Source organism: Sporichthyaceae bacterium (genome assembly GCA_036493475.1).
Lineage (GTDB): Bacteria > Actinomycetota > Actinomycetes > Sporichthyales > Sporichthyaceae > DASQPJ01.
Map to the genome: position 1 here is coordinate 1 of DASXPS010000046.1, position 57,671 is coordinate 57,671.

Annotated in this window: 53 protein-coding genes (1 of these 53 running past the window's edge); 32 read left to right on the forward strand and 21 right to left on the reverse strand. The window is 71.3% G+C overall.

All coding sequences use genetic code 11. From position 1 onward, the window contains the following. Positions 1–133: 133 nt before the first annotated feature. From VGJ14_04715 to VGJ14_04735, 5 genes are all read left to right on the forward strand, one after another. Positions 134–1,813 carry a nitrite/sulfite reductase gene (locus VGJ14_04715; GenBank protein ID HEY2831704.1) on the forward strand — a complete coding sequence of 560 codons (1,680 nt, stop codon included), beginning with the start codon at positions 134–136 and terminating at the stop codon, positions 1,811–1,813. Between the two features lie 136 nt (positions 1,814–1,949). Beyond that, positions 1,950–2,699, forward strand: coding sequence for a phosphoadenylyl-sulfate reductase (locus VGJ14_04720; GenBank protein HEY2831705.1), 750 nt, complete (start codon positions 1,950–1,952; stop codon positions 2,697–2,699). Beyond that, positions 2,699–3,238 carry an adenylyl-sulfate kinase gene (cysC, locus tag VGJ14_04725; protein ID HEY2831706.1) on the forward strand — a complete coding sequence of 180 codons (540 nt, stop codon included), beginning with the start codon at positions 2,699–2,701 and terminating at the stop codon, positions 3,236–3,238. Before VGJ14_04720 ends, cysC begins: the two co-directional genes overlap by 1 nt. Continuing rightward, positions 3,235–3,990, forward strand: coding sequence for a CbiX/SirB N-terminal domain-containing protein (locus VGJ14_04730; GenBank protein HEY2831707.1), 756 nt, complete (start codon positions 3,235–3,237; stop codon positions 3,988–3,990). Before cysC ends, VGJ14_04730 begins: the two co-directional genes overlap by 4 nt. Positions 3,991–4,032: 42 nt before the next feature. Further along, positions 4,033–4,923, forward strand: a complete 891-nt coding sequence (locus tag VGJ14_04735) for a hypothetical protein (GenBank protein ID HEY2831708.1) — start codon at positions 4,033–4,035, stop codon at positions 4,921–4,923. On the opposite strand, the gene VGJ14_04740 is transcribed toward VGJ14_04735, so the two are convergent. Continuing rightward, the gene (locus tag VGJ14_04740; protein HEY2831709.1) at positions 4,893–5,546 is read right to left on the reverse strand and encodes a hypothetical protein; all 654 of its coding nucleotides are present in this window, start codon (positions 5,544–5,546) and stop codon (positions 4,893–4,895) included. The genes VGJ14_04735 and VGJ14_04740 overlap by 31 nt on opposite strands. 63 nt (positions 5,547–5,609) lie before the next feature. On the opposite strand from VGJ14_04740, the gene glgX reads away from it, so the two are divergent. Together glgX and treY are read left to right on the forward strand one after the other, a co-directional pair. Then, positions 5,610–7,784, forward strand: coding sequence for a glycogen debranching protein GlgX (gene glgX / locus VGJ14_04745; GenBank protein HEY2831710.1), 2,175 nt, complete (start codon positions 5,610–5,612; stop codon positions 7,782–7,784). Continuing rightward, positions 7,778–10,180, forward strand: a complete 2,403-nt coding sequence (gene treY, locus VGJ14_04750; GenBank protein HEY2831711.1) for a malto-oligosyltrehalose synthase — start codon at positions 7,778–7,780, stop codon at positions 10,178–10,180. The genes glgX and treY overlap by 7 nt, the downstream gene beginning before the upstream one ends. Here the strand turns inward: treY and VGJ14_04755 are convergent. Further along, entirely contained in the window at positions 10,177–11,475 is a 1,299-nt protein-coding gene (locus VGJ14_04755; GenBank protein ID HEY2831712.1) for a S8 family serine peptidase, read from the reverse strand. The genes treY and VGJ14_04755 overlap by 4 nt on opposite strands. Positions 11,476–11,557: 82 nt before the next feature. On the opposite strand from VGJ14_04755, the gene treZ reads away from it, so the two are divergent. Next, a complete protein-coding gene (treZ, locus tag VGJ14_04760) occupies positions 11,558–13,297 on the forward strand; it encodes a malto-oligosyltrehalose trehalohydrolase (GenBank protein HEY2831713.1) in 1,740 nt (579 codons plus the stop codon). Continuing rightward, entirely contained in the window at positions 13,298–14,044 is a 747-nt protein-coding gene (locus VGJ14_04765) for a dihydrofolate reductase family protein (GenBank protein HEY2831714.1), read from the forward strand. Positions 14,045–14,082: 38 nt separating this feature from the next. Here the strand turns inward: VGJ14_04765 and VGJ14_04770 are convergent, their stop codons facing one another. Next, positions 14,083–15,153, reverse strand: coding sequence for an ATP-dependent DNA ligase (locus tag VGJ14_04770; GenBank protein ID HEY2831715.1), 1,071 nt, complete (start codon positions 15,151–15,153; stop codon positions 14,083–14,085). 163 nt (positions 15,154–15,316) lie between these two features. On the opposite strand from VGJ14_04770, the gene VGJ14_04775 reads away from it, so the two are divergent. Together VGJ14_04775 and VGJ14_04780 are read left to right on the forward strand one after the other, a co-directional pair. Next, positions 15,317–17,428, forward strand: a complete 2,112-nt coding sequence (locus VGJ14_04775) for a S8 family serine peptidase (protein HEY2831716.1) — start codon at positions 15,317–15,319, stop codon at positions 17,426–17,428. A 421-nt stretch (positions 17,429–17,849) separates the two neighbouring features. Then, positions 17,850–18,164: a hypothetical protein gene (locus VGJ14_04780; protein ID HEY2831717.1), complete on the forward strand. Its 315-nt coding sequence runs from the start codon at positions 17,850–17,852 to the stop codon at positions 18,162–18,164. Positions 18,165–18,179: 15 nt separating this feature from the next. On the opposite strand, the gene VGJ14_04785 is transcribed toward VGJ14_04780, so the two are convergent. Continuing rightward, complete coding sequence (locus VGJ14_04785) at positions 18,180–19,229, reverse strand: DNA polymerase domain-containing protein (GenBank protein ID HEY2831718.1); 1,050 nt, start codon at positions 19,227–19,229, stop codon at positions 18,180–18,182. A gap of 72 nt (positions 19,230–19,301) precedes the next feature. Between VGJ14_04785 and msrB the strand changes: the two genes are divergently transcribed. From msrB to VGJ14_04850, 13 genes are all read left to right on the forward strand, one after another. Further along, positions 19,302–19,709, forward strand: coding sequence for a peptide-methionine (R)-S-oxide reductase MsrB (gene msrB / locus VGJ14_04790; GenBank protein ID HEY2831719.1), 408 nt, complete (start codon positions 19,302–19,304; stop codon positions 19,707–19,709). 264 nt (positions 19,710–19,973) lie between these two features. Then, complete coding sequence (locus VGJ14_04795; GenBank protein ID HEY2831720.1) at positions 19,974–20,099, forward strand: hypothetical protein; 126 nt, start codon at positions 19,974–19,976, stop codon at positions 20,097–20,099. Then, complete coding sequence (locus VGJ14_04800; protein HEY2831721.1) at positions 20,096–21,442, forward strand: MSMEG_0569 family flavin-dependent oxidoreductase; 1,347 nt, start codon at positions 20,096–20,098, stop codon at positions 21,440–21,442. The genes VGJ14_04795 and VGJ14_04800 overlap by 4 nt, the downstream gene beginning before the upstream one ends. 1 nt (position 21,443) lies before the next feature. Beyond that, positions 21,444–22,289 (forward strand): amidohydrolase family protein, encoded by an 846-nt coding sequence (locus VGJ14_04805; GenBank protein ID HEY2831722.1) that lies wholly within the window; start codon positions 21,444–21,446, stop codon positions 22,287–22,289. 40 nt (positions 22,290–22,329) lie between these two features. After that, entirely contained in the window at positions 22,330–22,839 is a 510-nt protein-coding gene (locus VGJ14_04810; GenBank protein HEY2831723.1) for an MSMEG_0572/Sll0783 family nitrogen starvation response protein, read from the forward strand. A gap of 13 nt (positions 22,840–22,852) precedes the next feature. Beyond that, positions 22,853–23,935: an MSMEG_0568 family radical SAM protein gene (locus VGJ14_04815; GenBank protein HEY2831724.1), complete on the forward strand. Its 1,083-nt coding sequence runs from the start codon at positions 22,853–22,855 to the stop codon at positions 23,933–23,935. Positions 23,936–23,937: 2 nt separating this feature from the next. Further along, positions 23,938–25,359, forward strand: a complete 1,422-nt coding sequence (locus VGJ14_04820) for an MSMEG_0567/sll0787 family protein (protein HEY2831725.1) — start codon at positions 23,938–23,940, stop codon at positions 25,357–25,359. Beyond that, positions 25,356–26,222, forward strand: coding sequence for a carbon-nitrogen hydrolase family protein (locus tag VGJ14_04825; protein HEY2831726.1), 867 nt, complete (start codon positions 25,356–25,358; stop codon positions 26,220–26,222). Before VGJ14_04820 ends, VGJ14_04825 begins: the two co-directional genes overlap by 4 nt. Beyond that, the gene (locus VGJ14_04830) at positions 26,213–27,046 is read left to right on the forward strand and encodes a carbon-nitrogen hydrolase family protein (GenBank protein ID HEY2831727.1); all 834 of its coding nucleotides are present in this window, start codon (positions 26,213–26,215) and stop codon (positions 27,044–27,046) included. The genes VGJ14_04825 and VGJ14_04830 overlap by 10 nt, the downstream gene beginning before the upstream one ends. Further along, positions 27,043–28,179 (forward strand): MSMEG_0565 family glycosyltransferase, encoded by a 1,137-nt coding sequence (locus VGJ14_04835; protein ID HEY2831728.1) that lies wholly within the window; start codon positions 27,043–27,045, stop codon positions 28,177–28,179. The genes VGJ14_04830 and VGJ14_04835 overlap by 4 nt, the downstream gene beginning before the upstream one ends. Before the next feature lie 251 nt (positions 28,180–28,430). Further along, positions 28,431–28,844, forward strand: coding sequence for a hypothetical protein (locus tag VGJ14_04840; GenBank protein ID HEY2831729.1), 414 nt, complete (start codon positions 28,431–28,433; stop codon positions 28,842–28,844). Positions 28,845–28,911: 67 nt separating this feature from the next. Continuing rightward, positions 28,912–29,289 (forward strand): nitric oxide synthase oxygenase, encoded by a 378-nt coding sequence (locus VGJ14_04845; protein HEY2831730.1) that lies wholly within the window; start codon positions 28,912–28,914, stop codon positions 29,287–29,289. Continuing rightward, positions 29,171–30,010: a nitric oxide synthase oxygenase gene (locus VGJ14_04850; protein HEY2831731.1), complete on the forward strand. Its 840-nt coding sequence runs from the start codon at positions 29,171–29,173 to the stop codon at positions 30,008–30,010. Before VGJ14_04845 ends, VGJ14_04850 begins: the two co-directional genes overlap by 119 nt. A 5-nt stretch (positions 30,011–30,015) precedes the next feature. On the opposite strand, the gene ligD is transcribed toward VGJ14_04850, so the two are convergent. From ligD to VGJ14_04875, 5 genes are read right to left on the reverse strand one after another with little or no spacing between them, the layout of a single operon-like run. Continuing rightward, positions 30,016–30,945 (reverse strand): non-homologous end-joining DNA ligase, encoded by a 930-nt coding sequence (gene ligD, locus VGJ14_04855; GenBank protein ID HEY2831732.1) that lies wholly within the window; start codon positions 30,943–30,945, stop codon positions 30,016–30,018. 9 nt (positions 30,946–30,954) lie between these two features. After that, a complete protein-coding gene (locus VGJ14_04860) occupies positions 30,955–33,552 on the reverse strand; it encodes a bifunctional FO biosynthesis protein CofGH (protein HEY2831733.1) in 2,598 nt (865 codons plus the stop codon). Next, entirely contained in the window at positions 33,549–34,547 is a 999-nt protein-coding gene (gene cofD / locus VGJ14_04865; GenBank protein ID HEY2831734.1) for a 2-phospho-L-lactate transferase, read from the reverse strand. Before cofD ends, VGJ14_04860 begins: the two co-directional genes overlap by 4 nt. Beyond that, a complete protein-coding gene (locus VGJ14_04870) occupies positions 34,544–35,170 on the reverse strand; it encodes a nitroreductase family protein (GenBank protein HEY2831735.1) in 627 nt (208 codons plus the stop codon). Before VGJ14_04870 ends, cofD begins: the two co-directional genes overlap by 4 nt. Before the next feature lie 48 nt (positions 35,171–35,218). After that, the gene (locus tag VGJ14_04875) at positions 35,219–36,076 is read right to left on the reverse strand and encodes an SGNH/GDSL hydrolase family protein (GenBank protein HEY2831736.1); all 858 of its coding nucleotides are present in this window, start codon (positions 36,074–36,076) and stop codon (positions 35,219–35,221) included. 137 nt (positions 36,077–36,213) lie between these two features. Here VGJ14_04875 and VGJ14_04880 point away from each other — a divergent pair, with 137 nt between their 5' ends. From VGJ14_04880 to VGJ14_04890, 3 genes are all read left to right on the forward strand, one after another. After that, positions 36,214–37,593 carry a hypothetical protein gene (locus tag VGJ14_04880; protein HEY2831737.1) on the forward strand — a complete coding sequence of 460 codons (1,380 nt, stop codon included), beginning with the start codon at positions 36,214–36,216 and terminating at the stop codon, positions 37,591–37,593. Positions 37,594–38,021: 428 nt separating this feature from the next. Then, complete coding sequence (locus VGJ14_04885) at positions 38,022–39,137, forward strand: hypothetical protein (GenBank protein HEY2831738.1); 1,116 nt, start codon at positions 38,022–38,024, stop codon at positions 39,135–39,137. A 137-nt stretch (positions 39,138–39,274) separates the two neighbouring features. Then, positions 39,275–39,589, forward strand: coding sequence for a hypothetical protein (locus VGJ14_04890; protein ID HEY2831739.1), 315 nt, complete (start codon positions 39,275–39,277; stop codon positions 39,587–39,589). A gap of 7 nt (positions 39,590–39,596) precedes the next feature. On the opposite strand, the gene VGJ14_04895 is transcribed toward VGJ14_04890, so the two are convergent. Both VGJ14_04895 and VGJ14_04900 read right to left on the reverse strand, forming a co-directional pair. After that, entirely contained in the window at positions 39,597–40,157 is a 561-nt protein-coding gene (locus VGJ14_04895; protein HEY2831740.1) for a methyltransferase domain-containing protein, read from the reverse strand. Between the two features lie 11 nt (positions 40,158–40,168). Then, on the reverse strand, positions 40,169–40,462 hold the full coding sequence (locus VGJ14_04900) for a YciI-like protein (protein ID HEY2831741.1): 294 nt from the start codon (positions 40,460–40,462) through the stop codon (positions 40,169–40,171). Positions 40,463–40,509: 47 nt separating this feature from the next. On the opposite strand from VGJ14_04900, the gene VGJ14_04905 reads away from it, so the two are divergent. The 5 genes from VGJ14_04905 (at position 40,510) to VGJ14_04925 (ending at position 46,565) form a co-directional block, all read left to right on the forward strand. Further along, complete coding sequence (locus tag VGJ14_04905) at positions 40,510–41,910, forward strand: AMP-binding protein (protein ID HEY2831742.1); 1,401 nt, start codon at positions 40,510–40,512, stop codon at positions 41,908–41,910. Between the two features lie 66 nt (positions 41,911–41,976). Beyond that, a complete protein-coding gene (efeO, locus tag VGJ14_04910; protein ID HEY2831743.1) occupies positions 41,977–43,155 on the forward strand; it encodes an iron uptake system protein EfeO in 1,179 nt (392 codons plus the stop codon). Between the two features lie 11 nt (positions 43,156–43,166). After that, positions 43,167–44,453, forward strand: a complete 1,287-nt coding sequence (gene efeB, locus VGJ14_04915; protein ID HEY2831744.1) for an iron uptake transporter deferrochelatase/peroxidase subunit — start codon at positions 43,167–43,169, stop codon at positions 44,451–44,453. After that, on the forward strand, positions 44,450–45,433 hold the full coding sequence (locus VGJ14_04920) for an ABC transporter ATP-binding protein (GenBank protein HEY2831745.1): 984 nt from the start codon (positions 44,450–44,452) through the stop codon (positions 45,431–45,433). The genes efeB and VGJ14_04920 overlap by 4 nt, the downstream gene beginning before the upstream one ends. A 76-nt stretch (positions 45,434–45,509) precedes the next feature. Further along, a complete protein-coding gene (locus tag VGJ14_04925; GenBank protein HEY2831746.1) occupies positions 45,510–46,565 on the forward strand; it encodes an ABC transporter permease in 1,056 nt (351 codons plus the stop codon). A 1-nt stretch (position 46,566) separates the two neighbouring features. Here VGJ14_04925 and VGJ14_04930 read toward each other — a convergent pair whose 3' ends face one another. The 10 genes from VGJ14_04930 to VGJ14_04975 form a co-directional block, all read right to left on the reverse strand. Further along, entirely contained in the window at positions 46,567–47,376 is an 810-nt protein-coding gene (locus tag VGJ14_04930; protein HEY2831747.1) for an RNA methyltransferase, read from the reverse strand. Then, the gene (cobA, locus tag VGJ14_04935; GenBank protein HEY2831748.1) at positions 47,373–48,578 is read right to left on the reverse strand and encodes a uroporphyrinogen-III C-methyltransferase; all 1,206 of its coding nucleotides are present in this window, start codon (positions 48,576–48,578) and stop codon (positions 47,373–47,375) included. The genes VGJ14_04930 and cobA overlap by 4 nt, the downstream gene beginning before the upstream one ends. A gap of 82 nt (positions 48,579–48,660) precedes the next feature. Beyond that, positions 48,661–50,448 carry a nicotinate-nucleotide--dimethylbenzimidazole phosphoribosyltransferase gene (gene cobT / locus VGJ14_04940; GenBank protein ID HEY2831749.1) on the reverse strand — a complete coding sequence of 596 codons (1,788 nt, stop codon included), beginning with the start codon at positions 50,446–50,448 and terminating at the stop codon, positions 48,661–48,663. 20 nt (positions 50,449–50,468) lie between these two features. Beyond that, positions 50,469–51,575 (reverse strand): Rv2231c family pyridoxal phosphate-dependent protein CobC, encoded by a 1,107-nt coding sequence (gene cobC, locus VGJ14_04945; GenBank protein HEY2831750.1) that lies wholly within the window; start codon positions 51,573–51,575, stop codon positions 50,469–50,471. Further along, positions 51,572–53,026: a cobyrinate a,c-diamide synthase gene (locus VGJ14_04950; protein HEY2831751.1), complete on the reverse strand. Its 1,455-nt coding sequence runs from the start codon at positions 53,024–53,026 to the stop codon at positions 51,572–51,574. The genes cobC and VGJ14_04950 overlap by 4 nt, the downstream gene beginning before the upstream one ends. 7 nt (positions 53,027–53,033) lie before the next feature. Then, a complete protein-coding gene (gene cobO, locus VGJ14_04955; protein HEY2831752.1) occupies positions 53,034–53,648 on the reverse strand; it encodes a cob(I)yrinic acid a,c-diamide adenosyltransferase in 615 nt (204 codons plus the stop codon). Continuing rightward, the gene (locus tag VGJ14_04960; GenBank protein ID HEY2831753.1) at positions 53,648–55,642 is read right to left on the reverse strand and encodes a putative cobaltochelatase; all 1,995 of its coding nucleotides are present in this window, start codon (positions 55,640–55,642) and stop codon (positions 53,648–53,650) included. Before VGJ14_04960 ends, cobO begins: the two co-directional genes overlap by 1 nt. A gap of 132 nt (positions 55,643–55,774) precedes the next feature. After that, the gene (locus VGJ14_04965; GenBank protein HEY2831754.1) at positions 55,775–56,230 is read right to left on the reverse strand and encodes an Rrf2 family transcriptional regulator; all 456 of its coding nucleotides are present in this window, start codon (positions 56,228–56,230) and stop codon (positions 55,775–55,777) included. 161 nt (positions 56,231–56,391) lie between these two features. Then, a complete protein-coding gene (locus VGJ14_04970) occupies positions 56,392–57,561 on the reverse strand; it encodes a hypothetical protein (GenBank protein ID HEY2831755.1) in 1,170 nt (389 codons plus the stop codon). Positions 57,562–57,669: 108 nt separating this feature from the next. Next, positions 57,670–57,671 carry a 2-nt sliver of a cobyric acid synthase gene (locus VGJ14_04975; GenBank protein HEY2831756.1) on the reverse strand. It continues 1,495 nt past the right edge of the window, so a 2-nt sliver of its 1,497-nt coding sequence is all that appears in the window; its start codon lies off the right edge, out of view; the stop codon is cut by the window's right edge — 2 of its three bases fall inside, at positions 57,670–57,671.

A 57,671-nucleotide genomic window follows, 5' to 3' on the forward strand; every position in this document is an offset into this window, starting at 1 on the left:
CGGGTCTCGACGATGTCGTGTCGCGGCTGCTGACCGCTCCCGCCCCCAGTCGTTCGCGGGTGCCCGGTCGCGGCCGCTCGCGTTCTTGACGCCTGCTCGGTCGCGCGGCGCCCTCCCTTTTCTGTGAGGAACCATGGCGACCACCGCTGCCGCACCCGCTCGCGCCGCCAAGCACAAGGGGCAGGGCCAGTGGGCGTTGAACCACCGTGAGCCGCTCAACGCCAACGAGCAGGTGAAGAAGGACGACGACCCGCTGAACGTGCGGGCACGGATCATCGACCGGTACGCCCACACCGGGTTCTCCTCGATCGACGGTGCCGACCTGCGCGGCCGATTCCGCTGGATGGGCCTGTACACCCAGCGCAAGCCCGGCATCGACGGCGGCAAGACCGCGATCCTCGAGCCGAACGAGCTCGACGACGAGTACTTCATGATGCGCATCCGGCTCGACGGCGGGCAGCTGTCCGGCGAGCAACTGCGCGCCATCGCCGAGGTCTCCGCCGCGTACGCCCGGGACACCTGCGATGTGACGGACCGCCAGAACTTCCAACTGCACTGGGTGCGCATCGAGGACGTGCCGGCCATCTGGGCGCGCCTGGAAGCGGTCGGGCTGACCACCATGGAGGCCTGCGGTGACTGCCCCCGGGTGATCCTGGGCAGCCCGGTGGCCGGCATCGCCGCGGACGAGATCATCGACGGCACCCCGGCGCTGGAGGAGATCACCCGCCGCTGGATCGGCTCACCGGAGTTCTCCAATTTGCCGCGCAAGTTCAAGTCGGCGATCTCCGGCTCACCGAAGATGGACGTCGCACACGAGATCAACGACGTGTCCTTCGTCGGGGTGGTGCACCCCGAGCACGGCCCGGGCTTCGACCTGTGGGTCGGCGGCGGGCTGTCCACCAACCCGATGCTGGCCCAACGGGTCGGCGCGTGGGTGCCGCTGGACGAGGTGCCCGAGGTGTGGGCCGGGGTGATCTCGGTGTTCCGCGACTACGGCTACCGCCGGCTGCGCAACCGGGCCCGGCTGAAGTTCCTGGTCGCCGACTGGGGAATCGAGAAGTTCCGCGAGGTGCTCCAGACCGAGTACCTGCACCGGGCGCTGATCGACGGCCCCGCCCCGGTCGAGCCGCCCGCGGGGTTCCGGGACCACATCGGCGTACACCCGCAGCGGGACGGCAACTTCTACGTGGGCTTCGCCCCGCTGGTCGGCCGCATCTCCGGCACGCTGCTGAACAAGGTCGCCGACCTGGCCGAGGAGCACGGCAGCGGCCGGATGCGTACCACCGCCGAGCAGAAGCTGCTCATCCTCGACGTGCCCGCCGCGCAGACCGAATCGCTGGTGGCCGCGCTGGAGTCGCTGGACCTGCAGGTGCGCCCGACCCCGTTCCGTCGCCAGACCATGGCCTGCACCGGCATCGAGTTCTGCAAGCTGGCCATCGTGGACACCAAGAACCGGTCCATCCGGCTGATTGCGGAGATGGAACGGCGGCTGCCGGGCTTCGACGTGCCGCTCACCGTGAACATGAACGGCTGTCCGAACGCGTGCGCCCGTTTCCAGGTCGCCGACATCGGCCTGAAGGGCATGCTGGTGAACGACGCGACCGGCAACAGCGTCGAGGGTTACCAGGTGCACCTGGGCGGCAGCCTCGGCATCGCGGCGGGCTTCGGTCGCAAGGTGCGCGGGCTGAAGGTGACCTCCGCCGACCTCGAGGACTACATCGAGCGGGTGCTGCGCCGGTTCCTGGCGCAGCGTCAGGGCGAGGAGACCTTCGCCGCCTGGACCGGGCGCGCCGACGAGGCCGATCTGTCATGACCGAAAGGGCTGCACCTTTTCACTGCCCCTACTGCGCGGAAGAGGATTTGCGGCCACTGGAGCAGCACGGACAGTGGCTGTGCGGAAGTTGTCGGCGTGCGTTCGCGTTGCGGTTTCTCGGAATGGAGGTGTCGGTATGACGGCGATCGTCGAACTCGGTCGGGCATCCGGCGCGCCGAGGCGCAAGCGGGACACCCACCTGGCCGAGGGCACCGAGGCACTGGCGGTGCGCGCGGGCCGTGAATTGGAGGACGCCTCGGCGCTGGAGATTCTCTCCTGGGCCGCGGATACCTTCGGTGATCGGCTGGCGGTGACCTCGTCGATGGCCGACGCGGTGGTCGCGCACCTGGCATCGAGGGTGAAGCCCGGAATTGACGTGCTGTTCCTGGACACCGGCTACCACTTCGCGGAGACCATCGGCACCCGCGACGCGGTGTCCGCGGTCTACGACGTCAACGTCATCAACGTGACCCCGACGCTCTCGGTCGCCGGTCAGGACGTGGCGTTCGGCAAGGACCTGTTCGGCCGCGATCCGGACCGCTGCTGCGCGTTGCGCAAGGTGGCCCCGTTGAACGCGGCGATGCGCGACTACGACGCGTGGATCACCGGGCTGCGCCGCGACGAGACCCCGTCGCGGGCGGACACCCCGGTGGTGTCCTGGGATGCCGGCCGCGGCAAGGTGAAGGTCTGCCCGATTGCCAGGTGGACCCAGACCGACGTGGATGCCTACGTGGCCGAACACAACATCCTGCTCAACCCGCTGCTGTTGGACGGCTACGACTCGATCGGCTGCCGGCCCTGCACCCGGCGCACCGTCACCGGGGAGGACGCCCGGTCCGGCCGTTGGGCGGGCAGCGGCAAGACCGAATGCGGGCTGCACAGCTGATGGGCCGTCAGGGGGTGACGATCTGGCTGACCGGCCTGCCCAGCGCCGGTAAGTCGACGATCGCGGGGGCGCTGGCCGAGCGGTTGCGCGCGACCGGCCGACAGGTGCACATCCTGGACGGTGACGAACTGCGCACCGAGCTGACCGCGGACCTCGGGTTCTCCAAGGAGGACCGGATCACCAACGTGCGCCGCATCGGCTTCGTCGCCGCAACGCTGTCCCGCAACGGCGTCACCACGTTGGTGCCGGTGATCGCGCCCTACGCCGAGGCCCGCGATCACGTGCGCGCTCGGCACGAGGCGACCGGCACCCCGTACGTCGAGGTGCACATCGCCACGCCGGTCGAGGAGTGCGCGGCCCGCGACGTGAAGGGCCTGTACGCCAAGCAGCGCGCCGGGGAACTCGTCGGGCTGACCGGTGTGGACGACCCGTACGAGGTCCCCGTCGCCCCCGACCTACGGCTGGACACCGCCGGGCGCAGCCTGGACGAGACCGTGGCGGCTGTGCTCGCCGCGCTGGCCGAACGAGGGTTGGCGTGAGTCCGCCCGCGCTGCTGCTGATCGCGCACGGCAGCGGCGACCCGCGGCACGCGGCGACCATGACCACACTCACGCGCCGGCTGCGCCGGGTGCTGCCCGAGGTGCCCGTGGGCATCGGGTACCTGGACCATCACGGTCCCGACGTGGCCGACGCCGCCCGGGCGCTAAAAGAGGCCTCACTCGCTGACGCTCGCGGGGGGGGCCGCCGGGTGCGGGCCGTCCCGATGCTGCTGAGCGATGCCTTCCACCACAAGGTCGACATCCCAGCCGCGGTGGCCAAGGCCCGCGCCGAGGGCATGCTGATCGACACGACGGAGGCCCTCGGGCCCGATCCGCGCCTGCTGGCCGCGGTCGCCGAACGGCTGCGTGCGGTCGGTGCCCGACCGGGGCCGGGCACCGGGCTGGTGTTGGCCTACGCGGGCACCACCGATGCCGCGGCGGCGGGGGCCGTCCGGCGGCTGGCTGCGTGGTGGCAGCGCCGTAGCGGGACCGAGGTGCGGGTCGCGCACGCGGCGACCACCGGGCCCGGTATGACCGAGGTGGTCGCGGAGTTGCGCGCGGCGGGCGCCGGTCGGGTCGACGTCGCGCCGTGGTTCCTGGCGCCGGGTCGGCTGCTGGACCGGGTGCAGATTACGGCCCGTGCGGCCGGTGCGGACAGCGTCGCCGCGCCGCTGGGCGACGCCCGAGCCGTGGTCGAGGCCGTGCTGCGCCGCTACGCCACCCTCGTCGTCGAGGCCCGGCCCGCCGCCTGAAACTCCCGGGAATGCCCCCCACCGGTCGGGTAGGGGGTTCGTATGATCCAAAACTCCGCCCTGACCCGGCGTCGTCTGCTCGCCCTGTTCAGCGCGACGGCGGGCTCCGCGCTGCTGTCCGCCTGCGGTGGCGGCAGCAGCAACGGCGCCACCGACAAGAGTCCGATGGTGGTCACCCACACCTCGTCGCTGCCGGTCTCGCAAAACGTGCCGGCCGGTCCCGCCCCGACCGCCACTCCCAGCGGGGGCCCACAGCCGCCCGGCATGAACCCACTGGAGCAAGCCGACCAATCGGCCAGCCCGGTACCCGCGGGGACCATGCCGGAAGAACCAGCGGGCCCGTACCCGGCGGACGGCAGCAACGGCCCCAACGCGCTGACGCTGAGCGGCATCGACCGCAAGGACATCACCACCAGTCTGGCGCCCGGCAGCAAGCAGGCCGATGGCGTACCAATGACGGTGCGGCTCACGCTCACCAACCAGGAACACGGTGGGGCGCCCTACGAGGGCGCCGCGGTCTACCTGTGGCAGTGCGACCGCGACGGCAACTACTCGATGTACGGGCAGGCGCTGTCCGACGAGAACTACCTGCGCGGGGTGCAGGTTGCCTACCAAGACGGTGTCGTCGAGTTCACCTCGATCTTCCCGGGCGCCGAGGTGGGCCGCTGGCCGCACCTGAACCTGCGGATATTCCTGGACCTGCAGCACGCCGGCGACGGCGGCGAACCCCTGCGGACCACGCAGCTCGCGCTGCCGGAAGTGGCCTGCAAGGAGGTCTACGCCTCGCCGGGCTACGAGCAGAGCAACGATCGACTGGGACAGGTCAGCCTGGACACCGACCCGGTCTTCTCCGACGGGCACTCCCTGCAGCTGGCCGACGCCACCGGCTCGGTGAGCGACGGCTACACCGTGGAACTGTCCGTTCCGGTCTGAGGCGAGCCGGCGATTGCCGCGCCGGGGTGCAGGACGGGCTGATAGCCACCGGCCAACACCGCCACCGTCGCCCGCGGGGTGAGCACGGTCAACGACTCCCCCGCCAGGTAGTCGCGCGTCGCCCCGTACCCGCCGGGCGACCAGGCCCGCAGCCGATCGCCGTCCACCAGCCAAAACGTGCCGTCGATGGCCACCATCGCCCCGGTGGGCAGCGCCCCGGAATCGTCCAGATACGTCCGGCGCACCCCGCGGCCGGCCCACCGGTCTGCGTGCAGCCGGGCATCGATGCCGCGCACCCCCGGCTCGTCGTCCGGATACGCCGCGGCGAAGGCCGCCTTATACACGCGGTAGTCCCGGTTGCGGCACTCCCCGCACGGGCGGTGCCCCGCGGCCAGCCCGGTCGCCTCGTCCAGGAAGTACAACTCGGTCAACCGCCGCGGCTGCCACTGCTCCCGGCGCCGCCCCCGGAACGACAGCACGCAGATCAGCCACATCCGCCCGGCGGAGTAGCGCACCAGCTCCCGGGCATCGTTCAGCAGACAGCCACGGTTACCCCAGAAAAGGCCACGGTCCGGCACCGCGATGAGGTCACCGGCCGGGGTAACCCGGTTGGTCCTGGCCATCGACACCTCCCGAGCCCGGGCGCCGCCCGGGATGAGGGGGCGCAGGCTGGGTAGCGCTGCGCCATGCGACAGGATGACGCCTCGGCGGCCGAAGCACCGGCCGGCCGCACGGGGCAACGAGGGGCCACCGACCACCAGGAGGCCGCGATCACCGTCTGGCCGGGCACGCCGTACCCGCTGGGCGCCACCTACGACGGCGCGGGCACCAACTTCGCCCTGTTCTCCGAGGTAGCCGAGCGCGTGGAGCTGTGTCTGCTGGACGTCCGCGGCCGGGAAACCCGGGTGGTGCTGCCCGAGGTGGACGCCTTCGTGCACCACGCATACCTGCCGGGCGTCGAGCCGGGCCAGCGTTATGGCTACCGGGTGCACGGGCCCTACGACCCGGCGCACGGTCACCGCTGTAACCGCAACAAACTCCTGGTCGATCCGTACGCGAAAGCGGTCGATGGCCAGATCAGCTGGAATGAGGCGCTGTACAGCTATCGGTTCAACGCGCAGAACCGCCGCAATGACCAGAACAGCGCCCGCTACACGATGCACTCGGTGGTCGCGAACCCGTACTTCGACTGGGGCGATGACCGCCACCCGCACATCCCCTACCACCGCACGGTGATCTACGAGGCGCACGTACGCGGGCTGACCATCAACCACCCGGACATCCCGAAGAACATCCGCGGCACCTACGCCGGTCTCGCCCACCCGGTGATGATCGAGCATCTGCAGAGCTTGGGGGTGACCGCGGTCGAGCTGATGCCGGTACACCAGTTCGTGCACGACCATCCGCTGGCCGATCGGGGGCTGCGCAATTACTGGGGATACAACTCCATCGCCTACTTCGCCCCGCACAACGGCTACGCCTCGCAGGCCCACGGCGGCCGACAGGTGCAGGAGTTCCGCGCCATGGTCAAGGCGCTGCACCGGGCGGGCATCGAGGTGATCCTGGACGTGGTCTACAACCACACCGCGGAGGGCAACCACCTCGGCCCGACGTTGAGCTTCCGCGGCATCGACAACGCGGCGTACTACCGCCTCGGCGACGACCTGCGCTACTACTACGACACCACCGGCACCGGCAACACGCTGGCCATGCATCACCCGCACGTGCTGCAGCTGATCATGGACTCGCTGCGCTACTGGGTGCTGGAGATGCACGTCGACGGTTTCCGCTTCGACCTCGCGGCCACGTTGGCCCGGCAGTTCCACGAGGTGGACCGACTCTCCGCGTTCTTCGACCTGGTGCACCAGGACCCGGTGGTGTCCCAGGTGAAGTTGATCGCCGAGCCCTGGGACGTCGGCGAGGGCGGCTACCAGGTGGGCAACTTCCCGCCGTTGTGGACGGAGTGGAACGGCAAGTACCGGGACACCGTGCGCGACTTCTGGCGCAGCGAACCGGACTCGCTGCCCGAGTTCGCGTCCCGGTTGACCGGGTCCTCCGACCTCTATCAGGACGACGGCCGCCGCCCGCACGCCTCGATCAACTTCGTCACCGCGCACGACGGTTTCACGATCCGGGACCTGGTCTCCTACAACGACAAGCACAACGAGGCCAACGGCGAGGAGAACCGGGACGGGGAGAGCCACAACCGTTCCTGGAACTGCGGGGCGGAGGGCGAGACTTCCGACGCCGAGGTGCTCGCCCGTCGGGCCCGCCAGCAACGCAACTTCCTCGCCACCCTGTTCCTCTCCCAGGGCGTGCCGATGTTGCTGCACGGCGACGAACTCGGCCGCACGCAACGTGGCAATAACAACGCCTACTGCCAGGACAACGACATCTCCTGGGTGGACTGGTCGGCGGTGGACGCCGATCTGCTGGCGTTCACCCGCGCCTGCGGCAAGCTGCGGGCGGCGCATCCGCTGCTGCGCCGCCGTCGGTTCTTCTCCGGCGCCCCGGTGCACGGGTCGCTGCCGGACATCGCCTGGTTCACCCCGGCGGCCGCCCCGATGAGCGAGCAGGACTGGTCGGCGGGGTTCAACAAGTCGGTGGCGGTGTTCCTCAACGGCGCGGCGATCACCGAACCGAACATCCGCGGCGAGCGCATCGTCGACGACTCGTTCTACCTGCTGCTGAACGGACATGAGGGCCCGTTGGACTTCGTGCTGCCCGCCGAGGAGTACGGTCGGAATTGGGCGGTGGTATTGGACACCGCGAAACCGGAGGTGACCGGCCGGGCGACGTTGGCCGCAAGCGAGAAGGTGGGCATGCTCGACCGGTCGTTGCTGGTGCTGCGCCGGTGCTGACCATCCCAACCATCCCAACTGCCACCTACCGCCTGCAACTGACCGCAGAGTTCGGCTTCGCCGACGCCGGCGCGGTGCTCGATTACCTGGCCGCACTGGGCATCAGCCACCTGTACCTGTCCCCGGTGCTGGCGGCGGTACCCGGCTCCACGCATGGATACGACGTGGTCGACCACGACACGTTGTCCACCGAACTCGGCGGTGCCGAGGCGTTCCACGCGTTGGCCAAGGCGGCACGCGAGCGCGGCCTGGGCATCGTGGTGGACATCGTGCCCAATCACATGGCGGTGCCCACTCCGGAATCGCTTAACGCGCCACTGTGGTCGGTGCTGCGCGACGGCCCGGCCTCGCCGTATGCCAACTGGTTCGACGTGGACTGGACGGTGCCCGACCGGGCCATGCTGATGCCGTTCCTCGGTCGGCGCATCGGCGAGTGCCTGGACGCCGGGGACATCGTGCTGGACACCGCCGGGGACGAGCCGGTGGTGCGCTACTTCGACCACGTCGTGCCGGTGCGACCGGGCACCGAACACCTACCGTTGGAGCAGCTGCTCGACCGCCAGTGGTACCGCCTGGCCTACTGGCGGGTGGCCGACGAGGAACTGAACTATCGACGCTTCTTCGACATCGACACCCTGGCCGCGCTGCGGGTGGAGAACGCCGATGTGTTCGCCCAGTCGCACTACCTGATCGGCGCCCTGGTCCGCGAGGGCCACATCGCCGGGCTGCGGGTGGACCACCCGGACGGGCTGGCCGACCCGGTGGAATACCTGACGCGACTTCAGAACCTCACCGGGGGCTGCTGGGTGGTGGTGGAGAAGATCCTCACCGGAGCCGAACTGCTGCCCGACGATTGGCCGTGCGCGGGCACCACCGGCTACGACGCGTTGCGCCGGGTCGGTGGGCTGTTCGTGGACCCCGACGGCTTCGCGGAACTGGTCGAGTTGAACTCCCAATTCACCGGCGAGGACATCGAATTCACCGGCGTGGCCGCGGCGGCGAAGTGGCAGATCGTCACCACCAGCCTGTGGGCCGAGGTGGTCCGCCTGGGCGGGCTGGCCGCGGAGATCTGCCACGACAACCTGCGGTTGCGCGACCACACCCGCCGCGGTCTGGAGGAGGCGATCACCGAACTGTTGATCGGCTGCGAGGTGTACCGCACCTACGTGGTGCCCGGCCACCCCGCGCCGGACGGGGCGGTCGCCGTCCTCGACTCCGCCGCCGCGGTGGCGAAGTCCCGGCTGCCCGAGGAGCGTCACGACACCGTCGACCTGATCCGCGAGTTCGCGTTGTACGCCCCGCCGGGTGACCGGCGTCGGCACGAGTTCGTGGTGCGTTTCCAACAGACCTCCGGCCCGGTGATGGCCAAGGGCGTGGAGGACACCGCGTTCTACAGATGGTTCCCGCTCAGCTCGGCCAATGAGGTCGGCGGGGAACCCGACTCCCCCGTGGTGGACCCGGCGACGTTCCACTCCTACGCCGCTGCCATGTGCCGCTCCTGGCCGGCGGCGATGACCACGCTGTCCACCCACGACACCAAGCGCGGGGAGGACGTGCGGGCCCGACTGGCGGTGCTCGCCGAGCTACCCGAATCCTGGGCGCGCGCGGTCGAGGGTTGGCAGCGCGCCGCAGCGGGGTATCACAGCGCCGCCGGGCCGGACCCGGCCACCGAGTACCTGATTTGGCAGACTCTGGTCGGGGCCTGGCCGTTGGCCGCGGACCGGCTGGTGGAGTACCTGCACAAAGCGACCCGCGAGGCGAAGCTGCACACCTCGTGGACCGCGCCGGACATCGCATACGACGAGGCGGTAGAGCGGTTCGCCCGGGCCGTGCTGGACAATGCCCGACTGGTCGCCGACATCACGGAGTTCGTCGAGGAACTCGGGCCGGCCGCTCGCGTGGTGACGCTGAGTCAGAAGCTGGTGCAGCTCACCATGCCGGGGGTGCCGGACGTCTACCAGGGCACCGAGTTCGCCACGTTCACCCTGGTCGATCCGGACAACCGCCACCCGGTGGACTTCGCCGCCCGCCGGGCGCGGTTGGCCGCGCTGGACGAGGGCGAATCGCCGCGTGATCTCCACGACGAGAAACTGCTGGTCACCTCGCGGGCGCTGGCGGTGCGCAAGGACCACCCGGAGGCCTTCGCGGGCGACTACCGGGAACTGTCCGCAACGTCGCAGCACGCCTTCGGCTTCGTGCGCGGCACTGACGTGATCTCCGTGGTCACCCGACTGCCCCGCGGCCTGTTCGGGGCCGGCGGCTGGCGCGAGCACACCGTGGATCTGCCGTCCGGGGCGTGGCTGGACGTACTGACCAACCGTCAGTACGCCAGCGGCCCACACGCCGCTGCGAAACTCTTCGACCCGTATCCGGTGGCGCTGCTCGTGCGCGCCTAAAAGTCGACGACGTTCAGCAGTCGGATCGGCACGTCGTCCGGGTCGGTGGACATGTCGTAATCCCCCGTGGCGTCCTCGCGCAACGCCTCGCGCACCTGCGTCGGGGTGGCGCCGGGGTTCCCCGACCGGTACAGCGCTGCCGCCCCGGCCACGTAACCCGCGGCCTGCGAGGTGCCGGTGAGCGTCGCGTAGCCGCCGTTCAACCAGGTGGACCGGATGCACACGCCGGGCGCGAGGATGTCCACCACCGAGCCGTAGTTGGAGAAGGTGGCGAACTCGTCGTCCCCGCCCCCGTTGCATGCCGAGGGGGTGTCGGCCAGCCCGCCGGGTTTGCCGTCGTAGTCGGCGATGGCGCCCACGGTGATCACCTCTGGGTAGGAGGCGGGGCTGTAGCTCGAGGCGTCTGCGGCGTTGTTGCCCGCGGCCACGGTGTAGGTGACGCCGGCGGCGACGGAGGTGCAGATGGCCTGGTGCAACCCACCGTCCAGGCAATTGCCGTCGCCGGGGTCGATGCCGATCAGGCTCATGTTGGCCACGTCGATGGTCCCCGCGTGCGCGGTGACCCAGTCGATGCCGCAGGTCAGCGTGGCCAGGCTGCCGTCCCCGTTGGCGTCGAGCACCCGCACCGCCCAGACCCGGGCGCCGGGTGCCACCCCGACCACGCCGAAGTCGTTGTCCCGGGCGGCGGCGATGCCCGCGATGTGCGTGCCGTGCCCGCGTTCGTCGTCCCAGGACGTGGTGCCCGGCACGCAATCGGTGCCGCCGGCCACGTTCAGGTCGGGATGACCCGCCTCGATGCCGGTGTCCAGCACAGCGATGTCCGCGTCCACGCTGCCGTGCCCGTCGCCGGCCCTGGCCGAACTCTCCGGCGCATGCACCCGGGACACCCCGGTGGGGATCGATTGGCCGCTCGGCGCGGACACGCCCGGCGTGGGCCAGTCGCTGGTCTCCCGCACCACCCGGTCCTGCTCCACGCTGCGCACCCGCGGGTCGGCGGCCACCCGCCGGGCGAGGTCCGCGCTCATCCGGCCGGTGTACCCGCGCAGCGCCGCGTGCAGCACCTGCTGCACGTGCACCCCCCACCGGGCGTGCTGGGCGGCCACCCGATCGGGGTCACCGGAACGCAGCGTGACGATCCAGGAATTCGGAATGACCGCACCGGTGGCCATGCCGGCCAGGTGCATCTCGCCGTCCCGGGCCGCCACACCGTGCGCGGCCGGCGCCGCGCAGCACGCGGCGACGATCGCCGCCAGCGCGATGCCCGCCGCCCGGCGTCGCCCTCCCCCGAACTGCATCGAGCCAGTGTGGCCCGGGCCGGCGGTAGTGCCGTGCACGACACCGGGTTTGGACGGGGCCGAAATCTGTCACTGTCCCTGTGTGGAGCCATACGCGGTGTGGGCGCCGGACGCGTCGAACGTGGAATTGTTGCTGGGCGGGGCCCGAACGGGGGGGCGGCGGGATGCCGACGGCTGGTGGCGGACCGCACAGCAGCCGATGGCCGGGCAGGACTACGGCTGGCTGGTGGACGGTGAGGGGCCGTTCCCGGACCCGCGCTCGGCGTGGCAACCCAACGGGGTGCACGAATTGTCCCGGTGCTACGACCACGACGCGTTCGGGTGGACCGACGCGGCCTGGCGGGGTCGGGCCCTGCCCGGCGCGGTGACCTACGAGCTGCATATCGGCACCTTCACCCCGGCCGGCACCTTCGACGCCGCCATCGAGCGACTGGATCACCTCGTCGAACTCGGCGTGGACCTGGTCGAGGTGATGCCGGTGGCGGCCTTCCCCGGCGTGCACGGCTGGGGATACGACGGCGTCGCGCTGTTCGCCGTCCATCAGCCCTACGGCGGCCCGAACGGCTTCAAGCGCTTCGTGGACGCCTGCCACGCGCGTGGCCTGGGCGTGCTGCTGGACGTGGTGCACAACCACCTCGGGCCGTCCGGCAACTACCTGCCACGCTTCGGCCCCTACTTCACCGACAGCCATCACACGCCGTGGGGATCGGCGGTGAACCTGGACGACGCCGGGTCCGATGAGGTCCGCCGCTACCTGATCGACAACGCCTGCGGCTGGCTGCGCGACTTCCACCTGGACGGGCTGCGAATGGACGCCGTGCACGCGCTGCACGACACCCGGGCAGTGCACTATCTCGCGGAACTGTCCGAGGCGGTGGACGCGCTGGCCACCGCGGTGGGCCGGCCGCTGGCGCTGATCGCCGAGTCCGATCGCAACGACCCGTTGACGGTGACCCCGCGCGCGGCCGGCGGGCTTGGCCTGACCGCGTCCTGGGACGACGACGTGCATCACGCTCTGCACGCGTTGTTGAGCGGAGAGCGGCAGGGCTACTACGTCGACTTCGGCTCCCTGGACTGCCTGGGCCACGTGCTGACCTCGGTGTTCTGGCACGACGGTCGGTACTCGCCGTTCCGCGGTCGCGGTCACGGCGCGCCGGTGGACCGGGTGCACACGCCCGGGCATCGATACGTGGTCGCCCTGCAGAACCACGACCAGGTCGGCAACCGCGCGGTGGGCGACCGGCTGAGCGCCTCGGTGTCGCAGGGTCGGTTGCGGATCGGGGCCGCGCTGTTGCTGACCGGGCCGTTCAGCCCGCTGCTGTTCATGGGTGAGGAGTGGGCGGCGGACACGCCGTGGCAGTACTTCACCGATCACACCGAACCGGAGTTGGCCGCCGCGGTACGCGACGGGCGACGCCAGGAGTTCGCGGGGCACGGCTGGAGCGCCGAGCAGGTGCCCGACCCGCAGGATCCGGCCACCGTGGCCGCCTCCCGGCTGGACTGGGCGGAGCCGGCCAAGGAGCCGCACGCCGGGATGCTGGCCTGGTACCGCGCATTGCTGACGCTGCGTCGGAAACGCCCAGAGCTGACCGACCCACGACTGGATCGGGTCGCGGTGTCCTTCGATGCCGATGCGAAGTGGTTCGTGCTGCACCGCGGCGGGTTGCGGGTGGTGGTGAACCTCGCCGAGCACCCGCAGATCGTCCCCCCGGCCGGTACGGTGCGGGCGGTGCTGTTGACTTCCTCCGAGCCCCAACCCGAGGCGTCCGCCGCGGGCCTGCGCCTGGCCGCGGAATCCGTGGCCATCGTCGAGGTGGACTGAGTGCGTCGATTAGCACCGGACGGCGGGGAGTTGGATCGCGCCGCGTTGGCCCGGGCCTACGCCTATCCCGCGGATCCGCCGCGCGGGTGGTGGCTCCGGGTCAACATGGTGGCCACCGTGGACGGCGCCGGGGTGGCCGCCAACGGGTTGACCCGGGGCATCTCCTCCGACGCCGACCGGGATCTGTTCGCGCTGATGCGGGCACTGTGCGACGTGGTCATCGTCGGGACATCCACCGCGAACAACGAACGGTACGGGCCGGTGAAGGTGCGGCAGACCGACACCGGATTACGCACCGCGGCCGGCCAGGAGCCCATCCCCCCGATTGCCCTGGTGTCCAACCGACTGGATCTCGACCCGGACGCCCCGCTGTTCCGCGCGGCCACGGCCCGCACCATGGTGTTCACCACCGCATCTGCCCCGGCCGAGCGGCGGCAGGCGCTGGCCGAGGTGGCCGAGGTGATCGTGGCCGGGGACAGCATCGTGGACCCGAAGAACGTGGTCACGGCGCTGGCCGACCGGGGCTACCGCCGCATGCTCTGCGAGGGCGGGCCGCGCTGGCTGGCGGCGCTGCTCACCGCCGGGATGCTCGACGAGCTGTGCCTGACCGTGAGCGCGACATTGCTTGGCGGGGAGGGGTCCCGCATCGTGCGCGGCGGGGTGCTCGACGCTCCGCTGGAGCTGGCCGGGCTGCTGTCCGACGGCTCCGATCTCTACCTGCGCTATCGGCGAGCTTGCGAGCGATAATCTGCACCGCCTCGTCGCCGCGCCGTCCTGACGCCGCGTCAGGGCCGACCGCGGAACACGTCGGCCAGGTCGAAGGACACGGGCTCCTCGAGCTGTTCGTAGGTGCAGCTGCGCGGGTCGCGGTCGGTTCGCCACCGCACGAACTGCGCGGTGTGCCGGAACCGGACGCCTTCCATGTGGTCGTAGCGCACCTCGACCACCAGTTCCGGACGCAACGGGATGAACGACAGGTCCTTACCCGCGGCCCACCGGCTGCCCTCGGCCTCTCGCGGGGTGCGGGCGCCCGCCTCCTGCTCGGCCCACGCCCACGGATGGCCCTCGAACTCGGTGATGTAGGACTGCATCTGGGTGAACAGCTCCTTGCGCCGCGCCAGCGGGAACGCACCGATCACCCCGACGCTGACCAGCTTGTCCTCCGCGTACAGGCCGAGCAGCAACGAGCCGATGGCGTCCGGCCCCGACTTGTGCACGCGGTAGCCGGCCACCACGCAGTCCGCGGTGCGCTCGTGCTTGATCTTGAACATGGTGCGCTTGTCCGGCTCGTAGCTGCCCGCCAGCGGCTTGGCCATCACGCCGTCCAGCCCGGCGCCCTCGAACTGGTGGAACCAGCGTTCCGCTTCCTCGACGTCGTCGGTGGTCGGCGTCAGGTGAAGTGGGGCGGGCACCCCGGCCAATGTCTCCGCCAACATGGCGCGGCGCTCCCCATACGGACGGCGCGTCAGATCCTCATCGCCCAGGGCGAGCAGGTCGAAGGCGACGAACCGCGCCGGGGTGGTCTCGGCGAGCATCTTGACCCGACTGGCGGCGGGGTGGATGCGCTGCTGCAGCGCCTCGAAGTCCAACCGCACGCCGGCCGGGTCGGGCAGCACGATCTCCCCGTCGATCACGCAGCGCTCCGGCAGCAACTCGGTGAAGGCCGCGACGAGCTCCGGAAAGTACCGGTTCATCGGCTTGGTATTGCGGCTGCCGATCTCGATGTCGGCGCCGTCGGCGAAGATCACCGCGCGGAAGCCGTCGAACTTGGGTTCGTAGCCGTAATCCCCGACCGGGATGGTCGGCACCGACTTGGCGAGCATCGGCAACACCGGGGGCATCACGGGCAGCTTCATGCGCCCATCCTGCCGCGCCGGCGAAGACGACAAAGATTCGGGATTTGGCAAGAGGTTAGGCCTGGCAATGGAAAGGTCGGGCCACACCCGGCGATCTGCACCGAATCAATCGCCCGTAGCAGACATACTGGGCGTTGCTTCGGGGAGCGGGAGGGGCACGCGCGTGCACAGAACGACGTGGAAGTTGGGCGTGGCCGGATTGGCGGCAATCACCGCGGCCGCGATGCTGCCGGGCGGACACGCCCGGGCGGTCGCCCCGCACCACGGCCCGGTCACCGACTACGTCGTGCTCTACCGCGACACCGCGCACGCCAAGGCCGCCCGTTCGGCGATCAAGGCGGCCGGCGGGACGATCGTCGAGGAGAACAAGGCGATCGGCACCGCGTTGGTGCGCACCAAGAACGTCGACTTCACCACCGCGGTGCGCCGCAGCGGCGCCGTCTTCGGCGCGGCCCACAACCGTCCCGTCGGCCACGTCGACCCGCCGACCTCCGAGCGGCAGCTCGTCGAGCGGCTGTCCCCCGCCGACCGCGCCGCGGCGTTGCGCCGCGTCGAGAGCGGTCAGCTGAAGCTGAACACCCACCGGGCCGTCGCGGCCCGGCCGAGCGTGGGCGAGCCGAAGGCGGTCAGCCCGGACCCGCTGGCCACCCGGCAGTGGGACATGGCCATGATCGGCGCCACCGCCTCCCAGTCCTACGCCGACGATCCCGGTGACCCGCGGGTCAAGGTCGGCGTGATCGACACCGGCATCGACGGCTCGCACCCGGACATCGCGCCGAACTTCGACGCCGCCGACTCGCGCAACTTCACCACCGACATGCCCGACGCCGACGGCCCGTGCGAGGTGGCGAGCTGCAAGGACCCGGTGGACGTCGACGACAACGGCCACGGCACCCATGTCGCGTCCACCATCGCCTCGCCGCTGAACGGGTTGGGCATCGCCGGAGTGGCGCCGGGCGTCACGCTGGTGAACGTCCGGGCCGGGCAGGACTCCGGGTTCTTCTTCCTGCAGCCGGTCGTCGATGCGCTGACCTACGCGGGTGACGCCGGACTGAACGTGGTCAACATGAGCTTCTTCGTCGATCCGTGGGTCTACAACTGCCCGAACAACCCGAAGGACGACACGTCAGCGCAGAACGAGCAGCGCACAGTGATCGCCGCGGTGCAGAAGGCCGTGAACTACGCGCATGACAAGGGCGTCACCACGATCGCCTCGTTGGGCAACGACGGGGTGGACCTCGGTACGGTCAAGGCGGACAGCGCCAGCCCGGACTACCCGGCGGGCAAGGCCTACCCGCGCACGCTGACCACGGACTGCCTGACAGTGCCCGCCGAATCCGACGAGGTGCTGTCCATCAGCTCGCTGGGCCCGAGCGGCCGGTTGGCGTACTACTCCAACTACGGCAGCTCACAGGCCGACTTCGCGGCCCCCGGCGGCGACGCGTTCGACACCCCGGACCACAAGGTCGACCCGACCGCGCAGATCCTCGCCGCCTACCCCGAGCACATCGGCCGGGCCAACGGCGACATCGACGCCTCCGGCAACCCGACGAGTCCGTTCGTGGTGAAGGACTGCAACGGCAACGTGTGCGGGTACTACCAGTACCTGCAGGGCACCTCGATGGCCGCTCCGCATGCCACCGGCGTGGCCGCGCTGGCGATCAGCCGATTGGGCACCCCGAACGGCGACACCATCCACATGTCCCAGCGACTGGTCGAGTACGCGATGTCCGTCGGCGCCGACCATCGCGACTGCCCGGATCCGTCCGTGTACCCGTACACCGTGGACGGGGCCGACGGGTCGAAGTCGTTCACCCACAAGTGCGAACAGCAACTGACCACCAATGGTTTCTACGGCCAGGGCGTTGTCTCCGCCTCCGGCGTGGCCGCACTGCCCAGCCTGACCGGGCTGGCCGGTCCGGCGCCGGCCCGACCGCAACGCCCGGTCCCGGCCCCTGCGCCCGCGCCGTCCGTCCCGCCGACCCCGACCCCGTCGACTCCGTCGACCCCGCCGACGGACACGCCGCCCACTGGCACGCCGCCCACTGGCACCGCGCCGACCCCGGCCGCACCCCCGATGGATACTCCGCCGACTCCCGCCGCACCCTCGACGGACACACCTCCGCCCCCGGCCGGGGACACTTCGCCGACGCCGGACAACCCGGCCGGCCCACCCGGCGACAGCCCGCCCGCGGGTGAGACGCCGCCGACGGCCGACGCCGACCCGAGCGACGGCACCGTCCCGCCACCGGGCAACCCCGCCGGCTTGCTTTAGCTGGCATATTCGAGGGTTGTGCGGCTCTAACCCGGGCAGGTTCGGAAAGAACGAATCCAACCGGGAGGAGTCAGCATATGAAGGCGCTACGGCGAGGCACCGTGGCCCCCGCAGTTTCGGCAGCAATTCTGAGCGTGGGTTTGGCCGCGTGTGGTGCCACCGACCAGGCCGGCAGCAACTTTGATCACAGCAGTCACGCCAATCACTCAAACCAGCCGAGTGTCCGGAATGATCCGGGACCGATGCCGACCACCGAACCAGCACCACCGACCCCGGTGCCATCACCGCCCAGCGTGCCACTGCCGCCGTTCCCGGCGCCGGGGCCGACCACGCCCGCGCCCGCGCCATGACCTGATCGGAGCATCCCGGGAATGATCCCGACGCCCTACGGGCAGGTTTCGGGTGACACGGAGGTGCGACCATGAAAGCGGCTCAGCGACACGGCTTGGCCCCGGCACTGGCGGCAGCAATCCTCGGTCTCTGTCTGGCCGGCTGTGGATCTCATCACGACAACGGTCCGAATCTGCACGGAGCCGGTTCGCCGCAGGACAACCCGTCACCTGCCCCGGCCATCGACTCCGGCAATCACGCCGGAACGACCACGTCTGGGACGGCCGGCCCGACCACCACCGGTAACTCGACCAGCACCCGGGCGACGCCGGGCTCCAACGGGTTCCTCCCGCAGGACTCGGGCGGCGGTCTGGGCAGCGTTCTCGGGACCACCCCACGGCCCTGACCGATCCAGGTCGGGCTATTCCTGCTTGCGCGCCCGGCTGGGTTGCACCCGGCGCGGCTCCCCGGCCATCTTCGGGTACTCCGGCGGGTAGGGCATGTCCTCCAGCCCGCGCTGCTCGTCGCGCTCGTACCACTCCAGCAGTGGCGCCAGATCGTGCTCGACATTGTCAATCGCGGCATGGACGTCACCGAGTTCGGCGAACCGCGCGGGCACAGTGCGCACGGTGAACTGCCCGGGCGTCACATCGGGCAGCTCATCCCAGTGCAGTGGCGTGGACACCGTGGCGGTCGGGGTCGGGCGAATGCTGTACGCACTGGCGATCGTCCTGTCTCTGGCGTTCTGGTTGTAGTCCACGAACACCGTCTCGCCGCGTTCTTCCTTCCACCACTTGGTCGTCACCCGACCCGGCAAGCGCCGTTCCAGCTCGCGGCCGAAGGCGATGGCCGCGTGTCGCATGTCGGTGAATGTCCAACGCGGCGCGATGCGGACGTAGATGTGCACCCCGCGCCCACCGGACGTCTTCGGGAAGCCGACCCAGCCCAGTTCGTCGAGCACCGTGCGGGCGCAGGCCGCGACTTCGACGGCGTCGGTGAAATCGGTGCCCGGTTGCGGGTCGAGGTCGATGCGCAACTCGTCGGGGTGGTCGACGTCGAAGCGGCGCACCGGCCACGGGTGGTGGGTGATGGTGCCGAGGTTGGCGGTGTAGGCGATGGTCGCCAGTTCGGTCGGGCAGATCTCGTCCGCGGTCCGTCCGGACGGGAAGGCAATCTCCGCGGTGACGACCCACTCCGGAGCACCCTTGGGGACCCGCTTCTGGTAGAACGCATCCGCCCCGCGAGGGTCGGCGCGGGTGGCCTTCTTCGCACCCTCGAACACCCCGCCCGGCCATCGTTCCAGGGTGGTGGGTCGATCCTGCAGCGCGCGCAGGATGCCGTCTCCCACCGAGAGGTAGTACTCGACCATCTCCCGCTTGGTGATACCCACCTCGGGGAAGTAGATCTTCTCCGGGTTCGACACCCGCACCAGCCGGGGCCCGACCTCGAGTTCGATGTGCTCGGTTGCCATGAATCGAGCATGTCATCCGCCCGTAAGCGGCCCGCTGGGCATTACTGAGGACCTCGGTGAGTTAATACGGTCATGGAAACCTCTTACCCCGTGCAGAAGACCGAGGACGAGTGGCGCGAGCAGCTCAGTCCGGAGGAGTACCACGTGCTCCGCGAGGCCGGCACCGAGCGGCCCTGGTCCGGGGAGTACGTGGACACCGATACCGTCGGCGTTTACAGCTGTCGCGCCTGCGGCGCCGAGCTGTTCCGCTCGGAGACCAAGTTCGACGCCCATTGCGGCTGGCCGTCGTTCTACGACCCGGCCGACTCCCACGCCCTTGAACAACGGACCGACAACGCCCACGGGATGCTGCGCATCGAGGTGCTCTGCCGCAAGTGCGGCAGCCACCTCGGCCACGCGTTCAACGACGCGCCCGAATATCCCACCGGGCGTCGCTACTGCATCAACTCGCTGTCCATCCGGCACGAGCCGAAGGACTGACCACGGGCTGGGTGCGCGTCAACCGGCGCGTACCCGGTTCGTCGGGCTGATCGACACAACGTCGGCACGCCGTCGGGCAGGACCGGAGCCGCGTCATTCCGCGGCGCCGTTGCGGAAAGTCACCGGCATCCCGGCCGATAGCCCGCTGGTGCTTGGCTCCGATGGGCGAGTCGCAACGCGGGCGACATGATTGTGCGCCTTCTGGAACATGCTCTCATTCCGGATTCAACCGATCGGGAATGAGCGGCCGATCTACTCACCGTCATGCCCGAGACCGTCATCCACACCGTCTGGGCCGATGGAACGGCTCTGCGACGCTACTCCCCCTCCCTGGTTGTTGAGGAGTTCCTCGACTCCGGCCAGGCGCACACCGGGGCGACGACCGAATGAGCGGCCCGCTTGACGGCCTGCACTGGTCGGTCGCGATCATCGGCGGCGGCCAGGCCGGCCTGGCCATGAGCGCCTGCCTGACCGAGCGCGGCATCGATCACGTGGTGCTGGAGAAGCACCGCATCGCGCACGAGTGGCGCTCGCGGCGCTGGGACAGCTTCTGCCTGGTCACCCCGAACTGGCAGTGCCTGCTGCCCGGGTTCTCTTACCAGGGAGCCGATCCGGACGGTTTCATGCTCCGCGACGAGATCGTCGCCTACCTGGAGTCCTACGCCGAGAAGCTCGGCGTGCCGCTGTGCGAGGGCGTCGAGGCGAACCGCCTGCGCCGGCAAGACCACGGATTCGAACTACGCACCACGGCGGGCACGCTGACGGCGGGTCAGGTCGTGTTGGCCACGGGGCCCTACCAGGTGCCGCGCACCCCGCGGGTCGTCGAGCGTTTGCCCGAGCACGTCGTCTCCGTTCACTCCTCCGGCTATCGCAACCCCGAGTCCCTGCCGCCGGGCGCGGTGCTGGTGGTCGGCACCGGCCAGTCCGGCTGCCAGATCGCCGAGGACCTGCACCTGGCCGGTCGCGAGGTCCACCTGGCCACCGGCAGCGCGCCGCGGGTGGCCCGCCGCTACCGCGGCCGCGACGTGGTGGCCTGGCTGGAGGACATGGGCTACTACCGCAAGACCATCGAGGACTTCGAGGACGCCGACGCGGTCCGCTTCCGGGTCAACCACTACGTGACCGGCCGCGACGGCGGCCGCGACATCGACCTGCGCGCCTTCGCCCGCGACGGCATGCGGCTCTACGGCCGACTGCTCGGCATCAGCAACGGTTACGTCAGCTTCGGCACCGACCTGGCGGCCAACCTCGACCACGCCGACGCGGTCAGCGAATCCATCAAGGACTCAGTCGACGCCTACATCGCCGCCGCCGGCATCAACGCCCCGACCGAGGCCCGGTACACCCCGGTGTGGGAACCCACCGAGGTCGACACCCGACTGGACCTGTCTACGATCGGCACGGTCGTGTGGAGCACCGGGTTCGGTCGCGATCACCGCTGGATCGAGGTGCCCGTCTTCGACGGCCGCGGCTACCCGACCCAGACCCGCGGCGTCACCGCCTGCCCCGGCCTGTACTTCCTCGGCCTGCCCTGGCAGTGGACGTGGGGGTCCGGCCGGTTCTGCGGGGTGGGCGCGGACGCCGAGCACCTGGCCGCTCGTATCGAGGAACTGCACCGCGGCGGCCACGGCGCGGAGGTGCGCTGGCTGACCGGCGCACCGGTCGAGGCCGGAGCGCGCTTCGTGGACAGCGCCCGCGACGAGGACTGGGTCGCCCCGCGGACGGTGGCCTGACATGACCTCCGCCATCGGCGCGCCCTGGCACGGGCTGCGCGACGCACACCGCCACCTCGGCGTGCTGCCCGCCTTCCCGTTCTACGGTGGGCCGCCCGTCAACCCGGACACCACGGCGCGGGCCACCGTCGCCGAACTGCTCGCCGACCTCGACACCGAGGGCGTGGAGCGCGCGCTGGTCATCCCCAACTACGGGGTGCCGGTCCCCGAGTTGTCGTTCTCGTTCAACGAATTGGTCGTCGAGGCCGCCGCCAAGGACGACCGGGTGCGCGCGGCGCTGTGGGTCTCACCCAAAGCGACGGACGCCGCACTCACCGCGGGCGCGCTGGCGCTGGCCGACGAACCGGGCGTGCGGGCGCTGAAGATCAGCTTCCTGCTGGGCGGGGGCGCCGACGACGAGGACACCCGGCCGGGGCTGGACACCATCTTCGCCGCGGCTCGCGAGCACGGCCTGGTGGTGCACGTGCACACCTCGCCGGGGGCGGCCTCAGACATCGACAAGGTCGGCCTGTTGGTGGAGCGCTACGCCGACGACGTGGACCTGCACCTGGTGCACTTCGGCGGGGGGATGAGCGGGCACATCAAGCTGATCGGCTCGCGCTTCTTCGACTGGATCGCCGCCGGGAAGCGCGTCTACACCGACCTGTCCTGGGCGATCGGCTTCGCGCCGCGCTGGCTGGCCGCCGAGATCGACCGCCGCGGGATCGGCGCCGACCGGGTGCTGTTCGCCAGCGACCAACCCTGGGGCGATCTGCCCGGCGAGTACGCCCGCATGCGCGCCGCGGTCGCCGACGGCGAACTCGCCACCGCTGTGTTCCGCGACAACTTCGACCGTCTGTATGTCTGAACCTCCATCAGATCCGAATCCGAGCGAGAGAGGTACCCCCATGACCCTGACCGACACCGAAAAGATCAGCCTCGACGAGATCCCGCACCCGTCACTGCAAGAGGGCTCCAGCATTTATGGCAGCACCAAGGTGTTCCCCGACTACCAGGCGGAGAACGGCGAGACCTACTTCACCCTGGTGCACGGCATCGCGCACGAGTCCTCGGTGAGCTTCGTCGCGATCCTGCAGGCCACCCGCGCGCAGCGGAAGGGCTTTGAATCGGCCATCTATTTCTACGGCCCCGGCTCGTTGAACTGCCTGGCCACCCGCGGCTTCCCCACCACCGGCAATTCCGCCTTCCCCGGTGAGCACAACATCAACGACTCCTTGAAGACCTTCATCTCGGAGGGCGGCAAGGTCTACTGCTGCCGGTTCGGCCTGTCGTTGCACGGGGCGCGGGAGGAGGACCTGCTCGAGGGCGTCATCCCGACGCACCCGCTCGACGTGCAGGACGCGCTCATTCATTACGCCCGCAAGGGCGCGATCATCAATTCCACCTACATGTTCTGACGGGGATTCAGTCGTGAGCGTTGGCACCGCCGATACCGTGAACACCCGAGTGCGCCTGGCGGTTCTCGGGGTGGACGTCGATGTCCCCGTCACCCGCGCCAAGGGCGCCGGCCCGAGCGACGACGGGCACGTCACCATCGACGGTGCCAACGCCGCGCTCCCCCGCAACCCCGACTCGCCGTTCGTGGTCCGCGACGGCCGGGTGCTGGAACGCACCGGCCGCAGCCTGCTCGACACGGGGTTGCGCCTGGAGCCCGTGCGCAGGCCGAAGTTCTACGACCTGGCTACCGCGGACGGCATCCCGTACCACCAGATCGCCCTGCTGCACGGCCGCGACGTGCTCGCCACCACCGTGGTACAGACGTGCATCCGCTATGCGGAGGACCAGCGTTGCCGGTTCTGCGCCATCGAGGAATCGCTGAAGGCCGGCAGCACCGTCGCCGCCAAGACCCCGGCGCAACTGGCCGAGGTGGCCAAGGCCGCGGTACGGCTGGACGGCATCCGACAGATGGTGATGACCACCGGCACCACCACCGGTCCCGACCGCGGCGCCCGCAATCTGGTGCGGTGCGTGCGGGCGGTGCTGAACGCCGTGCCGGGCCTGCCGATCCAGGTGCAGATCGAACCGCCCGGCGACCTCGCCGTACTCACCGACCTGCACCGGGCCGGCGCCACCTCGATCGGCATCCACGTCGAGTCGCTCGACGAGAACGCGCGACTGCGTTGGATGCCCGGCAAGGGTTCGGTCCCGATGGCCGAGTACGAGGCCGCGTGGGACGAAGCGGTGCGGGTCTTCGGCCGCAACCGGGTCTCCACCTACCTGCTGGTCGGGCTGGGTGAGGACCCCGACGAACTGATCACGGGCGCCGCTGGGCTGATCGACCGCGGGGTTTACCCGTTCGTGGTGCCGATGCGGCCGATGGTCGGCACGCTGGCCCACGCCGACGGAGCCCGGCCGGCCCCTGCTGAGGTCGTGCACCGGGTGACCACCGAGGTCGCTCGCCTGTTGCGCGCCGCAGGCATGACCGGCGCCGAGCAGGGCGCCGGGTGCGCGGCCTGTGGCGCGTGCTCCGCACTGTCCGCCGCGGGAGGCTGAGGATGTATCAGATCGCTTACCGTCCAGCGCCCGCAACCGCGGACAGCCTGCTCGCCGGGGTCCGCCGGCTGTCCGTGGTGCCCGCGCCGCCCTGGTCGGTGGAGCCCGCGGACCTGCGCGCACTGCACGTCTACCGCAAGCTGCGCCGGGCCGTGTTCGTCGAGCAGCAGGGACTGTTCGCCGACGACGACCTCGACGCGATCGACGCCGACCCGTGCACCGTGGTGCTCGTGGCCCGGCACGCCGACGGCGCGATCCTCGGCGGGGTGCGACTGTCCCCGGCGACCGAGCCCGACGTCGGCTGGTGGCACGGCGGGCGCCTGGTGGTGCAGCGCGGTGCCCCCCTCGGTATCGGCGCGGAACTGGTGCGCGCGGCCTGCCGGCACGCCGTGGCCGCCGGCGCGCTGCGCTTCGAGGCCGACGTGCAGGCCGCCAATGAGACGTTCTTCGTCCGGCTGGGCTGGGTGCGGACCGACCAGGTCTCGCCGCGGCCGGGCCATCTGCGTATGCGCTTCCCGATCGACCGGGTTGCGGTGCTGGTCGCGGCCACCAAGGCGCCGCTGGGCGACCTGTTGCGTGTCGACGCCCCCGGCGGCGCTGGTTTCGTCGGCGACGACGGCGCCCCGGTGCCCGACAGCGACCTGATCGCCGCCTGCGACGCCATCCTGCCCGCGATGGTGGAGCGCGACCCGGAGTGGGCCGGCTGGTGTTCGGTGTTGGTCAACGTCAACGACCTGGCCGCGATGGGCGCCTCCCCCGTCGGCCTGCTCGATGCCGTCGGCGCCAAGGACGCGGCCGCCGCAGCGCGAGTCCTGGCCGGGCTGCGCGCGGCCGCGGCCCGTTACGGCGTACCGATCCTCGGCGGGCACACCACGCTCGGGGTTGCCGCCTCCCTGGCGGTGACCGCGCTGGGCCGGACGTCCGATCCGGTGCCCGGCGGCGGCGGCCGACCGGGGCACATCGTGCGCCTGACCGTGGACATCGCGGGTGGTTGGCGGCCGGGTTACGGCCACCGTCAGTGGGACTCCACCAGTACGCGGAACGCCGCGGAGCTGCGCACCATGATCGCCTCGGTGGCCGCCGCCCGACCCGCCGCGGCCAAGGACGTGTCCATGGCCGGTGTGGTCGGCACGCTGGGCATGCTCGCCGAGTCCGGCGGCTGCGCCGCCGTGCTGGACGTCGCCGCGGTGCCACGACCGGCCGCGGCCGCGGTCGGCGACTGGCTGACCTGCTTCCCCGGCTTCGGCATGCTTACCGCCGAAATGCCGGGCTACCCCGCGCCGAACGCGGGCCCGGCGCAATCCGCCGTGTGCGGGGAGCTGACGCAGGGTCACGGTGTATCGCTGCGCTGGCCCGACGGGCAACTGACTACCGCCGTCGACGGTACGGTGACCGGCCTGGGCCCGGCGGGAGACCCCAAATGACCCCGATCACGCTGGCGGCCGCGTCGGCGAACTTCGGTCGCGACCTGGACGCCTGCTTCCGTCGCATCGAGGACATCGTCGCGGAGGCGCGCGAGCGGGGGGTACAGCTGCTCGCGCTGCCCGAGGCGGCGCTGGGTGGTTACCTCGAGGCCCTCGACGGGCAACAAGCACTCCCGCCCGCCTTCGCGGTGGAGGCCCCCGAGATCCGTCGGGTGGCAGAGCTGGCCGGCGACATGGTGATCACCATCGGGTTCTGTGAACAGGATGGCGAACGGCGGTACAACAGCGCGGTGGCGGTCAGTGGCGGGGCGGTACTCGGCCTGCACCGCAAGGTGCACCAGCCGCTGCGCGAGGACGCCGCGTACGCCGCCGGTGAGGGCTTCGCCGCGTTCGACACCCCGGTCGGGCGGATCGGAATGCTGATCTGTTACGACAAGGCGTTCCCGGAGGCGGCCCGCACCCTGGCGTTGGACGGCGCACGGATCGTGGTGTGCATGTCCGCCTGGCCCGGGTCCAGCACGAACCCGGCACCGGATCTCGCGCAGGATCGGTGGAAGAGGCGCTTCGATCTGTTCGACACGGCGAGGGCGTTGGAGAACCAGATCGTGTGGGTGTCGGCGAATCAGAGCGGCGAGTTCGGTTCGCTGCGTTTCGTGGGCAGCTCCAAGGTGGTGGATCCGGGTGGGGAGATCCTCGCCGACACCGGCCTCGGCCCGGGGCTGGCGGTGAGCACCCTGGACGTGCCCGCCACTCTGGAGGCAGCCCGCCGGCACATGGGTCATCTGCGCGACCGGCGCCCGGAGGCTTATCGCGCGGTGGCGCCCGTGGTCGCCGGCGACGTCGCGCCACCGGCGTGGGTTTGATCGGGATTGCCGCCGTTTCGGCCGCCTTCGGCCGGGACGTGGATGGCGCCCTGGCCCGCATCGGTACCTTGATCGAGCACGCCCGGGGCGGCGGCGCGCAGGTCGTGGTGTTGCCGGACGCCGCCCTCGGCGGTTATCTGGCCGACCTGCGCCACCCCGACCCGGCCACCCTCCCCCCGGCGCTGGAACCCGACCACCCGGCCATGAAGCGGGCCGCAGAACTCGCCGGGGACACCGTGGTGTGCATCGGGTATTGCGAGGCCGCGGGCGACCTGCGGTACAACGCCGCGGTCTGCCTGCACGGCGACGGCGTTCTCGGCCACCACCGCAAGGTGCACCTGCCCGTCGGCGAGGGCTCCGTCTACACCGCCGGTGCGGGGTTCACCGCGTTCGACACCCCCGTCGGGCGGATGGGCATGCTCATCGACTACGACAAGACCTTCCCGGAGTCCGCGCGGGCGTTGGCCCTGGACGGGGCGCAGTTGATCGCCTGCCTGTGCGCCTGGCCGACCAGTATCACCAACCGCGCACCACGGATGTCGGACGACCGGCAGTCCCGACTGTTCGATCTTTACGACCGCGCCCGGGCCGCGGAGAACCAAGTCGTCCTGGCCTCCTCGAATCAGACCGGATCGCTGGGCGGCATGCGCTTCCTCGGTCAGGCGAAGGTGGTCAACCCGGCCGGTGAGATCGTTGCGCGCACCTGGGCCAAGGCCGGCATCGCGTTGGCGCGGGTGGACGTCGCCGCCGAGGTTTCCCAGGCCCGCCGAGTGCTGCACCACCTCGAGGAACGTTGCCCGGACAGTTACGGAAAGCTGTTGTGACTGACCACCAGATCGGCCGGGCTGCGCAGCTGTCCATCGCCCTGCTCACCTACTCCACCCGACCCCGGGGTGGGGTCGTGCACACGTTGGCGTTGGCCGAGGCGTTGGCCGCGGCCGGGCAGGACGTCACGGTGTGGAGCCTGGCCCGCGGCGGGGACGGCGCGTTCTTCCGGCCGGTGGATCCGCGCGTGCGGGTGCGTCTGGTGCCCGTCGCGGACATCGACGGCGAAGCGCTGGGCCCGCGGGTGCGCCGCTCCATCGACGCGCTGGCGGCGGCCTTCGACGGTCGCGACTACGACGTGGTGCACGCCCAGGACTGCATCACCGCGAACGCGGCCGGCCCGTGCATCCGCACCGTGCATCACCTGGACACGTTCACCACACCGGAACTGGCGGCCTGCCACGAACACGCGATCGTCGCACCGCACACGCACATCTGTGTCTCCGCGGCGGTGGCCGCCGAGCTGGCGGCCGGATGGGGGCTGCGCGCCACGGTGATCCTCAACGGCGTGGACACCGAACGATTCGCCCGCGCGGCCGCGCCGGGCCCGGTGGCGGTGGCCGGCCGGGACGGTTGGCGGCGCCGGTTCGGGCGTTACGTGCTCAGCGTGGGCGGCATCGAACCGCGTAAGGGATCCATCGAGTTGCTGGAAGCCATGGCCGGGCTGCGCGACCGGGGGGCGCACGTGCCACTGGTGATTGCCGGCGGGGAGACGCTGTTCGACTATCGCGACTACCGCACAGAGTGGGAACGCACCGCCGCGCGCCTGGCGCTGGATCCGGTCGTGCTGGGGCCGGTGCCGCACGCCGAGCTACCCGGCCTGATGGCGGCCGCCGCGGTGTTCGCGTTCCCGTCCACCAGGGAGGGCTTCGGGCTGGCCGCCATGGAAGCCTTGGCCGCCGGTGTCCCCGTGGTGGCCGCCGACCTTCCGGTGCTGCGCGAGGTCTTCGGCGACTCGGTGCACCTGGCGGCCGACCCCGCCGCGTTCGCCGCCGGGCTGCACGAGGCATTGTTCAGCCCCGACCCGGCCCGTGCGGCCGCCGGTCGAGCCCTGGCGGCCCGGCATCGGTGGTCCGACGCGGCCGAGGCACATCTCACGGTGTATCGAGCCCGGGCCGCGCACATTGCCTGACGGTCGTCAGACCCGCCGGAACGCCGTCCAGGTGAACGGTTGGACGGCGCCTGACGACGTGGGGGTGCGAGACGTGCGCCTGCGAGACCAACGACCACACTGGGGTCCCAGCTCAGGGGCCAGGGCGCCCCGCTCGCATTCCGACAACACGTCAAATCCGACACGCTCTCATTACCGGGCAGCCAACCCACCCCCCTCTACGCTCGTACGGTCCAAGGGGGGACGATATGCAGCCGATGTCTGTTCCGGGGATGGTGACCAGGACGGCGCTGGTGAGCGCCGCCGTGGGTTCGGTGTTGATCCTTCGCCCCGCCGCACTACCCGCCGCCGGGGACAGCGTCCCGCCGGCCGACAACAACAACCCGGTGATGGTGTCGATCTCCGCGCCGACGCAGGTGCAACCCAAGGACACCGCGTCGGTCGGCACCGCCGTGCACATGGTGCAGGACGGCGCGCCGGTCGACGGCGTAACCATCGTGCTGGACCACCGTGCCTCCGGAACCGAGCAGTGGAGCGAGGCCGGCCGTACGGTCACCGACGGGAAGGGCCGGGCAGTGTTCATCTCGTCGATCCCGGTGAGCACGGACTTCCGCACCCGCGCCCTGCCCGACGGCCAGCACGCCGCCGCGTCCAGCGCCACCATCACGGTTCAGGCGGCACGCTGAGCGTCGAACACTGGTCCGGGCGAGTGACGAGCCCGTGGCCGCGTCCGCGCTCCCCTACCGTGGCACCGTGAGCACGTTCGTCGCTGCGGAGGCGGAGCGTTTTCTCCGGCAGGTGCACGCCGAGCGGGCGGAGCTCGGCGACCCGGCACTCCGGATCGAACAGGCACGCGCCGAGATTGCCGAGACGGGCAGCTACACGCACTCCACCACCGAGCTGTCCCACGGCGCGCGACTGGCCTGGCGCAACAACACCCGCTGCATCGGCCGGCTGTACTGGAACAGCCTGGTGGTGCGCGACTGTCGGCACGTCGCGGATCCCCCCCCGGGTGTTCGACGAGTGCGTCGAGCACCTGCGGCTGGCCACCAACGGCGGGCGGATCCGACCCGTGGTTACGGTCTTCGCCCCCGACACGGCGCGGCGTCGCGGCCCGCGCATCCGCAATGACCAACTCGTCCGCTACGCAGGCTGGCACACCTCCGAGCTCGGCCGGATCGGCGATCCGATCACCGTCGGGGTCACCCGGGAGGCCGAGCGGCTGGGCTGGCGGGCCGCCCGCACCGACTTCGACGTGCTGCCACTGATCATCGAGGACCCCGACGGTTCCCGGATGTGCCGTGGACTGCCCGACGACGCCGTGCTGCAAGTGCCGCTGAGCCACCCGACGTTGCCGTGGTTCGCCGACCTCGGGCTGCGCTGGTACGCGGTACCCGCGCTGGCCAACATGGACCTGGTCATCGGCGGGATCACCTACGGCTGTGCGCCGTTCAGCGGCTGGTACATGGGCACCGAGATCGGGGCGCGCAACCTCGCCGATGTCGAGCGCTACGACATGCTGCCGACCGTCGGGCGCCGGCTGGGGCTGAACATGAGCTCCGCGCGCACGTTATGGCGCGACCGGGCGCTGGTCGAGTTGAACATCGCGGTGCTGCATTCCTTCGAGCACGCCGGCGTGGACATGACGGACCATCACACCGAGTCCGAACGCTTCCTCGCCCACCTAGCCGCGGAGAAGCGTCAGGGCCGCAGCACGCCGGGCGACTGGTCGTGGCTGGTGCCGCCGATGTCCGGCGCGCTCTCGCCGGTGTTCCACCGCTACTACGACCGGGACGAGCGCTGTCCCGCCTTCGTGCCCCGCGGCGTGGGCTGCCCCGCCCACCGCGACTGAGAGCGTCAGTTCTCCCTGCGGACATCCGCGGGCAGCACGTCCTCCCGGATGCCCCGCCACACCGGGGCGCGCAGCCGACCGTCGCGGGTCCACTCGGTGAACGCCACCTCACCCACCAGCTCCGGCCGCACCCACATCGCGTCGCGCGCGTCGGGCCGCGGCACGGTGCTGCCGAACGGATTTTCCTTACTGGCCAGGCCTTCCAGCCGCACATGCAACAGCCGCCGCGCGTCGTGCGTCAGGCCGGTACCGACGCGACCGGCATAGACCAGCGTGCCCTCGGGCGCGGGCAACCCGACCAACACCGAGCCCAGTCCGCCGGCCAATCCCCCGCGGCCGGGCCGCCAGCCACCCACGACCACCGCCTGCGTTGCGATGTGCTTCACCTTGATCCACGCGGGTGACCTCCGTCCCGGTTCGTACCGTGACGTCAGCAGCTTCGCGACCACCCCCTCCAGTCGCGCGCCCCGGCTGATGTCCAGCGCCTCGACCCCACTACCCGTCAGATACGGCGGCACCTGCCAGCCGGCGGCGGCCAACCCCAGGCCCTCGAGTGCTTCCCGACGCTCGGTGTAGCGCAACCCGGTCAGGTCCTGGCCGTCGAGGCGCAGGACGTCGAAACCCATCCAGTTAGCCGATTTCCGTGTCCCCAGCATGCGCCGCTGCAGAGCCTCGAAGCTGACCCGACCGCTCTCGTCGAAGACCACCACCTCGCCGTCGAGGATTGACTCGGTGGGCACCACATCAGCGAGCCCGGCCAACTCCGGATAGTTCAAGGCCTTACCGGTGCGGGACCACAACCGCATCCGCCCGCCGGAGACGACGACCAGGGCGCGCACGCCGTCCCACTTCATCTCGAAGCCGTAGCGGTCCTCCACCGCGGGCCCCGGCAGCGCACCCGCAGTCGCCAGCATCGGCCGTGGCGGGTCGGACATGACGCGACGTCAGACTGAGGTGATCGGCAGCATCCGCGGCGACGAGACGAAGGCCTCATACGAGCGACGCACCCGCTCGTCGTCAACCCGCCCGTACCTCGTGGTCCGCTGCCGCACCGGACGCCCGATGCCGGTCGCGATCTCCTCGATCTCCGCCGGCGTCTTCACCGACCCGTGCTCGGAGCCGGCCATCCGCGAGATGGTCTCCTCCATCAGCGTGCCGCCCAGGTCGTTGACGCCCGCACCGAGCATCACCCGGGTGCCCTCGGTGCCCAACTTCACCCACGAGGTCTGCACGTTGTCGATGCGGCCGTGCAGCAGGATCCGCGCCATCGCGTGCACCGCGAGGTTGTCCCGCTGCGTCGGGCCCGGTCGCGCCACCCCGGCCAGATAGATCGGCGCGCTGTGGTGCACGAACGGCAGCGGCACGAACTCGGTGAACCCGCCGGTCTCCTCCTGCAGTCGGGCCAGCAGCTTCAGGTGCGCGACCCAGTGCGCGGGGGTGTCCACGTGGCCGTACATCATCGTCGAGGACGAGCGGATGCCCAACGAGTGTGCAGTGGTGACCACCTCGATCCACGCCGAGGTGGGCAGCTTGCCCTTGGTCAGCACCCAGCGGACCTCGTCGTCCAGGATCTCCGCCGCGGTACCCGGAATCGTGTCCAGGCCCGCCTCCTGCGCCCCGACCAGCCATTCGGAGATGGACATGCCCGACCGGGTCGCCCCGTTCACCACCTCCATCGGGCTGAACGCGTGCACATGCATCTGCGGCACGCGTTCCTTCACCGCCCGCGCGATGTCGAAGTACGCGGTACCCGGCAGGTCCGGGTCGATGCCGCCCTGCATGCAGACCTCGGTGGCGCCGTAGGACCAGGCCTCCTCGGCCCGGTCGGCCACCTCCACCAGCGACAGTGAGTACGCGTCAGCATCGGTGCGGCGCTGGGCGAACGCGCAGAACCGGCAGCCGGTGTAGCAGACGTTGGTGAAGTTGATGTTCCGGTTCACCACGTAGGTGACCTCGTCGCCGACCACATCGCGGCGGATACGGTGGGCGAGGTCCACCAGCGCGGTCAGCGCCGGTCCGTCGCAGGTCATCAACGCCAGCGCCTGGTCGTCGGTCAGACCGGCCGGGTTGTCCTCGGCGGCCCGCAGCGCCTCTCGCACATCGGCGTCCAGCCGCTCCGGAGCGGCCAAAATCCGCGCGGCCTCCTCACGCACGGACTCCCAGTCCCCGTAGGCGGCGTCGAAGTCCGAGCGGGTCTCGGTCAGTCGTCCCACGTCGTCGATCGCGGTGTGCAGGTCGGTGCGCCCGCTGCCCGCGGCGCCCCAGGTCGGGTCCGGCTCCTGCCAGGGCAGGCCAACCGCAACCGGACCACTGCGGGACAGGTGGGTGTCCGGGTCGGTCAACGCGCGCACATGCGGCAGCACCCGCGGATCGATCCACGGCTCCCCGGCCCGCACATATTCCGGGTGCACGGTGAGCCTCTCGGCCAGGGTGAAGCCGGCGTCCTGGGTGGCCCGGCGCAGCACGTCGAGAGCCGGCCAGGGCCGCTCGGGGTTGACGTGATCCGGGGTGAGCGGTGAGACGCCGCCCCAGTCATCCACGCCCGCACCCAACAATGGCGCCAGGTCCTGCGGCGCGGACAGGTTCGGCGGGGCCTGCACCCGCGCCTTGGGCCCCAGCACAACCCGGGCGGTGGCGATCGCGGCCAGATATTCCTCGACCTCGGCATCCGGCCAGGTACGCATCGCGGTGTCCGGCTTGGCGCGGAAGTTCTGGATGATCACTTCCTGGATGTGCCCGTAGGCGCGGGCCACCTTGCGGATCGCGAACAACGACTCGGCGCGCTCGGTGAGCGTCTCGCCGATGCCGATCAGCAACCCGGTGGTGAACGGCACGTTGTGCCGGCCGGCGTCCTCCAGCACCCGCAACCGCACCGCGGGGTCCTTGTCCGGCGAACCGAAGTGCGCGCCGCCTTTTTCGGTGAACAGCCGGGTGGCGGTGGTCTCCAGCATCATGCCCATCGACGGGGCCACCGGCTTGAGTCGGGCCAGCTCCGACCAGGTCATCACGCCCGGGTTGAGGTGCGGCAGCAGGCCGGTCTCCTCCAGCACCCGGATGGCCAGCGCCCGCACGTAGTCCAACGTGGAGTCGTACCCGGCCTCGTCCAGCCACTGCCGGGCGATCTCCCAGCGGTCCTCCGGCCGGTCGCCGAGGGTGAACAGCGCCTCCTTGCAGCCGGCAGCGGCACCCGCCCGGCAGATGTCCAGCACCTCATCCGCGGACAGATACGGGGTCAGCCGCTGGGTGCGCAGCTCGCCCGGGGTGAGCGCGAACGTGCAGTAGTGACAGCGGTCGCGGCACAGCTTGGTCACCGGCACAAAGACCTTCGGCGAGAAGGTGATCACACCCGGTCGTCCGGCCGCGACCAACCCGGCGTCGCGCACCCGCGCGGCGGTGGTCATCAGGTCGGCGAGCTCATCGCCGCGCGCGGCGAGCAGCGCCCGCGCCTCGTCCACGGAGATCGTCGCGCCGTCCCTGGCGCGGCGCAGCGCGCGACGGACCTCGGTGGAGTTCGGCGGCGCCTCCGGGTGCGTCAGCGTCATCTCTGCTCCTCCATCGGACCGAACCGGCCCGGTTGGTGCGTCAACAACAGGTCCACCAGATCTCCGCCGAAGCGCGGATCATGCGGGAACTGCCCGTGCTCGTCAACCAGCGTAGGTGCGGCCATCACATCTGAACCCAACCCGTTGCCGTCGAAGTCATTCCCATCGGCCCGGTCGAACACGAAGCAGTTCAGCAGACCGCGAAGCAGCTCCGCGGCGGCCCGCGCATTGTTCTGTAGTCCAACCGCAGCGAGCAGCGTCGCCCGACTGTCCGCGCGCCGCTGCTCCCCGGGGTCGGTGATCTGCACCCCGGTCACGATCGGCGTCACCGCGATCACCGGGGCCGCGGCCGCAGCGATGGCATCGCGGATGCCGGGCACCGCGAGGATCGGGCCGATGCTGGCCAGCGGGTTGCTCGGCCCGAGGATGATCCGGTCCGCGCCGGCGAGCGCGTCCAGCACGCCCGGCGCAGGCTTGGCGTCCGCCGCCCCGCGGTACTCGACGTCCAGCACCCGGTCCTCGGCCCGCCGGCGCACGTAGAACTCCTGGTAGTGCACGGTGTTGCCACAGGCCAACCGGACGTGGGTCTCCACCTCGTCGTCGGTCATCGGCAGCAGCCGCGCACCCAGTCCCGCGGCCGCCGCCAACTCCGCGGTGATCTCGGACAATCGGCGCCCGTCGCGCAGCGCGCCGGTGCGGTACAGGTGCGTGGCCAGGTCCAGATCCCCGACGTTGAACCAGGGATCCTCGCCGAGCGCCCGCAGGGCGTCCCGGGTGTGCCAGGTCTCCCCCCGCAGGCCCCAGCCCCGCTCGGGGTCCTGACGATCCGTCAGCGTGTAGAGAACCGTGTCCAGGTCGGGGCACACGCGCAGCCCGTACCACCACAGGTCATCGCCGTTATTGGTGATGAGAGTCAACTCGCCGGGGTCGACCCGGCCCAGCAGCGCGCGCCACAGCCGAGCCGCCCCGATGCCCCCGCCGAGCCCGACAATCACAACGGCTTGCCCCAGCTGTCGGCGAAGTACAGCTCGTCGAACTCCGGATGGAACCGGGCGGGGCCGGTGCCCGCACTATCCGTGGCATAACCGAGCAGCTGCACCTGGGTCGGGGTGCAGGTCTCCGGCATGCCGAACAGCTTGCGGATCTCCTCCCGGCGACCGGTGATCAGCCCCGTGCCCAGGCCCTCGTTGACGGCGGCGAGCAACGCGGAGCCGACTGCCAGGCCACACTGGAACGAGGTCAGCCACTCGGCGAACTCGGGCCGGGCATCCGCGTGCACGATGACGTCCTCGGTCGGCAAGCCGAGCAGATTGCTGCGCCGCAGCAGGTTCTCCACGATCGGCCGCCAGCCCGACATGTCCTGCACCCAGACGATGGCTACCGGCGCCCGGGCAGCCTGCGGCTGGTGGTAGAGGGCGTCGATCAGTCCATCGCGGACGGCGTCCGGCGTCTCGCCCTTGGTGACGACGATGGCCTTGCGCACCAGCTGGGCGTTGCGGTGCTGGCTCTGCAACCGCGCGGCCTCCAGGATCCGCCGGATCTTCTCCTTCTCCACCGGAACGTCGGGGTGGAAGTCGCGGATGGTCCGCCGCGTGCCGACAACGTCTGAGAACTCCATCGTTCAGTTCCTCCGCGAGGTGGCGCGCTACGACCCGGCTGCGTCGCCTCAGCCTAGGGCGCGGCGCAGGTCAGCCGCGGTGCCCGCTTCCCCGGCCGCGTTCGGGTGGAACTGCGCGGCCGGGGACAACGGCAGTAGCGGCTCGATCCACCGGGTGCCCGGCAGCCGACACATGTCGTGCCCCACGCTGGGCCCGTAGGTGTCCACGAACAGCGCATGGGTGGCCCTGGCAGCGTGCGCCAGCATCGCGTTCAGCGCCTTCTCGATGCCGTCCACATAGGCCATGTCGTCGGGGGTGAATGGGACACCGGCGATCACACACCCGGCGCGACCCACGGTGTCGGTGGGCAGGATGTCGGGGTAGCCGACGACGACCACGCGCGCCCCCGGGGCGCGCTGGTTGATCTCGCGCAGCGCGGCGCGCACGTATTGCTCATCGGCCTGGATCGCCTTGACGAACCGGTCGCCGAAGGTGTCCCGGCAGGGCGCGAGGGACCCGGTCAACATCAGCGCCGTGGTTTTCCCGCAGCCGGCCACGATCGAGCCGAACAGGTTGTTGTCATTGCCGCCGATCCCGACGGTCACCAGCGACGTGTCCCGGCTGAGCGCGGCGAACTGTCGCGGCACGTCGGAGTACTGCGCCTTGCTGAGGTGCCCGACGGTGGCGCCACCACAGGAGACGTCGGTGAGCGCCAGGCCGAGCGCGGCGGCCAGCACGTGCGGGTAGTTCGACGCGGATCGTCCGCACTGCGGCGGCGAGCCGGGGGCAACCGGGGGAACCAGTGGCGCAGAGGTGTAGGAGTCACCGAGCGCGACGTAGCGGAGCTCCGGCGCCGCCCCCGCGCACGGCCCGGACAGCACGGTGACCACCAGTGCCGCCAGTCCGGCGGCCAACCAGCGTCGCATTCCCCGACGGTACGCCGGCCGGGGTCGCCCGGATGGCCCCATTCGCGCGATTCCCGCACGGGCGAGTGATTTCCCGTTCCAAGATCACTTGCAACGGTGGGGAATGCGCCTCCCCGCCCGAGAAGCGGAGGCTCATCGTGAACGGACGTCGACTGCGGAACGTGGCTCTGATCTGCGGGGCGGGTGCCACTGTGCTGATCGCGGGCACCAGCGCCTCGGCCAATCCCAACGACACCGAGCCGGTCAACAGCGTGTGCGCCGCCGCGCCGAGCTTGTGCGATGACCTCAAGGGTCCGCCAGGGCCCGCGGGTGACAACGGTCCGCAGGGAGCGGTTGGCCCCGCCGGCGACCAGGGAGACCCGGGGATCCCCGGACCAGCCGGTCCGGCCGGTCCGGCGGGCAGTGGCCCCGGCCGCGGCGAGATCCGCTCCGGTGCCGCGCACAGCTGCGCGTTGACGCCCGCGGGCGCCGTGCTCTGCTGGGGTGACAACAGCTTCGGTCAACTGGGCGATGGCAGCACCGTGCCCAGCTCGTCCACCCCGGTGCCGGTGACCGGCCTGGAGTCCGGGGTCATGTGGCTGAGCGTGGGTTCCTACCACGCCTGCGCGGTGACCACCGCGGGCGCGGTCCTCTGCTGGGGAGAGAACAACGTCGGCCAACTGGGCGATGGCAGCACGACCAACTCGGCAACCCCGGTGCCCGTGTCGTCGTTGAGCTCGGACGTGACCTCGGTTTCCGCGGGCTACGGACACACCTGCGCATTGACCACCACCGGCGGGGTGCTCTGCTGGGGCGACGACACCTACGGCCAGTTGGGTGACAGCAACACCAAGGGCCAGACCACTCCGGTCGGGGTCACCAACCTCACCGCCGGGATAGCGAGCATCTCCGCAGGCTTCGCGCACACCTGCGCGGTCAGCACCTCCGGCGCGGCAATGTGTTGGGGCCTGAACATCGCGGGCCAGCTCGGCACCGGCAGCACGGACAAGACGCCGAACTCGACCCCGCAGGCGGTCTCCGCCCTGAGCACCGGGGTGATGTCGATCAGCGCCGGCTATGCGCACACCTGCGCGGTGACCCAGTCCGGAGCCGCAATGTGCTGGGGCCTCAACGCGGCCGGACAGCTCGGCAGCCTGCCCACCGACACCACCGTGCCCAACAAGGTCAGTGGCCTGGCCCAGGTCGCCTCGATCAGCGCCGGCTACCTGCACACCTGCGCGGTGACCCAGTCCGGCGCCGCAATGTGCTGGGGTTTCAACGGCAAGGGTCAGCTGGGCAGTGGCAGCAAGAAGGAGGCGTCCGCCAAGCCGATGCGGGTGAGCGGGTTGCACTCCGGGGTGGTCTCGATCAGCGCGGCCGAGGTCGGCAACGACCTGAAGAACAACGGCATGCACACCTGCGCGATCACCGCCGCGGGCGGCGCGGAGTGCTGGGGCAACAACGCCGACGGGGCGCTGGGCGAGGGCACCACCGCCAACAAGGACAAGCCGGTCATGGTTTCGAACTACCGGCACTGATCAGACGGCTCACTCTGACCCCACGTCAGGTTCGTTGTTACCGGAGATCACCTGCAACGGGGGGGAATGTGCCTCCCCGCCCGAGCAAGCGGAGGCCCATCGTGAACCGACGTCGACTGCGCAACATGGCCGTGATCAGCGCGGTGGGTACGGCCGTGCTGTTTGCCGGCACCCCCAGCGCCTCCGCCAACCCCAATGACACCCAGCTGCTGGGGCCGATCTGCAGCATTCTGCCCGCGCTCTGCGACGTCCTTCGCGGCCCGGCCGGACCGGCAGGCCCCGCCGGACCCGCCGGACCCGCAGGGCCCGCAGGATCCGCAGGACCCGCAGGATCCGCAGGACCCGCAGGACCCGCAGGACCCGCAGGGTCGGCCGGGCCTGCAGGACAGACAGGGCCGGCCGGACCCGCGGGGCCGGTTGGTCCCGGTGTGGTGCGGCCCGCGATCAGTGCCGGGGCGCAGCACACGTGCGCATTGACCCCGACCGGGGGCGTGCTGTGCTGGGGTGACAACACCTTCGGCCAGCTGGGCAACGGCACCACCACGAAGTCCTCCACGCCGGTGCCGGTGACCGGCCTGGCCTCGGGCGTGGTCGCGATCAGCGCCGGTTCGTACCACACCTGCGCCGTGACCACAGCCGGGGCTGTGCGGTGCTGGGGCCTGGACAACATCGGTCAACTCGGTGACGGCGTCAAAGGCACTTTCGTCACCACTGCGGTCAGTGTGCCCACGGTGCCCTCGGCTGTCTCGATCAGCGCCGGACTCGGGCACACGTGCGCGGTCACCGCGGATGGCGCGGCCTGGTGCTGGGGCGCCGACAACGACGGCCAGCTCGGCAACGGCTCGACCAGCACCGGCGCAATCGGGCCAACCAAGGTGGCGGGGATCCCGTCCGGCGTCGCGAGCATTTCCGCCGGCGGCGTACACACCTGTGCGGTGACCCGCACGGGCGCGGCGCAGTGCTGGGGCCTGAACAACTCAGGCCAACTCGGCAACGGCACCAGTGACCCCTCGATTCCCGTTCTCGCGCCGGTCTCGGTCACCGGGTTGAGCAGCGGGGTGTCGATGATCAGCGCGGGGTATGCGCACACCTGTGCCGTGACCACGACGGGTGCCGTGCTGTGCTGGGGTTACAACGCCTTCGGCCAGGTCGGCACCACGGCCGCGGGCACCACCGCTCCCGTCGTGGTCGCCGGACTGAACGGCGTTCCCATGGCCACCGTCTCGGCCGGTTACCTCCACACCTGCGGGGTCAGCCAGGCGGGCACGGCGGCGTGCTGGGGATACAACGGGAAGGGTCAGCTCGGCAACAACACCATCACCACGTCGGCCGCCCCGGTCGCGGTGATCGGAATGGCCGCGGGGGTGCTCGCCATCAGCGCGGCCGACGTCGGCACCGACCTGGTCAACAACGGCCTGTTCAGCTGTGCGATCACCTCGACCGGCGGCGCGGAGTGCTGGGGCAGCAATGCCGACGGCCAGCTGGGTGACGGCACCACCACCGACGAGCACAAGCCCGTGATGTCGCTGAACTACCAGCACTGATCACGCCGGCTCAGCTCCGCGACCACACGCTCAACGCGTAACCACCGTCGAACGGCGCGGGCACCACCGCCAACAAGGACAAGCCCGTAATGGTTTCGAACTATCGGCACTGATCTGACGCCCAGTAGCTTCTGGGCATGACCGGAGCCCTTGACTACGACGCCTTGCGGGCCCGCGCCCGCGCCACTTGGTCCGCCGGGGACTTCGCCGCCGTCGGCACCATGCTCCCGATCGTCAGCGAGACGCGCGTGGTGATGCCGTCGGTGGACTTCTGGTCGGACTTCTTCCGCACCTACTTCGGTCCGACGATCAAGGCCTTCGAGGTGGTCGGCGCGGACGGCGCTGCCGCGCTGGAGGCCGACCTGAAGGCCTTCGCGAACCGGAACAACAAATCCCGGGACGGAACGCTGGTGCTGCCCCAGGACTACGTGGACATTCTCATCCGGTTCTGACGCAGCGTCAGGTTCGTTCCCAGACGGACAGCGCGTAGCCGCCGTCGAACGGTGCGGCGTCCCAGCTGCCATAGCGGGACTGCAACTGCAGGCCCGCTACGGTGCACCAGCCGTCGTAGGTGGCCACTGACAACTGGGCCGCGCCGGGTGGCAGTTGTTCTGCGGTCAGCCCGAAACCGGTGACCACCAGGCCGCCGGGATGCACGTGCCCGGCCAACCGGGTCATCACCGCGGCCGGGTCGGCGACCAGCGGCACCACGTTGCCCGCGGCCACCACCAGGTCGAAGTCGCCGGCGCCGGTCCACTGCGCGAGGTCCGCCTCGATCCACTCGACACCGGACGTGCGCCGGGCCACCGCGAGCATGCTCGCGTCGGAGTCCACCCCGACGCAGTCGAAGCCCAACTCGGCCAACCGTGCGGCCACCCGCCCCGTCCCGCAACCCGCATCCAGCACCCGACCCCCGTGCTCCAGCAGCGCCGCGCAGAACCGCGCCTCACCGTGCAGGTCGCGCCCGGATGCGGCCAGGCCGGCCAGCCTGGCCGCGTACCGCTCCCCGACCGAGTCCATCTGATGCCGGGTCAGGCAGAGGCGATGGCGCTGCCGACCACCGTGTTCCAGGTGCGCACCTGCCAGGAGGAAACCAACCCGTGGCGCACGTACGGGTCGACGGACACGAACTGCTCGACGACCTCGGCGGCGTCCTCGCTCCAGATGAACACCGCACGGTCGAACGGGTCGGGTACCGCGCCGGCCAGGACCAGCTCACCGCGCTGCGCGCAGTCCTCCAGCAACGCCAGGTGCTCGGCCCGGAACTCCGGACGGCGTTCCAGGTAGTCCGCGGAAAGCTGATACTCGAGCAACAAATGTGTCACGGCGATCTCCCGGGGGCGGCGGGTGCGGGCAGGTGAAGGATAGTGCGGTGACCGATCCGCTCGAATCGCTGTTGCCCGGGCTGTGGGCACCAGACGACGCACCCGACGCCGTGCGCATCGGGGACGCGGCCACCTCCCGTGCGGATCTGCTGGCCGCGGCGCAGGTCTGTGCGGTCCGGCTGGGCGGGGCGCGCAGCGCCGTCATCGAGGCCGGCCCGGAACTGGCCACGCTGGTCGGCGTGCTCGGCGCGCTGTGCGCCGGCGTCGCGGTGGTGCCGCTGGCCCCCGACGCCGGGCCGCTGGAGCGCGAGCACGTCCTGGGCGACAGCGGCGCCGAGGTGGTGCTCGGCAACCCGACCTGGACCAGTGACCACCCCCGGGTCCCGATCCCGACACCCGGCACCCCGGCGCCGTCCGCGCTGCCCGGCGCGACGCCGGGGGGCATGGTGCTCTACACCAGCGGCACCACCGGCCCCCCCAAGGGCGTGGTGCTGTCCAACGCCGCAATCGGCGCCGACCTGGACGCGCTGGCCGCAGCCTGGGCGTGGACGCCGGAGGACACGCTGGTGCACGGCCTGCCGCTGTTCCACGTGCACGGACTGATCCTCGGCCTGCTGGGCTCGCTGCGCGTGGGGTGCCGCGTGGTGCACACCGGCCGACCCACGCCGCAGGCCTACGCCGCCGCGGGCGGCTCGCTGTACTTCGGGGTGCCCACGGTGTGGTCGCGGGTGGTCGACGAGCCGGACTCTGCCGCCGCGCTGCGCTCGGCGCGGTTGTTGGTATCCGGCAGCGCCGGGCTCACCGCGCCCGTGTTCGAGGCGTTGGCCGCGTTGACCGGACACCGCGCGGTGGAGCGCTACGGCATGACCGAGACGCTGATCACCGTCTCGGCGCGGGCCGACTCCGAGCGCCGCCCCGGCCACGTCGGCCTGGCCCTGCCCGGCGTGACCACCCGGGTGGTGGCTGAGGACGGCACCCCGATCCCGCCGGGCGAGGACACGCCCGGCGAACTTCAGGTGCGCACCCCGACGATGTTCGACGGATACCTCGGGCGACCGGAGGCCACCAGCGCCTGCTGGACCGCCGATGGCTGGTTCCGCACCGGTGACGTGGCCACGCTGGGCGCTGACGGCTGGCACCGCATCCTGGGTCGCGCCTCGGTGGACCTGATCAAGTCCGGGGGGTACCGGATCGGGGCCGGTGAGGTGGAGGCGGCGTTGCTCGCCCATCCCGCGGTGTCCGAGGTCGCGGTGGTCGGCGAGCCGGACCCCGACCTGGGTCAGCGCATCGTGGCGTATGTGGTGGCCGGAGACGCCGTCGCCGCCGATCTGGAGGCGTTCGTCGCCACGGCGCTGTCCGTGCACAAACGCCCGCGTCGGATCGTCTTCTGCGACTCACTTCCCCGAAATGCTCTCGGAAAAGTACAGAAGTCACTTTTGACGCCCTGACTGCGGTGAGTAATGTGAGGGGTCGTAAGGTAGGTTAGCCTTACCGAACCTGATCCGGAGTGTCTGATGCGTCTGTCGCGTACCGCTGTCCCCGTCGCGACGATTACCGCCGTCGCGGCGGTCCTCGGCGGGTGCGGCATCACCAAGGACAAGACCGCTGCCGCGCGGGAGCCCTCGGCCGCTCCCTCCCCAACGGCCTCCGCGGCGTCCGGCAACGCCATCGCGGTTTCGGCCTCGGACAGCGCGTGCACCCTGGATATGTCTTCGGTCTCGTCAGGCCCGCTGACCCTGCACGTGCACAACGGCGGCACCAAGGTGACGGAGGTGTACATCCTCATGGGCGCCGACGGCACCGGGGGCATCGTCACCGAGCGGGAGAACATCGGCCCGAACAGTGACGCCGACGTGGTCTCCGAGCTGGCCGGCGGGTCTTACACGATTTCCTGCCGACCCCGGGACAGCGAGCGGATCAACACCGGCCTGACGGTCACCGGCAGCGCGTCCGCGGCGCCCACCAGCGCCACCGCGGCCGGCGCGGTGTCCGCGTACCGGGACTACGTGGCCGAGCAGGTGCACGACACCATCGAGGCCACCGCGGACTTCGTGGCCGCGCTCAAGGCCGGCGACCTGGAGAAGGCCAAGTCGTTGTTCGCGCCGTCGCGAGTTGGCTGGGAGGCCATCGAACCGGTGGCAGAGAGCTTCGGCGACATCGACCCGAAGGTGGACACCCGCGAGGCCGATCTGGAGTCCGGGCAGACCTGGACCGGCTGGCACAAGATCGAGAAGACGCTGTGGGTGGACGGCACCACCGACAACATGGGCACCGCGGGCGATGACCTGTTGGCTGAGTTGCACATCCTGTCCAGCCGGGTCGCGGATGCCGAGATCACCCCGACCAGCATGGCCAACGGTGCCAAGGAGCTGCTCGACGAGGTGGCCACCGGGAAGATCACCGGTGAGGAGGACGCCTTCAGTCACACCGACCTGTGGGACTTCAAGGCCAACCTGGACGGCGCGAAGAAGGTCTACGACCTGCTCCGGCCGTTGGTCACGGACTCCTTGCTGACCTCCACGCTGGACACCGAGTTCGCCGACGCGGACGAGGCGTTGGACAAGTACAAAGACGGCAACGGCTGGCAGGACTACAGCAAGGTCGACGAGGCCGGCCGCAAGGCACTCTCCGACGCGGTGAACGCCCTGGCCGAGCCGCTGAGCAAGTTGGCCGCGGCGGTCGTTTCGACGTGACGCCGGCGCCGATGGACCAGGGGCCGGAGGGTACGGGGCTCTCCTCCGGCCCCTCTCGGCGTCGTGTGCTGGGCATGGCCGGGGCCGGCCTCGTGGCCGTCGGCGGGATCGGCGGCCTCGGCTGGGCCGCGACCGCCCGGCACAACGATGCCGCGCTCACCGCCGCCGACGCCGCGGACCCGGTGAATCTGCCCGTGCCCTTCCACGGGCCGCACCAGGCGGGCATCGCAAGCCCAGTACAGGACCGGTTGCACTTCACCACGTTCGACGTGCTCACCGAGGACCGGGACAAGGTCGTCGCGATGCTCAAGGCATGGACGGCGGCCGCCGCCCGGATGACCAGCGGGGTGGATGCGCTCGACCCCGGGGCGTTCCCGGCCATCATCGAGGCGCCGCCCGGCGATACCGGTGAGGCGGTCGGGCTACCGCCCGCCCGGTTGACGTTGACCATCGGCTTCGGGCCGAGCCTGTTCACCCGGCACTCCAAGCCACGCTTAGGCCTGGACGGCCGCCGCCCCGACGCGCTGGAGAAACTGCCGCACTTCCCCGGCGACACCTTGGACCCGCTGCGCAGCGGCGGTGACATCGCGGTGCAGGCCTGCTCCGACGACCCGCAGGTCGCGGTGCACGCGATTCGCAACCTGGCGCGCATCGGCTTCGGCACGGTGTCGGTGCGCTGGTCGCAGTTGGGCTTCGGCAAGACCTCCTCGACCACGCCGGCCGAGCAGACCCCGCGCAACCTGTTCGGCTTCAAGGACGGCACCAACAACATCGCGGTGGACGAGCTGGACAAGCTGGCCGACCACGTCTGGGTGAGCGAGCGCGAAGGCCCCGATTGGCTGGTGGGCGGCTCGTATCTGGTGGCCCGGCGCATCCGCATGCTGATCGAGATCTGGGACCGCACCTCGTTGGCCGAACAGGAGTCGATCATCGGTCGGGACAAGCGTGAGGGCGCGCCGGCGGGGAAGCAGCTGGAGCGCGAGGTGGTGGACATCAACACGATGTCGGAGACCTCGCACGTGCGCCTGGCCTCGCCGTTGTCCAACGCCGGCAAGCGGATCCTGCGTCGTGGCTACTCGTTCGTCGACGGCTCGGACGGCCTGGGTCGACTCGATGCCGGCCTGTTCTTTCTCGCCTACCAGCGCGACCCGCGCACCGGCTTCATCCCGCTGCAGCGCCAACTCGCCAAAAATGACGCCATGAACGAATACATCCGGCATACCGGTTCCGGCCTGTGGGCCTGCCCGCCCGGCGTCGCCGGTCCCGGCCGCTTCTGGGGCGACACCCTGTTCACGTGAACCCGGCCGAACGGCCGATCCCCGAACCGGCGAATCTCACCGATCATCACTTTGTGAGCGTGGCGGGTGGCGTCAGCGTGGCCGGGGTGCGGCGCACGTTCGGTCCGGTGGTGGCTGTCGACGATATGACGTTCAGCGCTCCGCCCGGGACGGTGACCGCGTTGGTCGGGCCGAACGGGTCGGGCAAGACCACGTTGATGCTGATGCTCGCCTCGCTGCTGCGGCCGGACGCCGGGCAGATCCGAGTGGCCGGGCACGATCCGGTGACCGAACCGACCGAGGTGCGCCGTCGGCTCGGCTGGATGCCGGACACCTTCGGCAGCTACGACAACCTGACGTCGCGTGAGGCACTGGAGTTCTTCGCGGCCGCGCACCGACTGCCGAGGGCCGCCCGCGCCAGTCGGACCCGGGAGCTGCTGGCCCTGGTGCACCTGGAGGAGTTCGCCGACGCCCCGGTGCACGTGCTCTCCCGCGGCCAGAAGCAGCGGCTGGGCATGGCCCGGGCCATCGTGCATTCCCCCGACGTGCTGTTGCTCGACGAACCGGCCTCCGGGTTGGACCCGCGCAGCCGGGTCGACCTGCGGGTGCTGTTGCGCACGTTGGCCGGCGCCGGGGCCGCGGTGCTGGTGTCCAGTCACATCCTCTCCGAGCTGGAGGAGATGGCCGACCGGGCGGTGTTCGTAGCCGGCGGACACACGCTGTCCGAGCGGACGCTGGGTGAGCTGCGCAGCGCCGAGGTGCTAGGCCCCTGGCGCATCCGCGCGCTGGACACCGACCGACTGCTGAGCGCGCTGCGCCAGTACGGCGTGGACTTCGACGCCCGCGACGCCTCCGGGGTCCAGGTGATGCTGCGCGGCGACGCCGAGGCCGCCGAACTGCTCGCCTCGCTGATGCGTGATGGGGTGCCGGTGGCCAGCATCGCCCCGGTCGGTGGCGCCCTGGAGAACGCCTACCTGCGGCTGACCGAGGAACGGCGATGAGTGAGCGCAGCGAGCTCATCAATGGGCACAGTGTCAGCGCGGCTCGGGAGCCGCACGGGTGCACCGAGGTGCGGCGATGAAGGAAAGGCTCGCCGGCATTCGCGCGGTTGCCGGGCACGAACTTCGGGTGCGCCTACGCACCGGACGGGTTCGCTTGCTGCTGGGCGTCTGGGTACTGGGCCTGGGCCTGTTGACGGCCGTGCTGTGGCAGACGGTGCACGACGTGGGCGGGCTGCATCAGCGGGGCGTGCCGGTGTTCGGCGGCTTGATGGTGATGCTGCTCGCGCTGTCCCTGCTCATCGTGCCGACGTTGGCCGCGCAATCCATCAACGGTGACCGGGAACGCGGCGTGCTCGCGGTGTTGCAGGTCACCCTGCTCACCCCGGCCGAGATCGCATTGGGCAAATTGCTCGCCGCCTGGGGCACGGCCTTGGTGTTCCTCGGCCTGGCCGTTCCGATCGCCGCGTCCACGCTGTTCATGGGTGGCGTCGGCGTGGGCCGGTTGATCATCACCGTGCTGGTGGTCGCGGTGCTCATGGGCGTGGTGTGCGCGATCGCGCAGTGCTGGTCAGGGCTGGTGGCGCGCACCAACACCTCCTCGGTGATGTCCTACCTGTCGGTGTTCGCGCTCACCATCGGCACGTTGGTGGTCTTCGGTTTGGCGCTGACCTCCACCCGCGGCACGCACACGGTCACCGAACAGGTGCCCGACTACGACGCGCTGTTCAACGGCGACATCACCAACCCCGATCAGCTGCCGATGCACACCGAGACCCGCACCACCGACGACGTCCGGCCGGAAAAGGTCTGGTGGTTGCTCGCGCCCAACCCATTCGTGATCCTGGCCGACGCCGCACCGCAGAAGCACAAGCTCAGCATCGACATCGAACCCACGAAGGACGGCGACTCCAGCTTCACCTTCGACCCGCTGGGCGGCATCGCGGGCGCCGTGCGGGACGCCCGGGACCCGAACAACACCGTCGAACCGCTGGGCGCACGCCAGGCGCAGAGCCCGGTGTGGCCCTACGGCCTCGCCTTCGACGCGCTGCTGGGCCTGGGCGCGGTCACCATCACCACCCGCCGCCTGCGCACACCGGTGAAGCGGCTGCCGCGCGGTATGCGGCTGGCCTGATTCAGCGCGGACGCAGGGCGTAGCAGGCGACCGCGGCAGCGGCCGCCACGTTCAGGGAGTCGACGCCGGCGGCCATCGGGATGCGCACCCGGTGCGTGGCGGCGGCCACGGTGGACCCGGCCAGACCTTCGCCCTCGGTGCCCAGCACCAGCGCGATACGCGGGTGGCCGGCGGCCGCGAAATCATCGATGTCCTGCGCGGCGTCGTCCGGCGTCAGCGCGACGGTGACGAAACCGGCGTCGTGCAGCAGCTTCAGATCCGCGGGCCAGTCGCCCAGGCGGGTCCAGGGCACCTGGAACACCGTGCCCATCGAAGTTCTGACGGCACGTCGGTACAGCGGGTCCGCGCACGCGGGGGTGACCAGCACCGCATCCGCACCGAACGCCGCGCCGCCGCGGATGGCCGCGCCGACGTTGGTGTGGTTGACCACGTCCTCCAACACCAGCACCCGGCGGGCGGCTGCCAACAGATCGCTCACCTCCGGCAACGGCCGGCGGTGCATGGCGGCCAACAGGCCGCGGTGGACGTGGAATCCGGTCAACCGCGCGGCCACCTCGGGCCCCACCACGTAGGCCGCGCCGCCCGCGGCCAGCACCGCGGCGATCTCGTCTGCGGCCGGGTCCAGCCGGTTCGGGGTGAGCAACACCGAGCGCGGCCGGTAGCCGGCGTCCAGCGCCCGGCGCAAGGTCAGCGCGCCCTCGGCGATGAACAGTCCCTCGGCGGGTTCCCGGCGGATCCGGTGCCCGACGTCCACCAGCCGCGCGTAGTCGGTCAGCCGCGGGTCGTCGGGGTCGTCGATCTCGACAGTCATTGCCCGACGGCCACCACGTCACCGATGACCGCGATGGCCGGGGGCCGGATGCCGGCCTCGCGCGCTGCGGCGGCGATCTCGCCCAGGGGGGCCCGCAGAACCCGCTGCCCGGCGGTGCTGCCCTCCTGCACCACCGCCGCGGGTGTGCTCGCGTCCCGCCCGTGCGCGACCAGCGCCGCGGTGATGGCGGGCAGCTTGTCCACCGCCATCAGCAGCACGATGGTGCCGCGCATGCGGGCCAGCGCGGCCCAGTCGGTCAACGACTCCGGGTCCGCCGGGCCGATGTGCCCGGAGACCACGGTGAACTCGTGCGCCACCCCGCGGTGGGTCACCGGGATGCCCGCCAACGCGGGAACCGCGATCGAGGAGGAGACACCCGGCACCACGGTGCACGGCACCCCGGCCGCGACACAGGCCTCCACCTCCTCGAACCCGCGGCCGAACACGTACGGGTCGCCGCCCTTCAGGCGCACCACGAACCGGCCCGCCCGAGCATGCTCGACGAGGACCTCGTTGATCGCCTGCTGCGCCATCGCCCGCCCGTAGGGAATCTTCGACGCGTCGATCACCTCGACGTGCGCACCCAGTTCGGCCAACAGCGCGGGCGGGGCGAGCCGGTCGGTGACCACCACGTCGGCCAGCGCCAGCAGTTGCCGCCCGCGCACCGTGATCAGATCCGGATCCCCCGGTCCGCCGCCGACCAGGGCGACCCCGGCCGGCTTGTCCGCCCGGCCCGCCTCGATCGCCCCGGCGCGCAGCGCCGCAATCAGTTCATCGCGCACCGCGGCCGCGCGGCGCGGCCGGCGGCCGGCCAGCACCGCAACGGTGAGCCCGTCGTGCCGCGCGGAGGCCGCCGTCCACGCGGTGGCCGCGCTGGCGTCATCGGCCCGCACACAGAAGATGCGCTGCGCCTCGGCATCGGCCAGCACCTCGGCGTTGACCTGCGCGTCGGCGGTCAACGCCAGCACGTACCAGGCCCCGTCGAGATCTGACGGGCGGTAAGCGCGGGCCTCCCACTGGATGCGCCCGTGCGCGGCCAGCGCCTCCACCGCCGGAGTGACCGACGGCGAGACGACCAGCACATCGGCGTGCGCGTCGAGCAGGTTCGGCAGGCGTCGCGCGGCGACCGCGCCACCGCCCACCACCAGCACCCGGCGACCCGCCAGCCGCAGCCCGACCGGATAAGGCTCCGGCTCGCTCACCGACCCCCCTCATCCCCGAGGTGTCCGCTGAACCGTGAGCTATAGCTCACGGTGGAGCGGACGCCTGCGACGTGGAGGGGCATTAGGGCTTCTCGGTGACGCCGGCCGAGTCGAACGTCGCGACCTCGGCCAGCGCCCGGGCAGCGGCCTGCACCATGGGTAGCGCCAGCAGCGCGCCGGTGCCCTCACCCAGGCGCAGGTCCAGCGACACCAACGGCCGCAGCCCGAGGTGCTCCAGCGCGTAGGCGTGCCCGGGCTCGGCGGAGCGGTGCCCGGCCAACCAGCCGTGGGTGGCATCCGGGGCCAGCGCCGCGGCCACCAGAGCGGCGGCACCGGCAATCACCCCGTCCAGCACGACCGGCACCCGCAGCGCCGCGGCGCCCAACAGGAAACCCGCCAGCGCCGCGTGTTCCAGCCCACCGACCGCGGCCAGCACGCCGATGGGGTCGGCCGAATCCGGGGCGTGGCGGTCCAACGCCTCCGCCACGATGGCGATCTTGTGCCGGTGCATGTCCTCATCGATGCCGGTGCCGTAGCCGGTGACCGCCGCAGGGGCCGCGCCGGTGAACACTGCGATCAGCGCCGCGGAGGCGGTGGTGTTGGCGATGCCCATGTCCCCGGTGAGCAGGCACCGGTTACCCGCTGCCACCAGATCCCGCGCGGTCTCGATACCCACCTCGAGCGCGGCGACAGCCTCGTCCCGGCTCATTGCCTGACCCTGCGTCAGGTCCGCGGTGCCCGGCCGGATTTTGCGCGGCAACAGGCCCGGCACCACCGCCAGGTCCGCGGCCACGCCCACGTCGACGACCACCACCTCGGCACCTACCTGCGCCGCGAATGCGTTCACCACCGCGCCGCCGGCCAGGAAGTTGGCCACCATCTGCGCGGTGACCTCCTGCGGCCACGGCGTGACGCCGCGGGCATGCACGCCGTGGTCGGCGGCGAACACCGCCACCGCGGCCGGTTCCGGCAGCGGCGCCGGGCAGCGCCCGGCCAGCCCGGCCAGCGCGGTGGCCACGTCCTCCAGCACGCCGAGGGAACCGCGCGGCTTGGTCATCCGGTCCTGCCGGTCCCGGGCCGCGGCGACGGCGGACGGGTCCGCGGGCGCGATCGCCGCGAGCGTTTCGGTGAGCAGATCCATCGGCGCCTCTCCCGGCACTCCGCGATGACCGAAAGTCTCCCAGTGCACCGCCCAGCCCAACGGTCGGCGTCGCGCCCAGCCCACGGTGGCCAACTCCGGCTGTTCGCCGAAGCCGTCCACGTAGCCGAGGCACAGGTAGGCGACCACGTCCAGATGCGCGGGCAACCCCAGCGTCGCCGCCGGCTCGTCGGGGGCGAAGAAGCTGACCCAACCGACGCCGAGCCCCTCGGCTCGCGCGGCCAACCAGAGGTTCTGAATCGCCGTGGCCACCGACGCCGCGGCTGTCTCGGGTTGGGTGTGCCTGCCCAGGGTGTGCCGGCCACCGCGGGTCGGGTCGCAGGTGACCACGATGCCGACCGGGGCCGCCTCGATCGCCTCCACCCGCAGCGGCGCGAACGCTTTCGCCCGCGCCGCCGGCAGTTCGGCCGCGTACCGGGCCCGCGCTTGTGTCGCCAGGACGGCCAGCCGCGCCCGGGTCTGCGGCGAACGGATCACCAGGAAGTCCCACGGCTGGCTGAACCCGACGCTCGGCGCCGCGTGCGCCGCCCCGAGCACCCGGGCCAACACCACGTCCGGCACCGGATCGGGCCGGAACCCGTTGCGCACATCCCGCCGCGCCTCGATCAGCGCGTAGATCGCGTCCCGGTCCGCCTCGGAGAAGCTGCCCTTCTCTCCCGAGTGTGTAGATGTGCAGCTTTTCTCGCCTGTTTCGGCTGCACCACTACACACTCGGGGTACTTGTGCATCCTTCATGCGGGGCCCCCGGAGACCATCGCCTCCAGTTGCACCGTGGCCAGGGCGGCGCAGAAGGCGTCGGTGGTGTGCGGGTCGCGCACCGCCAGCCGCAGCCAGTCCGGACCGAGACCGGGGAAGGAATCGCCGCGGCGGACGGCGAAGCCGCAATCGCGCAGTCGGCGCCGGATAGTGTCACCGTCGCGCACCCGGAGCAGCACAAACGGCGCGGAGGGCAGCCCGATTACCTCGACGCCGTCGAACGCGGCCAGGCACTCGAGCAGATAGGCGCGGTCCACAGTGACCCGGGCGGCCGCAACCTGCGCCTCGGCGACCGCGGCCGGCGAACTGCAGGCCACCGCCGCGGCCAACGCCGGGGTGCTCACCGACCAGTGCGGCTGCACCGCGGCCAGCGCGGTGATGATCTCCGGCGCGGCCAGCAGGTAGCCGACCCGCAACCCGGCCAGGCCCCACATCTTGGTCAGGCTGCGCACCACGATCAGGCCGGGGATCTCCGCGGCACCGGCCAAAGATTCCGTCTCGCCGGGTACGACGTCCATGAACGCCTCGTCGACCAGCAGCAGCCGACCCGGCCGGGCCAGGGCGGCCAGGGCACGGGCCGCGTGCAATGTCGAGGTGGGATTGGTGGGATTGCCCACCACCACCAGGTCGGCGGTGGGCGGCAGCGCGCCATCCGGCAACGCGAACCCGTCCACGGCCGAGAGCAGGACCCGGTCCACCGGATGCCCGGCGGTGCGCAGCACCAGCTCCGGCTCGGTGAACTGGGGGTGGATCACCACCGGGTGGCGGAACCGGAATGCCCGCGCGATCAAGGTGAAGGCCTCCGCGGCACCCGCGGTGATCAACACGTCGGTCGGGCGGCGGTGGTGCCGGGCGGCGACCGCCTCCCGCGCGGCATGTGGCCGCGGATATTCGGACAACCCGGTGAGGGTGTCCGCGAGCACCCGACGCAGCCAGGGCGGCGGCCCACCGGGTCGCACATTGACCGCCAGATCCACCAGTCCCGGCGCGAGCTCGTCGTCACCGTGGTGACGCAGGTTCAGACCGGCCGGGTCCGCCGGACCGCGACGCACGGTCGGCGAGGACGGCGTCGCATCCCTCATTGCGGCGACCGCGAGCGCGCGGCCGGATCCACGCGCCGCGCGGCGGCCACGATGCGCCGCGCGATGCGTGGGCGACCGGCCCAGTGCAGGTGCAGGTACGAGGCGTGCACATTGCCCACCACGTGGCCTTCCGCCCCGGCCGGTACCGCGCCCGGCACATCCGGGTCGGCCGCGGCCAACTGCCACGCGGGCGACGCACCGGCGGTGGGCAGACACCGGGTGCGGTGGAACTCGTGGCCGCGCAGCGTCTGGCCGGCCGCGCAGAGCACGGAATCGGTGGCCGCCACGGCGCGGCGGTAGCCCAACGTCAGTTTCCCGGTCATCTCGGCCTCGACGTCGAGCACACCGCACATCGGCGCGCCGTCCAGGCTCTCCGCCAGGTAGAGCAGCCCGGCGCACTCCGCGAGCACCACACCCCCGGACGCGGCCAGGTCCGCGATGTCCTGGCGGAGTTTTTCGTTGTCGGACAGGGCTTTCGCGTACATCTCGGGGAAGCCGCCGCCAATCACCACACCCACCGTGCCGGGCGGCAGCGCCTCGTCCCGGCAGGGGTCGAAGGTGACCACCTCGGCGCCGGCCGCGGCCAATAACTCGACGTGCTCGTGATAGCTGAAGGTGAAGGCGGGCCCACCGGCGACCGCGATGCGTGGCCGGGCGCTGTGGTACCCGCGGGGCAGCGGGCCGACCTCCAGGTGCGGGTCCCAGGGCCGCGCGGACAACCGCGGGGCGCCCGCGGCCAGGGCCAACACCGCATCGATGTCCACCCCACGGGCGACCACCTCGCCCGCCGCGGCCACCGCCGCCTCGGCATCGGCCGAACGCTCGGCCACCGGCACCAGGCCCAGGTGCCGGGACGGCACCGCGACCCGGTCGTCGCGGCGCAGCACGCCGAGCACCGGCATCTTCAGCGACGCCAGGGCATCCCGCAGCAGATGCTCGTGCCGGTCGGAGGCAACCCGGTTGAGCACCACACCGCCGATGCGCACCCGCGGGTCGTAGGAGGCGAACCCGTGTACCAGGGCGGCCACCGACCGGGACTGCGACGCGGCGTCCACGACCAGCAGCACCGGGGCGTTGAGCAGCCGGGCGACGTGCGCGGTCGAGGCAAAGTCATCGACGCCCGCAGCACCCCCGCCCACCCCGTCGAACAACCCCATCACGCCCTCGATCACCGCAACCTGCGCGGTGGCCGAGCCGTGCAGGAACAGCGCGGGGATGGCGCGCTCGCTGGTCAGCCAGGCGTCGAGGTTGCGCGCCGGACGACCCGCGGCCAGCCCGAGATAACCGGGGTCGATGTAATCCGGGCCGACCTTGTGCGCCGAGACGGCGAACCCGCGGGCGCGGATCGCGGCGACCAGACCGGTGGCCACCGTGGTCTTGCCCTGCCCACTGGCGGGCGCGGCCACCACCACCCGTGGAGCGCCGCCCGGCGCCGGGACCAGGATTGTCATCGCTGCCTCACCATTCGATGCCTCGCTGGCCCTTGCGCCCGACGTCCATCGGGTGCTTCACCTTCGTCATCTCGGTGACCAGGTCGGCCGCGTTGACCAGGTCCGGGTGCGCGTTGCGCCCGGTGATCACCACGTGTTGGCGGCCCGGCCGGTCGCGCAGGGTCGCGACCACGTCCGCCACGTCCACCCAACCCCACTTCATCGGATAGGTGAACTCATCGAGCACGTACAGTTCGTGCGCCTGCGCGGCCAGCCGCCGTTTGATCTCCGCCCAGCCCTCGGCGGCGTCCGCGGCGTGGTCGGCCTCGCTGCCCTCGCGGCGCGACCAGGACCATCCGGCGCCCATCTTGTGCCACTGGACCGGACCGCCCTCGCCGGTCTGCTCGTGCAGCCGGCCCAGCGCGGTGAGTGCACCCTCCTCGCCGACCTTCCAGCGGGCGCTCTTCACGAACTGGAAAACGCCGATCGACCAGCCGGCGTTCCAGGCGCGCAGCGCCAAGCCGAACGCGGCGGTGGATTTCCCCTTGTTCTCCCCGGTGTGCACGATCAACAAGGGCTGCTCGCGCCGCTGACGGGTCGTCAGACCGTCGTCGGGGATGACCACCGGGGTGCCCTGTGGCATCAGGCCACCACCCCTCGACGATCTCCACGCAGGTCCGCGACCAGGCTCCGCAGGCCGTCGGCGGCCAGCTCGTCCAGGCGCACCAGGGTGGCGTCGAGTTCGGTGGCGATCGCAGCGGCCAGGCCGAGTCGCACCGGTCCGGACTCGCAGTCCACCACCACCGCGGCCACGTCGTCGATCGCCAACCCCGCGGCGGCTCGCTGCGCGGCGCGCACCGGGTCCGGGCCGACGTTGCCCCGCCCGTCGGAGAGCAGCACCAGCAGCGGCGCCCGCGACGGGTCCCGGCGACGTTCCACCTCGAGCACCTGACGAGCCGTCAGCAGCCCGGCGGCCAAGGGGGTTCGCCCACCCGAGGGCAGCGAGCGCAGCCGCGCCGCACCGGCCTCCACCGACGAGGTGGGCGGCAGGGTGACGGTGGCGCCGGTACCGCGGAAGGTGACCAGCCCGACCTTGTCCCGGCGCTGGTAGGCGTCCAGCAGCAGGGAGAGCACCGCAGCCTTCACCGCGGACATCCGGGCCCGCGCGCCCATCGACCCCGACGCGTCCACGCAGAACAGCACCAGGTTGCCCACCCGACCCTCGCGGCGGGCCTCGCGCAGATCGCCGGCGCGCAACCGCAGTGGGGTGCCCGCCGCCCGGCCACGTTCACGTTGGTGCAGGGCCGCAGCCCGCACGGTGGCGGCCAGATGCAACCCGGCCGCATCCACCGGGCCGACCGGTCGCCGATCTCCGACGGTGCGCCCGAGCGTGGTCGGACCCGGCGAACGACGGCCGGGCGGACCCGGCGTGCCGCGCCGGGTGGCCAGCAGCCGCGGGCGGAACGGCGCCCCGACCGGCGCCACGTCCTCCGGCGCCGGGCCGGAGCTGCCCGTCTGCTCGCCGGGACCCGCGCCATCGGCGCCGTCCGCGGGCGGCGGGGGGGCACCGCCGCCGTCGGGATCCGGATCCGGGGGTGGCGGATCGCCCAGCGCCTCGTCCAGGCGCTCGGAGTCCACACCGGGGGCGTCGAACGGGTCGCGGCGACGCCGGTGCGGCAACGCCAGCGCCGCGGCGGCCCGTACATCGTCCACGGTCACCGCGGCGCGGCCGTGCCAGGCGGCGTGCGCCCGCGCCGCCCGGGCGGTGACCAGGTCGGCCCGCATGCCGTCCACGTCGAACGCCGCGCACACCCGGGCAATGCGCTCCAGCTCCTCATCGGGCAACTCGACCGCGCCCACCAGCGCCCGGGCCCGCTCGATGCGTGCCGCGAACGCGGCGTCCTCAGCGGCCCAGGCGGCGGCGAAACCCGCCGGGTCGGCCTCGGCGGCCAACCCGCGACGAACCACCTCGGCGCGCACGGCCGGGTCCCGGCTGGCCGCGACCTGCACGGTCAACCCGAAACGGTCGAGCAGTTGCGGGCGCAGCTCCCCCTCCTCCGGGTTCATGGTCCCCACCAAGAGGAAACGCGCGGCGTGCGAGACGGACACGCCCTCACGCTCCACGTGCGCGCGGCCCATCGCGGCGGCGTCCAGCAACACGTCCACCAGGTGGTCGTGCAGCAGGTTCACCTCGTCGACGTAGAGCACGCCGCGGTGCGCGTCGGCCAACAGGCCCGGCGAGAACGCGCTCTCCCCCGCGGCCAGCGCGCGCTCCAGGTCAAGCGCGCCGACGACCCGGTCCTCGGCGGCGCCCACCGGCAGCTCCACCAACCGGGCGCGGCGCTCGACGGCGTCCGCGACGGCCGGGTGCGGGCCGTCGGGGCAGGTCGGATCGGGGGTGTCGGGGTCACAGGCGAAGCGGCAGTCGGCCACCACCGCCACCGTCGGCAGCAGCGCGGCCAGCGCCCGGACCGCGGTGGATTTCGCGGTGCCCTTCTCCCCGCGGACCAACACCCCGCCGATGCCCGGCGCCACCGCGTTCAGGGCCAGCGCGAGCTTGAGGTCGTCCATGCCGACCACCGCGGAGAACGGGAACCCGCTGGTCGCCACCCGCGCCGGGGAGATCTCAACACCCAACGCGACCGCTCCCGTCCGTACCCGCCACCACCGGCGGCGGCCCCCAGGCTTTCACACCCCCTGGGTGCCGAATCCGGCGCGAGACCTCAGCGCCACGTCCGTCAGGGGATCCCGCCGCAGCGTGCGCCATGGTCAGCGGCGATGCCACGCTCCCGCGTCGCGGGTCAGCTCGGTGGCGGTATCCGGCAGCGTCTTGGCCACCAGGTGCGCGATGGTGATCTGCTCCAGCACCTGGCGCAGGCCCACCCGCACCGCGATCCAGACCTGCTGCAGGGACTCCGCCGAGCCGGTGTAGCTGACGTCCTCCGGCGGCAGGCCGTGCACCCGCACCAGCGGGCCGTCCACCGCCCGGATCACGTCGGCAATTGAGACCGCGCCGGGGTCGGTGAGCAGCACCCAGCCACCGGCCTGCCCGCGTTGGCTGGCCAGGATCCCGGCCCGGCGCAGATCGGCGAGCACGGAGAGCAGGAAGTCGCGCGGGATGTCCTGCGCGGCGGAAATGGCCTCGGCCGAGCGCGGGCCGCCGGGGGACGCCGCGATCTCGATCAGGGCGCGCACGGCGTAGTCCACCTTCGCCGAGATCTTCACCTGAGCCCTCTCACCACGGAGAAAGTATCCCCCCGCTGTGCGCCGAGTGTGCAGCTAAGCATGCAGTACCGGCCGGTATGGGTGCTCAACTTCAGACTCGCGCAGACGTGCGCACCCCCGGACTGGATGTCCGGGGGTGCGCAGAGCCGTGCTGTGGTTTGTCAGCCGCCGCCGCCGCCGCCACCGCCGCCGCCGTCACCGCCGCCGGACCATTTGCCGCCCCAGTCACCCGGGTCGTCCCAGTCGCCGCGGTGGCTGCGCTGGCCTTTGTGGCCCTTGCCCCGGTCGCCGCGGTCGCCGCGGTCGGAGTAGTCGCCGTGGCGCTTGTGGTGCCCGGAGTGCCGGCCACGCCGCTCGTCCGGCATCTGCGGGGTCAGCTGACCCGCCGCATGTGACGGGTCCACGTTGAACGGGCCCGAGTCGTTGCCGTCCTGATCGCCGCGGCCGTTGTCGCGGTTGCTGTTGTCGTCGGACTGACCACTGCGGCCGTTGCCGTTGTTGTTGTCGTCCGACTGACCATTGCGGTGGTTGTCGTTGTTGTTGTCCGACTGATCGTCGTTGCCGTTGTCGCCCCGACCGTTGTTGTCGTCGTTGCTCGGCTTGCTCTGCGACTGCCGGTTGTCGCCGTGGTTGTTGCCGTCCTGCGACTGGTTGTTGGCACCCTGCTGGCCGTTGTCCGGCGTGCTCTTGTCGCCCTGCTGGGACTGCGTCGGCGTCTGCTCGGTCGCCGCCGGGCTCTGCTGCTGCTGGTCGCCCTGCTGGTTGTCGCCCTGCCGGTTGTTGCCCTGCTGCTGCGCGTTGCCCTGCTGGTTGTTGCCCTGCTGTGGGTTGCCCTGCTGCTGTCCGGCGCCCTTCTCCGGGCCGGGCTGGTTCTGGTCGCCCTGCTGGTGGGTGATCGAACTCGGGTCGAAGCCCGCAATCGTCGGCGGCGCCTCGGCGCCCGGTTGGTCGCCGGCCTGCTGAGCGCCGCCCTGCTGAGCGCCGCCCTGGTCGCCACCCTGCTGGTCGCCGCCCTGATCGCCCTGACCGGACGGCAGCAGGCCGGTGTCAGCCAGCGGGTTGTCGCTCTGACTCCCCTGACCCTGGTCCCCCTGGCCGGACGGGTCCAGGCCGGTACCCGGGAACGGACTGTCGGTCGGCCCCTGGGGCTGGCTCTGGTCGCCAGTGCCCTGCGGTGGGACCGCGACGGGTGGCACTGACGGCGAGGGCACGTTCCCGGCCTGCGCCAGCGGTGCTTCGCTGTGCACGCCCTGCGCGCCCGCCAGCGACGGCGCGGCCGCCAGCACCAGACCGGCTCCCATCGCCATCCAGAGGCGGCGTGTTTTGAACATGTCCCCATCCCCTCGTCCCGAGGCGGGGTCGAACCTCCCCACCCAGTGGTGCACAAGTGAAGCCCATATACCACTGAGATTCGTGATGAAACGCCGGTGGGTCGTTCACT

Bases quoted from the DNA above. Each gene is read 5' to 3' on its own strand.
- VGJ14_04715 (HEY2831704.1), top strand. From the start codon at position 134: ATGGCGACCACCGCTGCCGCACCCGCTCGCGCCGCCAAGCACAAGGGG.
- VGJ14_04720 (HEY2831705.1), top strand. From the start codon at position 1,950: ATGACGGCGATCGTCGAACTCGGTCGGGCATCCGGCGCGCCGAGGCGC.
- cysC (HEY2831706.1), top strand. From the start codon at position 2,699: ATGGGCCGTCAGGGGGTGACGATCTGGCTGACCGGCCTGCCCAGCGCC.
- VGJ14_04735 (HEY2831708.1), top strand. From the start codon at position 4,033: ATGATCCAAAACTCCGCCCTGACCCGGCGTCGTCTGCTCGCCCTGTTC.
- VGJ14_04740 (HEY2831709.1), bottom strand. From the start codon at position 5,546: ATGGCCAGGACCAACCGGGTTACCCCGGCCGGTGACCTCATCGCGGTG.
- glgX (HEY2831710.1), top strand. From the start codon at position 5,610: ATGCGACAGGATGACGCCTCGGCGGCCGAAGCACCGGCCGGCCGCACG.
- VGJ14_04755 (HEY2831712.1), bottom strand. From the start codon at position 11,475: ATGCAGTTCGGGGGAGGGCGACGCCGGGCGGCGGGCATCGCGCTGGCG.
- VGJ14_04770 (HEY2831715.1), bottom strand. From the start codon at position 15,153: ATGAAGCTGCCCGTGATGCCCCCGGTGTTGCCGATGCTCGCCAAGTCG.
- VGJ14_04780 (HEY2831717.1), top strand. From the start codon at position 17,850: ATGAAAGCGGCTCAGCGACACGGCTTGGCCCCGGCACTGGCGGCAGCA.
- VGJ14_04785 (HEY2831718.1), bottom strand. From the start codon at position 19,229: ATGGCAACCGAGCACATCGAACTCGAGGTCGGGCCCCGGCTGGTGCGG.
- msrB (HEY2831719.1), top strand. From the start codon at position 19,302: ATGGAAACCTCTTACCCCGTGCAGAAGACCGAGGACGAGTGGCGCGAG.
- VGJ14_04795 (HEY2831720.1), top strand. From the start codon at position 19,974: ATGCCCGAGACCGTCATCCACACCGTCTGGGCCGATGGAACGGCTCTG.
- VGJ14_04800 (HEY2831721.1), top strand. From the start codon at position 20,096: ATGAGCGGCCCGCTTGACGGCCTGCACTGGTCGGTCGCGATCATCGGC.
- VGJ14_04805 (HEY2831722.1), top strand. From the start codon at position 21,444: ATGACCTCCGCCATCGGCGCGCCCTGGCACGGGCTGCGCGACGCACAC.
- VGJ14_04810 (HEY2831723.1), top strand. From the start codon at position 22,330: ATGACCCTGACCGACACCGAAAAGATCAGCCTCGACGAGATCCCGCAC.
- VGJ14_04820 (HEY2831725.1), top strand. From the start codon at position 23,938: ATGTATCAGATCGCTTACCGTCCAGCGCCCGCAACCGCGGACAGCCTG.
- VGJ14_04825 (HEY2831726.1), top strand. From the start codon at position 25,356: ATGACCCCGATCACGCTGGCGGCCGCGTCGGCGAACTTCGGTCGCGAC.
- VGJ14_04840 (HEY2831729.1), top strand. From the start codon at position 28,431: ATGGTGACCAGGACGGCGCTGGTGAGCGCCGCCGTGGGTTCGGTGTTG.
- ligD (HEY2831732.1), bottom strand. From the start codon at position 30,945: ATGTCCGACCCGCCACGGCCGATGCTGGCGACTGCGGGTGCGCTGCCG.
- VGJ14_04860 (HEY2831733.1), bottom strand. From the start codon at position 33,552: ATGACGCTGACGCACCCGGAGGCGCCGCCGAACTCCACCGAGGTCCGT.
- VGJ14_04870 (HEY2831735.1), bottom strand. From the start codon at position 35,170: ATGGAGTTCTCAGACGTTGTCGGCACGCGGCGGACCATCCGCGACTTC.
- VGJ14_04875 (HEY2831736.1), bottom strand. From the start codon at position 36,076: ATGCGACGCTGGTTGGCCGCCGGACTGGCGGCACTGGTGGTCACCGTG.
- VGJ14_04890 (HEY2831739.1), top strand. From the start codon at position 39,275: ATGACCGGAGCCCTTGACTACGACGCCTTGCGGGCCCGCGCCCGCGCC.
- VGJ14_04895 (HEY2831740.1), bottom strand. From the start codon at position 40,157: ATGGACTCGGTCGGGGAGCGGTACGCGGCCAGGCTGGCCGGCCTGGCC.
- efeO (HEY2831743.1), top strand. From the start codon at position 41,977: ATGCGTCTGTCGCGTACCGCTGTCCCCGTCGCGACGATTACCGCCGTC.
- efeB (HEY2831744.1), top strand. From the start codon at position 43,167: ATGGACCAGGGGCCGGAGGGTACGGGGCTCTCCTCCGGCCCCTCTCGG.
- VGJ14_04925 (HEY2831746.1), top strand. From the start codon at position 45,510: ATGAAGGAAAGGCTCGCCGGCATTCGCGCGGTTGCCGGGCACGAACTT.
- VGJ14_04930 (HEY2831747.1), bottom strand. From the start codon at position 47,376: ATGACTGTCGAGATCGACGACCCCGACGACCCGCGGCTGACCGACTAC.
- cobC (HEY2831750.1), bottom strand. From the start codon at position 51,575: ATGAGGGATGCGACGCCGTCCTCGCCGACCGTGCGTCGCGGTCCGGCG.
- VGJ14_04950 (HEY2831751.1), bottom strand. From the start codon at position 53,026: ATGACAATCCTGGTCCCGGCGCCGGGCGGCGCTCCACGGGTGGTGGTG.
- cobO (HEY2831752.1), bottom strand. From the start codon at position 53,648: ATGCCACAGGGCACCCCGGTGGTCATCCCCGACGACGGTCTGACGACC.
- VGJ14_04970 (HEY2831755.1), bottom strand. From the start codon at position 57,561: ATGTTCAAAACACGCCGCCTCTGGATGGCGATGGGAGCCGGTCTGGTG.